This is a genomic window from Chthonomonas sp., assembly GCA_016788425.1.
Lineage (GTDB): Bacteria > Armatimonadota > Fimbriimonadia > Fimbriimonadales > Fimbriimonadaceae > JAEURQ01.
In genome coordinates, this window is record JAEURQ010000003.1 from 115,344 (window position 1) to 173,014 (window position 57,671).

General features: G+C 61.0%; 55 protein-coding genes (2 of these 55 cut by a window edge). 25 read left to right on the plus strand and 30 right to left on the minus strand.

The annotated features are described in order from the left end of the window. Both JNJ45_07810 and aroF read right to left on the minus strand, forming a co-directional pair. Positions 1–393 carry the 5' portion of a class I SAM-dependent methyltransferase gene (locus JNJ45_07810; protein MBL8048570.1) on the minus strand. 333 nt of this gene lie to the left of the window's left edge, so 393 of the gene's 726 nt are visible here — the first part of the coding sequence; it begins with the start codon at positions 391–393; its stop codon lies off the left edge, out of view. Positions 394–401: 8 nt separating this feature from the next. Then, entirely contained in the window at positions 402–1,430 is a 1,029-nt protein-coding gene (gene aroF / locus JNJ45_07815) for a 3-deoxy-7-phosphoheptulonate synthase (GenBank protein MBL8048571.1), read from the minus strand. 51 nt (positions 1,431–1,481) lie between these two features. On the opposite strand from aroF, the gene JNJ45_07820 reads away from it, so the two are divergent. The 3 genes from JNJ45_07820 (at position 1,482) to JNJ45_07830 (ending at position 5,744) form a co-directional block, all read left to right on the plus strand. Beyond that, entirely contained in the window at positions 1,482–2,123 is a 642-nt protein-coding gene (locus tag JNJ45_07820) for a class I SAM-dependent methyltransferase (GenBank protein ID MBL8048572.1), read from the plus strand. A 724-nt stretch (positions 2,124–2,847) separates the two neighbouring features. Beyond that, a complete protein-coding gene (locus JNJ45_07825; GenBank protein ID MBL8048573.1) occupies positions 2,848–3,483 on the plus strand; it encodes a fibronectin type III domain-containing protein in 636 nt (211 codons plus the stop codon). A gap of 743 nt (positions 3,484–4,226) precedes the next feature. Then, complete coding sequence (locus tag JNJ45_07830) at positions 4,227–5,744, plus strand: hypothetical protein (GenBank protein ID MBL8048574.1); 1,518 nt, start codon at positions 4,227–4,229, stop codon at positions 5,742–5,744. On the opposite strand, the gene JNJ45_07835 is transcribed toward JNJ45_07830, so the two are convergent. After that, complete coding sequence (locus JNJ45_07835) at positions 5,741–6,463, minus strand: PIG-L family deacetylase (protein ID MBL8048575.1); 723 nt, start codon at positions 6,461–6,463, stop codon at positions 5,741–5,743. The two genes, JNJ45_07830 and JNJ45_07835, sit on opposite strands and share 4 nt — an antisense overlap. A gap of 8 nt (positions 6,464–6,471) precedes the next feature. Between JNJ45_07835 and JNJ45_07840 the strand changes: the two genes are divergently transcribed. After that, complete coding sequence (locus JNJ45_07840; GenBank protein MBL8048576.1) at positions 6,472–7,461, plus strand: glycosyltransferase family 9 protein; 990 nt, start codon at positions 6,472–6,474, stop codon at positions 7,459–7,461. Positions 7,462–7,505: 44 nt separating this feature from the next. On the opposite strand, the gene JNJ45_07845 is transcribed toward JNJ45_07840, so the two are convergent. Continuing rightward, positions 7,506–7,643 (minus strand): hypothetical protein, encoded by a 138-nt coding sequence (locus JNJ45_07845; GenBank protein MBL8048577.1) that lies wholly within the window; start codon positions 7,641–7,643, stop codon positions 7,506–7,508. Positions 7,644–7,764: 121 nt separating this feature from the next. Beyond that, on the minus strand, positions 7,765–8,949 hold the full coding sequence (coaBC, locus tag JNJ45_07850; GenBank protein ID MBL8048578.1) for a bifunctional phosphopantothenoylcysteine decarboxylase/phosphopantothenate--cysteine ligase CoaBC: 1,185 nt from the start codon (positions 8,947–8,949) through the stop codon (positions 7,765–7,767). A gap of 34 nt (positions 8,950–8,983) precedes the next feature. On the opposite strand from coaBC, the gene JNJ45_07855 reads away from it, so the two are divergent. Together JNJ45_07855 and JNJ45_07860 are read left to right on the plus strand one after the other, a co-directional pair. After that, entirely contained in the window at positions 8,984–10,183 is a 1,200-nt protein-coding gene (locus JNJ45_07855; protein MBL8048579.1) for a glycine C-acetyltransferase, read from the plus strand. Between the two features lie 91 nt (positions 10,184–10,274). Then, on the plus strand, positions 10,275–10,580 hold the full coding sequence (locus tag JNJ45_07860) for a hypothetical protein (protein MBL8048580.1): 306 nt from the start codon (positions 10,275–10,277) through the stop codon (positions 10,578–10,580). Here the strand turns inward: JNJ45_07860 and JNJ45_07865 are convergent. The 3 genes from JNJ45_07865 to JNJ45_07875 are packed head-to-tail and all read right to left on the minus strand — an operon-like array spanning position 10,577 to position 13,276. Beyond that, positions 10,577–11,746: a peptidoglycan DD-metalloendopeptidase family protein gene (locus JNJ45_07865; GenBank protein ID MBL8048581.1), complete on the minus strand. Its 1,170-nt coding sequence runs from the start codon at positions 11,744–11,746 to the stop codon at positions 10,577–10,579. The two genes, JNJ45_07860 and JNJ45_07865, sit on opposite strands and share 4 nt — an antisense overlap. After that, positions 11,713–12,585 (minus strand): ABC transporter permease, encoded by an 873-nt coding sequence (locus JNJ45_07870; protein MBL8048582.1) that lies wholly within the window; start codon positions 12,583–12,585, stop codon positions 11,713–11,715. The genes JNJ45_07865 and JNJ45_07870 overlap by 34 nt, the downstream gene beginning before the upstream one ends. Then, positions 12,578–13,276, minus strand: coding sequence for an ATP-binding cassette domain-containing protein (locus tag JNJ45_07875; GenBank protein MBL8048583.1), 699 nt, complete (start codon positions 13,274–13,276; stop codon positions 12,578–12,580). Before JNJ45_07875 ends, JNJ45_07870 begins: the two co-directional genes overlap by 8 nt. A gap of 323 nt (positions 13,277–13,599) precedes the next feature. Here JNJ45_07875 and JNJ45_07880 point away from each other — a divergent pair, with 323 nt between their 5' ends. Continuing rightward, on the plus strand, positions 13,600–14,586 hold the full coding sequence (locus JNJ45_07880) for an ABC transporter substrate-binding protein (protein ID MBL8048584.1): 987 nt from the start codon (positions 13,600–13,602) through the stop codon (positions 14,584–14,586). 70 nt (positions 14,587–14,656) lie between these two features. Here JNJ45_07880 and JNJ45_07885 read toward each other — a convergent pair whose 3' ends face one another. After that, complete coding sequence (locus JNJ45_07885) at positions 14,657–15,085, minus strand: hypothetical protein (GenBank protein ID MBL8048585.1); 429 nt, start codon at positions 15,083–15,085, stop codon at positions 14,657–14,659. Between the two features lie 61 nt (positions 15,086–15,146). On the opposite strand from JNJ45_07885, the gene JNJ45_07890 reads away from it, so the two are divergent. Beyond that, entirely contained in the window at positions 15,147–16,529 is a 1,383-nt protein-coding gene (locus tag JNJ45_07890) for a hypothetical protein (protein ID MBL8048586.1), read from the plus strand. Here the strand turns inward: JNJ45_07890 and JNJ45_07895 are convergent. The 9 genes from JNJ45_07895 to JNJ45_07935 form a co-directional block, all read right to left on the minus strand. After that, positions 16,526–17,956 (minus strand): vanadium-dependent haloperoxidase, encoded by a 1,431-nt coding sequence (locus tag JNJ45_07895; protein ID MBL8048587.1) that lies wholly within the window; start codon positions 17,954–17,956, stop codon positions 16,526–16,528. The two genes, JNJ45_07890 and JNJ45_07895, sit on opposite strands and share 4 nt — an antisense overlap. Before the next feature lie 36 nt (positions 17,957–17,992). Next, positions 17,993–19,057 (minus strand): peptide chain release factor 1, encoded by a 1,065-nt coding sequence (prfA, locus tag JNJ45_07900; GenBank protein MBL8048588.1) that lies wholly within the window; start codon positions 19,055–19,057, stop codon positions 17,993–17,995. 25 nt (positions 19,058–19,082) lie between these two features. Continuing rightward, positions 19,083–19,802 (minus strand): hypothetical protein, encoded by a 720-nt coding sequence (locus JNJ45_07905; GenBank protein MBL8048589.1) that lies wholly within the window; start codon positions 19,800–19,802, stop codon positions 19,083–19,085. Further along, on the minus strand, positions 19,789–21,117 hold the full coding sequence (locus JNJ45_07910) for a dihydroorotase (GenBank protein MBL8048590.1): 1,329 nt from the start codon (positions 21,115–21,117) through the stop codon (positions 19,789–19,791). The genes JNJ45_07905 and JNJ45_07910 overlap by 14 nt, the downstream gene beginning before the upstream one ends. Continuing rightward, positions 21,114–22,025 (minus strand): aspartate carbamoyltransferase catalytic subunit, encoded by a 912-nt coding sequence (locus JNJ45_07915; GenBank protein ID MBL8048591.1) that lies wholly within the window; start codon positions 22,023–22,025, stop codon positions 21,114–21,116. Before JNJ45_07915 ends, JNJ45_07910 begins: the two co-directional genes overlap by 4 nt. Continuing rightward, entirely contained in the window at positions 22,022–22,546 is a 525-nt protein-coding gene (gene pyrR, locus JNJ45_07920) for a bifunctional pyr operon transcriptional regulator/uracil phosphoribosyltransferase PyrR (protein MBL8048592.1), read from the minus strand. The genes JNJ45_07915 and pyrR overlap by 4 nt, the downstream gene beginning before the upstream one ends. 45 nt (positions 22,547–22,591) lie before the next feature. Continuing rightward, positions 22,592–22,828, minus strand: a complete 237-nt coding sequence (locus JNJ45_07925) for a hypothetical protein (protein MBL8048593.1) — start codon at positions 22,826–22,828, stop codon at positions 22,592–22,594. Positions 22,829–23,481: 653 nt separating this feature from the next. Further along, positions 23,482–24,177, minus strand: a complete 696-nt coding sequence (locus JNJ45_07930; protein ID MBL8048594.1) for a hypothetical protein — start codon at positions 24,175–24,177, stop codon at positions 23,482–23,484. A 185-nt stretch (positions 24,178–24,362) separates the two neighbouring features. Beyond that, entirely contained in the window at positions 24,363–25,274 is a 912-nt protein-coding gene (locus JNJ45_07935) for a hypothetical protein (protein MBL8048595.1), read from the minus strand. Between the two features lie 135 nt (positions 25,275–25,409). On the opposite strand from JNJ45_07935, the gene JNJ45_07940 reads away from it, so the two are divergent. Next, the gene (locus JNJ45_07940; protein ID MBL8048596.1) at positions 25,410–26,699 is read left to right on the plus strand and encodes an adenylosuccinate synthase; all 1,290 of its coding nucleotides are present in this window, start codon (positions 25,410–25,412) and stop codon (positions 26,697–26,699) included. Here JNJ45_07940 and JNJ45_07945 read toward each other — a convergent pair. Then, positions 26,696–28,612, minus strand: a complete 1,917-nt coding sequence (locus JNJ45_07945) for a sensor domain-containing diguanylate cyclase (protein ID MBL8048597.1) — start codon at positions 28,610–28,612, stop codon at positions 26,696–26,698. The genes JNJ45_07940 and JNJ45_07945 overlap by 4 nt on opposite strands. Before the next feature lie 67 nt (positions 28,613–28,679). Between JNJ45_07945 and JNJ45_07950 the strand changes: the two genes are divergently transcribed. The 5 genes from JNJ45_07950 (at position 28,680) to JNJ45_07970 (ending at position 33,599) form a co-directional block, all read left to right on the plus strand. Next, complete coding sequence (locus JNJ45_07950; protein ID MBL8048598.1) at positions 28,680–30,437, plus strand: hypothetical protein; 1,758 nt, start codon at positions 28,680–28,682, stop codon at positions 30,435–30,437. A gap of 27 nt (positions 30,438–30,464) precedes the next feature. After that, a complete protein-coding gene (locus tag JNJ45_07955) occupies positions 30,465–31,211 on the plus strand; it encodes a TerC family protein (protein MBL8048599.1) in 747 nt (248 codons plus the stop codon). A 40-nt stretch (positions 31,212–31,251) separates the two neighbouring features. Then, complete coding sequence (locus JNJ45_07960; GenBank protein ID MBL8048600.1) at positions 31,252–31,602, plus strand: ASCH domain-containing protein; 351 nt, start codon at positions 31,252–31,254, stop codon at positions 31,600–31,602. 66 nt (positions 31,603–31,668) lie between these two features. Then, positions 31,669–33,300, plus strand: coding sequence for a DUF3352 domain-containing protein (locus JNJ45_07965; protein ID MBL8048601.1), 1,632 nt, complete (start codon positions 31,669–31,671; stop codon positions 33,298–33,300). 113 nt (positions 33,301–33,413) lie between these two features. Further along, the gene (locus JNJ45_07970) at positions 33,414–33,599 is read left to right on the plus strand and encodes a hypothetical protein (GenBank protein ID MBL8048602.1); all 186 of its coding nucleotides are present in this window, start codon (positions 33,414–33,416) and stop codon (positions 33,597–33,599) included. A gap of 67 nt (positions 33,600–33,666) precedes the next feature. Here the strand turns inward: JNJ45_07970 and ndk are convergent, their stop codons facing one another. Beyond that, the gene (gene ndk, locus JNJ45_07975) at positions 33,667–34,080 is read right to left on the minus strand and encodes a nucleoside-diphosphate kinase (protein ID MBL8048603.1); all 414 of its coding nucleotides are present in this window, start codon (positions 34,078–34,080) and stop codon (positions 33,667–33,669) included. A gap of 41 nt (positions 34,081–34,121) precedes the next feature. On the opposite strand from ndk, the gene JNJ45_07980 reads away from it, so the two are divergent. The 3 genes from JNJ45_07980 (at position 34,122) to JNJ45_07990 (ending at position 37,792) form a co-directional block, all read left to right on the plus strand. Beyond that, positions 34,122–34,586, plus strand: coding sequence for a DinB family protein (locus tag JNJ45_07980; protein MBL8048604.1), 465 nt, complete (start codon positions 34,122–34,124; stop codon positions 34,584–34,586). Positions 34,587–34,598: 12 nt separating this feature from the next. Next, a complete protein-coding gene (locus JNJ45_07985) occupies positions 34,599–35,066 on the plus strand; it encodes a DinB family protein (protein MBL8048605.1) in 468 nt (155 codons plus the stop codon). 215 nt (positions 35,067–35,281) lie between these two features. Further along, a complete protein-coding gene (locus tag JNJ45_07990) occupies positions 35,282–37,792 on the plus strand; it encodes an NTP transferase domain-containing protein (GenBank protein MBL8048606.1) in 2,511 nt (836 codons plus the stop codon). Here JNJ45_07990 and JNJ45_07995 read toward each other — a convergent pair. Further along, a complete protein-coding gene (locus tag JNJ45_07995; GenBank protein MBL8048607.1) occupies positions 37,785–38,240 on the minus strand; it encodes a VOC family protein in 456 nt (151 codons plus the stop codon). The genes JNJ45_07990 and JNJ45_07995 overlap by 8 nt on opposite strands. 69 nt (positions 38,241–38,309) lie before the next feature. After that, positions 38,310–38,999, minus strand: coding sequence for a phosphodiester glycosidase family protein (locus tag JNJ45_08000; GenBank protein ID MBL8048608.1), 690 nt, complete (start codon positions 38,997–38,999; stop codon positions 38,310–38,312). Between the two features lie 156 nt (positions 39,000–39,155). Between JNJ45_08000 and JNJ45_08005 the strand changes: the two genes are divergently transcribed. Beyond that, positions 39,156–39,929: a hypothetical protein gene (locus JNJ45_08005; GenBank protein ID MBL8048609.1), complete on the plus strand. Its 774-nt coding sequence runs from the start codon at positions 39,156–39,158 to the stop codon at positions 39,927–39,929. A 143-nt stretch (positions 39,930–40,072) separates the two neighbouring features. Here the strand turns inward: JNJ45_08005 and JNJ45_08010 are convergent, their stop codons facing one another. Then, entirely contained in the window at positions 40,073–41,722 is a 1,650-nt protein-coding gene (locus JNJ45_08010) for an amidase (GenBank protein MBL8048610.1), read from the minus strand. A 6-nt stretch (positions 41,723–41,728) separates the two neighbouring features. After that, positions 41,729–41,872, minus strand: a complete 144-nt coding sequence (locus JNJ45_08015; GenBank protein MBL8048611.1) for a hypothetical protein — start codon at positions 41,870–41,872, stop codon at positions 41,729–41,731. A 76-nt stretch (positions 41,873–41,948) separates the two neighbouring features. Between JNJ45_08015 and JNJ45_08020 the strand changes: the two genes are divergently transcribed. The 4 genes from JNJ45_08020 to JNJ45_08035 all read left to right on the plus strand — a co-directional run bounded on the left by JNJ45_08020 (position 41,949) and on the right by JNJ45_08035 (position 47,719). After that, on the plus strand, positions 41,949–42,947 hold the full coding sequence (locus JNJ45_08020) for a hypothetical protein (protein MBL8048612.1): 999 nt from the start codon (positions 41,949–41,951) through the stop codon (positions 42,945–42,947). A 110-nt stretch (positions 42,948–43,057) separates the two neighbouring features. Further along, positions 43,058–44,371, plus strand: coding sequence for an RNA polymerase factor sigma-54 (gene rpoN, locus JNJ45_08025; GenBank protein ID MBL8048613.1), 1,314 nt, complete (start codon positions 43,058–43,060; stop codon positions 44,369–44,371). Positions 44,372–44,586: 215 nt separating this feature from the next. Beyond that, the gene (mutL, locus tag JNJ45_08030; protein ID MBL8048614.1) at positions 44,587–46,536 is read left to right on the plus strand and encodes a DNA mismatch repair endonuclease MutL; all 1,950 of its coding nucleotides are present in this window, start codon (positions 44,587–44,589) and stop codon (positions 46,534–46,536) included. Between the two features lie 67 nt (positions 46,537–46,603). After that, on the plus strand, positions 46,604–47,719 hold the full coding sequence (locus JNJ45_08035; protein MBL8048615.1) for a PD40 domain-containing protein: 1,116 nt from the start codon (positions 46,604–46,606) through the stop codon (positions 47,717–47,719). Here the strand turns inward: JNJ45_08035 and JNJ45_08040 are convergent. Both JNJ45_08040 and JNJ45_08045 read right to left on the minus strand, forming a co-directional pair. After that, a complete protein-coding gene (locus JNJ45_08040; GenBank protein ID MBL8048616.1) occupies positions 47,716–48,441 on the minus strand; it encodes a hypothetical protein in 726 nt (241 codons plus the stop codon). The genes JNJ45_08035 and JNJ45_08040 overlap by 4 nt on opposite strands. Beyond that, positions 48,393–49,112: a hypothetical protein gene (locus JNJ45_08045; GenBank protein ID MBL8048617.1), complete on the minus strand. Its 720-nt coding sequence runs from the start codon at positions 49,110–49,112 to the stop codon at positions 48,393–48,395. The genes JNJ45_08040 and JNJ45_08045 overlap by 49 nt, the downstream gene beginning before the upstream one ends. Before the next feature lie 55 nt (positions 49,113–49,167). On the opposite strand from JNJ45_08045, the gene JNJ45_08050 reads away from it, so the two are divergent. Next, entirely contained in the window at positions 49,168–50,157 is a 990-nt protein-coding gene (locus JNJ45_08050; GenBank protein MBL8048618.1) for an ATP-binding cassette domain-containing protein, read from the plus strand. 89 nt (positions 50,158–50,246) lie between these two features. Continuing rightward, positions 50,247–52,850, plus strand: a complete 2,604-nt coding sequence (locus JNJ45_08055) for a valine--tRNA ligase (GenBank protein ID MBL8048619.1) — start codon at positions 50,247–50,249, stop codon at positions 52,848–52,850. Here the strand turns inward: JNJ45_08055 and JNJ45_08060 are convergent. The 4 genes from JNJ45_08060 to JNJ45_08075 form a co-directional block, all read right to left on the minus strand. Further along, positions 52,847–54,250, minus strand: coding sequence for a ComEC/Rec2 family competence protein (locus JNJ45_08060; GenBank protein MBL8048620.1), 1,404 nt, complete (start codon positions 54,248–54,250; stop codon positions 52,847–52,849). The two genes, JNJ45_08055 and JNJ45_08060, sit on opposite strands and share 4 nt — an antisense overlap. Further along, entirely contained in the window at positions 54,223–54,525 is a 303-nt protein-coding gene (locus tag JNJ45_08065) for a DUF721 domain-containing protein (GenBank protein ID MBL8048621.1), read from the minus strand. Before JNJ45_08065 ends, JNJ45_08060 begins: the two co-directional genes overlap by 28 nt. A 14-nt stretch (positions 54,526–54,539) precedes the next feature. Continuing rightward, a complete protein-coding gene (gene recF / locus JNJ45_08070; GenBank protein MBL8048622.1) occupies positions 54,540–55,619 on the minus strand; it encodes a DNA replication/repair protein RecF in 1,080 nt (359 codons plus the stop codon). A 268-nt stretch (positions 55,620–55,887) separates the two neighbouring features. After that, a complete protein-coding gene (locus tag JNJ45_08075) occupies positions 55,888–56,634 on the minus strand; it encodes an RDD family protein (protein ID MBL8048623.1) in 747 nt (248 codons plus the stop codon). Between JNJ45_08075 and JNJ45_08080 the strand changes: the two genes are divergently transcribed. Next, a protein-coding gene (locus JNJ45_08080; protein MBL8048624.1) for a DUF58 domain-containing protein crosses the window boundary here: on the plus strand, positions 56,621–57,671 show its 5' portion. The gene runs 263 nt beyond the window's last position; only the first 1,051 of its 1,314 coding nucleotides appear in the window; the start codon lies at positions 56,621–56,623; its stop codon lies off the right edge, out of view. The genes JNJ45_08075 and JNJ45_08080 overlap by 14 nt on opposite strands.

Here is a 57,671-nt window from a genome sequence, read left to right on the forward strand (position 1 = left end):
CTTGAGGTGCCGCGCGATGTTGGCAAACACCTTGCGCAAATGCCCCAAATCCGTGATGTAGTTGAACGAGTCGAAAAACGAAAACGCCGCATCGAAACGCCGCTCGCTGGCGAAAGTCGCGGCGTCGGCGGCGATGAATTCCAGTTGCTCGGGGTGATTCGCGACGCGCTTTTGGGCTTCGTCAATCATCGGCGCGCTCAGGTCCACGCCCAACACGCGGTATCCCATGTCCGCCAGTAGCTCGCTCACCGTCCCCGTCCCGCAGCACACGTCGAGCACGTCGGCGGGATGCGACTCCCGCATTTCCAGGAGCAGCAACAGGTAGTCCGCCCACATTTCGTAGTCCACCGCCCCCATGAGCTCGTTGTAATAGGGTGCGATGGCTGTGAACATGGCGAGCCTTACGCGCTTACGCCGACGAATTCCGTCAGCCGACGCAAGTCCGCGCAGAGCGATTCAAACTGCGGAATCGTCAGCGCCTGCGAGCCGTCGCTCAGCGCCTCGTGTGGGCTCGGGTGCATTTCCACCATCACGCCATCCGCGCCGGCGACCACCGCCGCCTTCGCCATCGGCGCGACATAGCGCGCTTTTCCGGTGCCGTGACTCGGATCAACGATCACCGGCAGGTGCGAATATTCCTTCAGCACCGGCACGGCCGCGAGGTCCAGCGTGTTGCGCGTGTACCCCTTATCAATGCTCACAATCCCGCGCTCGCAGAGCATCACCTGCGGATTGCCTTGCGCCAAAACGTACTCGGCGGCGAGCAGAAAATCGTCAATGCTGGCGCTGGGGCCGCGCTTCAAAAACACCGGCTTCATGGATCGCCCGGCCTCAATCAGCAGCGGGAAGTTCTGCATGGATCGCGCCCCGATCTGGATGATATCCGCGTATTGCGCGACCATCGGAACCTGTTCCGGCGACATCGCTTCGGTGATCGTGACCAGATCGAACTCCGCGCCGACCCGATTCATGATGCGCAGCGCCTCTTCGCCGTGACCCTGAAACGCGTACGGCGACGTCCGCGGTTTGAACGCCCCGCCGCGCAAGAGTTTCGCGCCGCACCGCACCATTACTTCCGCGCAACGCGCCAGTTGGTCATAGGATTCGATGCTGCATGGCCCGCCGAACATGTGGAACGTGCCTTGCCCGATGCGCACGCCGCGCACCTCGACGATCGTCGGTTCGCGGTGGAATTCGCGGCTCGCCAGCTTGTAGGGTCGGCTCGTCTGCGTGACCTGGTTGACGCCTTCCAGGCCGTTGACCAACGTTTCAATGTGGTCGCGTTGGTCGCCACTCAGCGCGGCGGGGATGCCGATGGCCACGCGGCCCTCGCCGGGCAGAACGAGCGGCTCGACGCCCTGCGTGCGAATCGCGGCCGCCACCGCCTCAATCTGCTCCGGCGTGGCGTCCACGTGCATCACGATGATCATGCCTCTAGGGTACCGGACCGCCCCCCAAACGAACCGCGCCATAATGCCGCCATGCCCGCCGAATTTAACCAGTTGTACTATGAGGCCGAGCGGCCCGAGGTGCTGCCTTTTGTGCCCACACGGGTGACGCGCCACCTGGACGTGGGCTGCGCGGCGGGCGGCTTTGCCGCGACGGTGAAGGGTTCGCGCCGCTGCGAAAGTTGGGGCATTGAGTTGAACCCGGAGATGGCCGAGCGCGCGCGGGCTCGTTTGGATCAGGTGTTCAGCGGCGACGCGATGGCGCACATGGCGAACCTGCCTTCGACGCATTTCGATTTGATCACGTTTAACGACGTGTTGGAGCACTTGGCGCAGCCCGACCAGGCGTTGGCCGAGGCGCGGCGGCTCCTCGCTCCGGGCGGCGTGGTGGTGGCCTCGGTGCCGAACATTCGCTACTGGCCGGCGCTGATGACGATTGTGAAGGGCGGCGACTTTCCTTGGGCGGACGAGGGGATTTTTGACCGGACGCACCTTCGATTTTTCACGCGGACGAGCGCGGTTCGGCTGTTCACGTCGTCGGGATTCGAGGTTTCGCGGTGCGAGGGGATTAACTTTTTGGAAGGCAAGAAGTTGCGGCTGGTGAATCTGTTGACGCGCGGGAAGTTTGAGGATTCGCGCTGGATGCAGTTTGTGATTGTGGCGAGCGCGAAGTAATCGCCGCGCCCGGCCGGGGCCACGGCGAGGAGGATGCGATGCCGAGTCGGCGAAGGTGAGGGATTCTGCGTAACAGATATCCAACTTCTGGCGTTGTACTCGTGGGGGCAATCCACCTTCAATAGATATGAACAACTACATTCAAATCAAATCCAGCAATAAAGCTCAGCCGACCATCCACTTCGTTGCGATGGAGCACATTTATCGAATTGATATCGTGCGAGAAAATAGGGTCCGCATATTCTTTGGGAGCTGCTCAGTCACCTTGTCCGTTCCTTTCGAAACACCATCGATTGGCGAAATTCTAACTGCTCTTCAGAACAATAGTCCAACTTTCTTTGTGCTGGAAGGACATGACCCATTCCAGTTAGGTGGCTGATCTCAACTTTAGGCGACCGCAGGCACTGAGATGAACGGCAAATCAATGTAGTCTGCAAGGCTTGCAAGGATAGTCTGCCCGGCACCCGAGCTTCATTTAGCGAGGGTGCCTTCTGTTAGTGGAGCCTCAGTAAATGGGCGCTGATAATCACGCCGCTCCCGAAAAATCTCCGGCATATCCCGCAAAACAATCCGCATTTCCCGGGAAAAATCGCGCCAATCCCACAAAACACTCCACCGATCCACGCAAAAAACACACCCAGAACAACAAACCCCTGACGAATCCCGGGAATCCGCCGAAAATTACAACAACTGGCCATCAAACTTGGCCACGGAGAATATCAAAATGCCCGAATGGATCTATTCAAATCGATTGGAACTGCAAGTGCAGGCCACCAAGTTCAGTAACGGGATCACGAGTCTTGGCACCGGGCTCGGACTTACCGCCGGCGAAGTCACCGCGTTTGGCAACGCGTTAACCCTTTACAACAGCGACATGACCACCTGGGAAGATGCGCAGGTCGCCGAGAAAAGCGCCGGTCAAACGTTCTACAAAGACAAGGGCGACCTGACCAGCCTGATGCGCAAGTACAACAAGCGCATGCAAGCATCGGCTGGCATCACCAACGCCAAGCGCGCGGAGATCGGGCTGCCGATTCCGGGCACAAGCACGACGGTGACCCCGAAGAAGGTGCTGGAACTGCTGGCCACGCCCGTGAGCGACGGCACGGTGAAGCTAAAGTGGAACCGCAGCGGCAACGCTTCGAGCGTGATTTTCATTGTCGAGCGCAGTTCGGACGGTGTGGAATGGGAGTTCGCGGCGAACTCGACCTCGGTGAAGATTACGCTGAGCGACTACGCGCCGGGCGTGCAAACGTTCTTCCGAGTGGTCGCCTCGCGCGGCGCGCTTCTGGCCACACCGAGCGATCCGGTTGTGATCTATGGCGGCGGCGAAGGCGTGCAACTGCGCGTCGCGGCGTAACGCCAAGAGCGGAGACTGCACGAGACCCCTCTCGCCCGTACGGCGGGAGGGGTCTCGCGCTTCGTCCGACAGCCATGGGAAATTCTTTGAAAAGCAGTGAACCTTGGCTACGGCTAAGGCGTATGAGGGTAGATGGACCTTCTTACGCTAGTAGAACAACAAAAATCAATTTATCTTCGATCTTCAAACTTCGAAAAAGAGTACATTCGCAACTCACGAGATTTGGAGGCATTTCATCTTTCTGATGGAAAAGTCGTAATGAAATTTGCGGGCGAGGAAAGATCTTTCACAACGATATTCCAATGTAAAGTTAAATTGATAGAATCGATTCTCGCAAACGAACCAATCGTTCTTGCCGAGTTTGTGAAAAGGGAGAGGAGAAAGCGATCATATGTTGGTGGCTATATAGTGCCGTAGTTTGACCTGCGGCGAAGGCGTGCAACTGCGCGTCGCAGCGTAACGCAACACGTCATCCTTTCTCTGCACCCTCGTTGAATCGGCGAGGGTGATTCTGTTTTCGGTGCGCCGCGCCCGCCCGGGGCCACGCCCTCCTCTTGCTCGCGGGGCTCGCGGCGAGGCTGCGCCCGGGCCCGGCGAGCAAGCCACTCCGCCCTCGCTTCCGCGGAAGCCTAGCCCCGCCGGGGCAAAGCGACGAGCGAAGCGTGGTCGCGCGGGAGTGGCACGTGGGCCGGCGGGGCGATAAAAATGTCAACTTTCGGCAACACTTGGCGTACACTGCCCGCATGAAGGTTTCTTTGTCGCTTGTCACCCTCGCCATGGCCATCGTGGCCCAGGCCGCGCCGTCGTACATGATCTTCGATGTCGGCGTCGCCGTTCCCACCGATGCCAATTCCCAGGGATTTCGCATCAGCGGCAACGGACAGGCGACCGGTCGCTCTCTCGCCAGCACCAGCGCCCGCGCGTTCAGTTGGACATCCAGCGGAGGAACCGTCGGCCTCCCGCTCAGCACCTCCCCGGCCCGAAGCTATTGCGTCGGAAACGGCATCAACAACGCGGGGGTTGTCGCCGGAACTGGCGCGACCACGTCCTTTGGCAGCAGCCGCATCCCGTTGCTTTGGACGGGCGGTGTGCTTAGCGCGATCACCTTGCCTGCGGGGCAAACGCTCGGCGATGCGACCGATATTAACGATAGCGGATTGGTTGTCGGCAGCGTCAATAGTGGCAGCCTTCAGCGCGCGGCGTTTTATGTCGGCGGCGTCGGAAACGTGCTCTCCGCAAACACGCCCGAGGGTTGGGGTTGGACGACCGGGTTCGCCGTAAACAACGCGGGGATCATGGTCGGTTCCGGGCGCGATGGAAACAATGCCGCCGTGACCCTGGGTTTGATGTACGACACGAACACCGATGTGACGACGAACGTGGGCGCGCTTACCGGCATCGGCCACAACAGCGCAATTTGCTTTGATATCAGCGAAAACGGCGTGGTTGTCGGCAGCAGCTCGCTGAACAGCGGCTCGGGCGGGCGGCCTTTTAAGTGGGATGCGGTGAACGGCATGACCGAAATCCCGATGCCGACCGGCGCGAGCTCGGCCATTGCGCGCGGCGTGAATTCCGCGGGCTGGATCGTGGGCATCGGCTCGAGCGCGTTTGCGCTGCCGTTTGTTTACGATGGCACGAACACGTATCGACTGGGCGACTTGCTCGTGAATCCGGCCGGCTGGGATCTGCTGACCAACACAAGCTCGTCGGCCATGAGCATCAGCGAGTCGGGCTGGATCTGCGGTACCGGGATTCGCGGCACGGCCGTGCGGGCGTACGTCGCCATTCCGGCGACGCCGATTAGCGGCGTCGTGGAATTGCAAGACCACGCGAACGATGTCGGCAAAACTGTTGCGTGGGAACTGAAAAACGGAGCGACCGTCGTGGATTCGGGCACGACCACGCTTGGCACCGGCGGATCGTATAACATCGGGACGATTAAGACCGGCAACCTCGACCTGCGAATGAAGGCGCGCACGTGGATTGGAGCGACCTTGATCGGGCTAAACGTGGACGGCACCGCGATCTCGTCGGCAAACCTAAGCCTCAAGAACGGCGACGTGAACGGCGACAACATCGTGGATATCGCCGACTACAGCTACTTGGCGGGCGCCTTCGACCTCGACGCAAGCGCGCCCAACTGGCTCACTGCGGATGGCAACGGCATCCGCCCAGTGGACAGCGATCTCAATGGCGACACGAACGTAGACATCGCCGACTACACGATCCTCGCGATGAACTTCGACGCCGTCGGCGATTAACCCACGCGATCGAGCGCGGCGAGCCAACGCCGCCACCTATCCGACTCCGCCACCCGCCGCGCCAACCTCGGCGGGTGGTTTGGCGCGCGGAAGTCGGGGCGCGCGTCCACCAAAAACCGCTCCGTGTGCGCGAGGCTGATCGGCGAGAGCATGAGCAGGCGCGCGACTTGGTAGGCGACGATATTGCGGCGGAGAGTTTGGCTCGGATAACAGTGCGTCAGCGCGGTTTTGAAGCGCTGTTCCTCCGCGTCCAGGCTCAAAATGTGCTGGCCCTCGGGACGAGAGAACCGACCCAGTTTTTGGAACGCCGTGAGATACGTGTGGTACATCGGGAACTCCCAGTGCCGCACCCCGGTCACTTGCCAAGCCGCCCAGCTGCAGGCGTCGTGGTCCAAATGCCCCTGCTCAAAGTGCATCGAGACCACATCGGTCGGCTGGAACTCGGCGGCGTGGCCGCGCACCAAGTCGGCGAGCGCACCCAAATGGTCCACCACGTCGCCATCGGGCAACGTGTGAAAGTGCAAATCTGTCGGGCCAATCAGCTCAAATCCGCGGCGAGATTCGGCTTCACGAACGGGCGTGCTGTGCGCCCACACCGCACGCATGGCGCAACCTGCGAGGGCAGCTCGTCGCAACAGCGCGGCGCACCCCACTTCGTCGTCGGGATGAGCAAAAACCGCGAGAAACCGGCGATCGGAGGTGACATTGAATATACTCACGCAAGCCCTTGCGGCAAGTATCTACCATGTCGGCGGGTCCGCGCATTCTCATTGTCAAGCTCAGCGCCATCGGCGACGTCCTCATGACGACGCCCACGTTGGCCGCCTTACGGGCGGGTTTACCGAACGCCGAGATTGATTGGGTGGTCCATCCGCTCGGCGTGCCGATCGTGCGCGGCCAGGCGGAGATTCGACAGATGCACATTCTCCCGCGCAAAAAGCTGTGGCGGCACATCTGGAGCGTGGCGCGGCACCTTCGCCGCGAGCGCTACGACATCGTCATCGACCAACAAGGGCTACTCAAGAGCGCGGTGCTGGCGCGGCTGACCGGCTGTCGCCGCCGCTACGGGCCAGCGGAAGCCCGCGAGGGCGCGCATCGGCTTTACACCAACCTTCTGCCGGCCGCGCCGGGCGAACACGTGATTCCGCACTATCTGCAGCGGGCCGCTGCGATCGGAGCCACCTGGGACCCCGCGCACGAGCCGCCGATGGTGTTTCCGGTTTCCGACCACGATCGCGATTTCGTGGATGGTTGGTTGCACGCGCATGACGCGGGCGGACGGCGGCTGGTGGCGATCAATCCTAGCGCGGGCCAAGTCGTGAAGCAGTGGGACCCGGCCAACTTCGGGCGAGTCGCCGCCGCCTTGCGAGACGACGGATTTCTGCCGGTGGTGACGGGCGCTCCCGCCGACCGAGCACTGGGCGATGGCGTTCTAGCCGCCGCGGGCTCGGGCATCATCGACGCCGTGGGCGCAACGAGCCTAACCCAGTTGGCCGCGCTCCTGGCGCGATGTGAGCTGTTTGTGGGCGGGGATACGGGACCGATGCATATGGCGCAGGCCGTGGGGTCGCGCGTGCTCGCGCTTTTTGGGCCGACCGATCCGCAGCGCCTTGGTCCGCGCTTGCCGCAGCATCAAACCATCTATCGCCCCGGGCCCATGGAGGCCATTCGCGTGGAGGAAGTGATCACCGCCGCGCAGGGCATGTTGGCAAAATAAAAGCCCCGGGCCGAAACCCGAGGCTGAGTCGTTTGAAACGAAAGTTACTTCGCTTCTTCTGCGCCGGCGCCAGCGGTGGCTGCCGGAGCGGCTGCTTCTTCGGTCTTTTCACCGCCGCCGCAACCAACGAGGGCGCTACCGAGAACGCCGAGAACCAAGAAAATGCTGATGAGCTTCTTCATAATTGTTTGCACCTCCTAAGTGCAATGGGTTTATACCCCGACCTCTCGCATTTCTGCGAGTCATCAAGAACCTAGACGGAAATTCGGTTCTGTTCGTTGCGAAAAGTAGTCCTGACGGGGGCTATCTTGCCGATAATTGCTGGTAAAGCCACAAGGAACACCCCATCTTCGAGAGCAGTTCGCTCTCTGTGTCGGTGCCATCGGCCATCAACAGGCGCAGTCGGTTGGTGTCTGTGCCGAACCCTTGCCCCGGCGCGGAGACGTCATTCAGGGCAATCGCGGCGAGTCCCTTGCGCTGCAATTTGGCAACCGCGGCGGCCGGATCGGGGCTCGGCTCAGCGGCAAATCCGACCACCATGGCTTGTGGCGCGGCTTTCGCGAGCTCGGCAATGATGTCGGGATTCGGGACGAGTCGCAGGCTCAGATCGCCCTCTTGACGGCGAATCTTGCCGGTGCTTGGCTCGGCGGGACGATAGTCGGCCACCGCCGCCGCGCCGATGATGATGTCGGCTTGGGCCGCCAATGGCAAGGCCGCGGCGAGCATTTCCTCGGCGGTGCGCACACCGAGCACGTTGGCCGGCGGGGCGTAGATCACGCTCACCGGTCCGCTGACCACGGTCACGCTCGCCGCGCCCAGGTGAGTGGCGGCTCGCGCCAGGGCGGCGCCCATTTTTCCGCTCGACCGGTTGGTCACATAGCGGGCAATGTCAATCGGCTCTTGAGTCGGGCCGCTCGTAATGAGCACCCGCTTGCCCTTGAGCAAAGTCCCGCGGGCCAGATCGTCCACGATCGCGTCGGCGATCCGGACGACATCGGCAAACTTCCCTTGGCCATTTTCGCCGCACGCGACGTCACCCACGACGGGCTCGACAAACTGGGCGCCCTGCTGCTGGAGCGTCCGGATGGCCGCCTGAGTCGGCTCGTGCGCGTACATGCTGGGGTTCATGGCGGGCGCAATGATGAGCGGGCCGTTGAACGCGGTGGCGATCGTGCTCAGCATGTCGTCGGCGATGCCGTGCGCGACCTTGGCGAGCGTGTTGGCGGTGGCGGGGGCGAGCACCACGGCTTCCGCTTCGCGCGCCCAGTCGATATGGGCCATTCGCCCCGTGACGGGCTCCTCGAACGCGTCCACCAAACATGGCTGCCCGGTGAGCGCCTCAAAGAGGGCGCGGGTAACAAACTTCTCGGCGGAATCGGTGAGGCAAACCCGCACGACGAATCCGCGCCGCATGAGTTCACGGGCGAGGTCGGCCGCGCGGTAGGCGGCGACGCTGCCGCTGACGCCGAGGACGATCCGTCGTTCCATGGTCCAATCAGTGTATTCCATGTAAACTTGCCGCATGAACGCCGCTTTCGACGCCTGGCTGGGTGGGCAGCTCCAGACCCTCCGCGACCAAAACCTCTACAAGGTCCCGCGCATCCTTAACTCGCCGGCCGGCGGACGCGTGACGATGGACGGGCGCGACGTGATCAACCTGAGCAGCAACAACTACCTTGGGCTGGCGAATCACCCCAAGGTCCGCGAGGCCGCGCTGGCCGCCATCGAGCGCTGGGGGGTGGGCGCCGGGGCCGTGCGCTGGATCGGCGGCACCATGGAAGTACACCAAGAACTTGAGGAGCGCATCGCCCGCTTTAAACACACCGAGGCCGCGCTCGTCTTCACCGGCGGATTCACCGCCAACAGCGGCTGCATTCCCGCGGTGCTCACCAACGAAGACGTCGTAATCAGCGACGAACTGAACCACGCCTCGATCATCGATGGCGTGCGCTTGTCGCCAGCAAAGTATAAGAAATCCGAAGGATATGTGTACGAACACAAGAACATGGATCAGCTGGAGCAGATTCTGCGCGACACGCAGAGCTTCCAAAAACGCATGATCATTACCGATGGCGTGTTCAGCATGGACGGCGACATTGCGCCAATGCCGGCCATTGTCGAACTGGCTGAAAAGTACAACGCGCTGGTGATGATTGACGACGCCCACGGCAGCGGCGTGCTCGGCAAAAATGGCGCCGGCACGGTGTCGCACTTTGAGCTTTACGGGCGCGTGGATATTCAGCTGGGCACGCTCAGCAAGGCGCTCGGCGTGATGGGCGGCTACATCGCGGGCTCGGCGAACCTTAAAAACTGGCTAATCAATCGCGGACGTCCGTACTTGTTCAGCACCGGCCATCCGCCGGTGGTCGCGGCGGCGCTCATCGCCGCGCTCGATATCATGGAGAACGACCCCGCGCCCTACGCCAAGCTGTGGGACAACACCCGTTGGTGGAAGAAAGCGCTCGCCGACGCCGGGTTCGATACCATGGGCAGTGAAACCCCGATCACGCCGGTTTTTGTGGGCGACGAAGGCGAAGCGCAGCGCATGGAAAAAATGCTGTTCGAAGAGGGCGTGTATGCGCTATCGATCGTGTTCCCGACGGTTGCTCGCGGCAAAGCGCGCATCCGCACCATGCCCAGCGCGGCGCACAGCCAAGAGGATTTGGCGGAAGCGCTCGCCGCGTTTGTGCGGGTTCGCGATCGGATGACGGCGAGCGTTTAGCACCGCTTATCCCCGAAAAATTGCGAGTCGCTCCCGAGGTTTGCCGCGTCCTAACCAATGTTCGCAGGAGGCGAACTTCAGTATGGCGATCATGGATGGTCCGCTCTGGACATACAATCTTGCAAAAGTCGTAGTCTTGGATGTCAGCGACGATTACGCGTTGATGCAACCCCCACTCCCCAACGAGTGCTACCCCATTGTTTCGGAAAGCTGGATTCCCAGCCACCACCTACCCAAGCTGTTTAAGGAAGGAACGCTCGTCGAGGGCTTTCTTTACGACTGGCACCAGGCACCGCTTTACAAAGGCGATTGCTGGTACGTCGGCGTGGTGAGCAGCGACTTGGTGGACACCTTGATGGCGCAGTCGCACCTCACGCTGCCCGTCATTACGGCCTAAAGGTACTTGCGCGGATTGACGGGCTTCCCGTTGATCCGCACCTCAAAATGGAGGTGCGGCCCGGTGCTGATGCCGGTGCTGCCGATGTTGCCGATCTGCTGACCCTTGCTCACCTTCTGGCCCTCGCGCACGCCCAGTCGGCTCATGTGGCCGTACAGCGTGGAGATGCCGCCTCCGTGGTCAATCACGACGCGGTTTCCGTAGCCGCCGCCATAGTTGGCGACAATCACGGTTCCCGTGGCCGCGGCCTTCACTGGCGAGCCGTGCCGCGCGCCAATATCAATTCCGGCGTGGAGACGGCGATACTTGAGCACCGGGTGGAAGCGATAGCCAAACGGGCTCGTCTGCGGACCGTTCGCGGGCCACAGCATCACTCCGCCGCCATAGCGAACCGCGCCTCCACTGCGCGCCTGAATCGCCATAATCTGCCCGGCCAGCGCGTCACTTTCCCGGTCGAGCACGGCGTACTGTTGACGTAAGGCGTTCTGTTCGGCTTGCAGTTCGCCGAGGAAACCCTTCTTGAGGCTCTTGTGATATTGCAGATCGTTTTGGTCTTGCTTTTGATCGGCCATCAGGTTGCCGATCTTGCGCACCACCGCATCTTGCTCGTGTTTGCGGGCGGCCGCGGCGGCGTGGAGTTGCTTCACCGAATCAAAGAGGTCCTTGTCGCGCTTGGCAATACGCTCCATGACCGACTTGCGGATGGCGAGATCGCCGAGATCGGTCGCCAAGAAGAGGTCGAGCGGGTTCGCCTCGTCGGAATTCATGAACATTTCGCGCATGCGCCGCGCGGCGACCTTGCGCTTGACGGTGAGTTGCTCGCCGATCTTGAGCACCTCGCGCCGCAGGGCTTCTTGCCGAATGATCGACGACTTAAGGTCCACCGCCGTCTTGTCGAGGCGGTCTTCGAGCACGCCCAGTTGACGATCCGCCTTCTCGATATCGGCCATCACCATAAAGGTTTGCCGCTTGGACTTGCGAATCTTGGCCTCCAGGGCATTCTTCTTCGCGTTCACGCTGTTGAGGCTGGTCTTGAGCTGCTTGACCGACTTCTTGGGCTTTTTGGCTTGGGCGCCCACGTTGAGCGGAGCGACCAGCAGCAGCGCGGCCATCGCGATCGCGACGACCTTGTTCATCGCGCCCTCCGCAGGTCGCGCAGCGCCCACATCGAGCAAAGCAGGCCGAAAACCGATCCGATCAGGGACAGATTTAACATCCAAGTATTGAGCGAAAACTTGTCTAATCCAGCCGCGAGGTCGGGGCCGATAAAGCTGGCGTAGCCCTGCCGCACGGCCAGGATCAGCAGGGCAGCAAAGATGCCGCCGAGCGCCCCTTGCAACACTCCCTCGATGAGCATCGGCATGATGACCGTGGCGCGGCTCGCGCCGACCATGCGCTGAATCCGAATCTCGCGGTGCCTCGCGACGATGGTCAGGCGGATGGTGTTGTAGATGAGGATGCCCGAAGTGAGGAGCATGACCAACCCCACAAGCGCGCCGATGACGCGGATGCGGGCAAGCGTCGCGGCCACGAACTCCTGAGCATCGGAGCGGTATTTCACGCCGTCCGGCTCGACTCCGGGCGTGGTTTGAAGAACCTTCGCGATGGATTTCACCGCGTCGGCCTGGGCCGGCTTGATCAAGATCATGTTCGGCAAGGGATTGTCCACGCCCTCGACGAGGCTCTGTTTGAACTTGCTCTTGTACTCACGCCAGCTGACATCCTTGGGGATGAATTGCGCGGTTTTGACGCCCGCCAGGCGTCCGGCTTTGGTCTCGATCGCCTGAATCTCTTTGCTACTCAACCCCTCTTTGAGGAAGACACGAATCTCCACGCGCTCGCTCAGTTCCTTCGTGTAGCTGTTGAGCTTGAAGTACACATAGCTGAGCCCGCCGAGCAGAAACAGCGCCATGGCAGCGGTGGTGATGGTCGCGAACGTCATCCAGCGGTTGCGCCGGAGCGCCTGCAAGGATTCGCCCAACACAAATAGGATGCGGTCAAACATGGGCGACCTCGGGCATGCCGCTATCGGCGGCAATTCGACCGTGATCCATGGAGATCACGCGGGTTTGGGCGCGCTCGACGATGGACATGTCGTGGCTGGCGACGATGACGGTGGTGCCTTGGCTGTGAAGTTTGAGCAGCAGGTCCACGATTTCGAGGCTGTACGCAGGGTCGAGGTTGGCCGTCGGCTCGTCGGCCAACAGCAGTTTGGGACGATTGATGAGCGCCCGGCCAATCGCGACGCGTTGCTGTTCGCCGCCCGAAAGCTCATGCGGAAAGGCGTCGGCGCGGTGAGCGATGTTCACCTGCTCCAGAATTCCCGGGACCGCCGCGCGAACTTGGCGACCCGTTGCGCCGACCGCGCGCATGGCGTAGGCCACGTTCTCCCAGACCTTTTTGTTTGGCAGCAGGCCGTAGTCTTGAGGGACGATGCCCATGCGGCGGCGCAGACTCGGGATGCGGGCAAAGCTCACCTCGCGCAGGTCCTGCCCCCACAGGCGCACAAGGCCCGAGCTAGGCTCGACCTCTTTGTACAAAAGTTTAAGAATTGTCGATTTTCCTGAACCCGAAGGGCCGCACAAAAAGACAAATTCTCCGTCGTTGATGTGAAGGTCTATCCCGCGCAACCCGAACACGAGTTCGGAAAATTGAACCTGGACCTGGCTGAATTCAATCAGCGGAAGCGACGACATGGCAATCATGGTACCGAGAAGCACCAGGAAAAGTGTCGGAGATTAGCTTGACTTGACCCCGGTCGCCCAATTTTCAGCACGTGCTGAAACTGCCGTTTTGAATGAAAATGGGGACCGGCTGGAGTGGACCGGCCCCCGGCTGGAGGGTTCAGGGTTGGGTGACCCTGTTGGGGTTTTTGAGGTTCATTGGTCAGCTGGGGGGCTGACATTGGTTATCTGCCATCTCCCGCCCACCTAGCTTTCCGCGCAATTACGGGGCTCCGTTCAAACCAACACAAATACTGCCAGCAACTTTCGCAAGCCGTCTGGTGTAAAGTAGCTTCATGCTCAATAAGCTTGCTCTTTTGGCGATTTCCGGCGCGGCACTGCTGCTCGCGGGTTGCGGATCCACGGAAAAGGACGCCGACACAACTGGCGCCTCCACCTCCTCGGGCGATAAGCCCAAGTTCAAAATCACGGTTTCGCTACCAGCGGCCGACCACGGCTGGGTCGCGGGCGCCATTTGGTGGGCCGAAGAAGGCAAGACCAAGCACGCCGCCGATGCCGAAATCACGATTCAAACCGCAGACAGCCCCGGCAAGCAAGTGAACGACTTGGAGACAATGATGGCCACCAAGCCCGACGCCATGGTCGTGCTCGCCACCGAAAGTAAGCCGCTCACCCCGGTCGCCAAGAAGATTCACGACGCGGGCATTCTGCTCGTCAACGTAGACCGTGGCTTTGATGAGCCGGTCGCCGACCTCTTTATCCAAGGCGACAACAAGGGCTTTGGCCGTGTCGCCGCCGAATTCATCGCCGAAAAGCTGGGCGGCAAGGGCAACATTCTGGTTCTGGAAGGCGTGCCGTGTACGGTCAACACCGATCGCAACACAGCGTTCCAAGAGGTCATGAAGGGCTTCCCTGACATCAAGATTCTCGACAGCCAACCCGGCGATTGGCGCAAGGATAAGGCGCTCAACGTCACCCAAACCATGCTCGTCAAGCATCCCGAAGTCAACGCCATTTGGGCCGCCGACGACGACATGGCACTCGGCGCCGAGCAAGCCTGCAAAGAGGCCGGCAAGAAGGACATCTGGATTGTTGGCGGCGGCGGCATGAAGGACATCGTCAAGCGCATCATGGATGGCGATCCCCGCTTCCCCGCCACGGTGACCTACTCGCCGAAGATGGTTGGCGACGCCATTGATCGCGCTGTGGAGATGCTGAAGAAGAAGGAAAAGCCGACTTCGCAAAAGGACGAAACCATCAACGTCACGTTGGTCAAGCCGGACAACGCCAAGGATCACTACTATCCCAAGTCGGTCTACTAAGACCCGCTGAGCGAAGCAAAAACGGGTGGAGGCGCTGGCCTCCACCCGTTTCTCATGTTTGAACCCAGAATCAGGCGACGGCCGAGTTCTTCAGCACCTTGCCGTAGCGAGACATCACGTCGGCGATCGCGCCGTGGATGTCGGGCTCGCCGTGCTCGTCGATGTCTTCGTAGCTAATCAGGTCGCGGGAGAGCTCGGTCAGGCGAGCCGGAGCCTCGGATTCGCGGCCCTTGAGCGTGTAGCCATTAATCGCCAAAAATGTGAGCGCGCCGACCAGCGCCGTGCCTTCGTTGCCCGCCGTAAACGGAGCCTTCTCCAGAAATCCGCGGTAGAAGCGCGAAGCCTGCGTCAGGATGTCGGTGCTTTGCCCGTAGCCGTATTGAAAGAAACTGGCATCTTCCAACGCGGCAAAGTCAAAGGTATTCACCTTTTTGTCAACTTGCAGGTTCACGAACAGCAGGTCCTGAACCGTCAAATAGTGAAGCTTCTTCTTGCTCACGCAGGCGAGTGTACCGCGGCACAGCGACTTTGCCGGGTTCCGGGTTTAATGATATGGTTCTATGACGCCGCGATTTCTGGTCCGAGCGCTTCTGATTAGCTTCGGAGTTGCTGTTACCGCCTATCTGGGCGCGTCTTTGTTGCCCAAGAAGTACGCCAGCAACATGTCGCTGTATTTTCCTGCCGGCCAGAACAAGGCCTCCAATGCGCTTGCCAGCCTCGCCGGCGGAGGCGCGGTTGCCGAAGGCGACGCCGGAGCCATTGTCTCCCTCGGCGGAGCCGTCAGTTCGCCGCTGGTTGCCAGCGGACCTGCTTCGGCCACGGGCATCCTGCTCAGCCGCACTTGTCTCACAGAAACCGTGGACAAGCTCGACCTCGCAAGAGCGTGGGGAGCGAGCAACGAACTCGCCGCCGTCGAGCGACTGCGATCCGCGGTGAGCGTCAGCACCGACAAAAACGGGTTTCTGCTCATCACCTGCACCGAGGATAACGCCGAGCTCTGCCAGTCGATTGTCAACCACCTGAAACAGCACCTCGATCGCCGAGCCAGCGAACTCACCATGAGCCTCGCCAGTTCAAACCGCGCGCTAGTAGAAGACCAATACAAGAAGGCGGACACAGAAGTAGAGACCGTACGCCAAAAGCTCTTGGAAGCGTTGGCCGCGGGCGGCCCCAACTCCATCGAGGAGTCGGCGCGCAGCTACCTGCAAGTGCGCACCAAGGTTGTCGAGATCAAAAGCGAAGCGGAGGCGGCCGCCGCGAGCATTCGGCAGCAGGAGCAAGCACTTTCCAAGTACCTGGCCGGAGCAGGAAAGGATGTTTCTGCGCTCGAGAACGCTGCGTCCACCGGGCCGAGCGCATCGATGTCCAAGCTCGCCGAAGAACTGCAGGCTCGACGCCTCGAAATGGCCGAGATTGGGCGGAAGTTCACCAACCTCTCACCCGAGTTTCAGGATGCCAACAAGCGATTGCGAGCCGTGGAAGAGCAGGCCAACTCCGAACTTGCGCGACAACGATCGCGCATCAAAGACGGCACCAACCTCAAGCTCATCGAGGCCAAGGCTCAGCTCAGCGCGCTCAACCAATCACTGGAGGTCTACAAGCGATTCCAAGACGAATTCGACCGCCAAATGCGGGGCCTTCCCCGCCGCAACGCTCTCATCCAAGAGAGCCAGTCGCTGTTCGATCTCGCGCTCCAGACTCGGGCTCGCCTCAAGTCCGAACTGGATCGCGCCAAGCTGGCCGAACTCCGCGACCCCAGCCGCTACAAAGTGGTGGACACCCCCATCGTCGATCCTTCGCCCGTGTCGCCGCGCAAGGGCATCATCGCCGCGATCTTCTTCTTGCTCGCCTCGGCCACGCAGTTCCTGCTGCTCAGCATGAAGAGCCCCCGCCTCCCGAAGGAAAGCGAGGGACTCGTCGCCAACGATGAAAGTCGTTCTTAGGGTTGCTGAATCGGGGCTTCCCGAGTTCCATTGATGTAGCTCATGCAGAAGTCGTACTCGTACGCGCCGAGCTTTCGACCGCAATCGCGACCATCAAGGTCGCCCGCACGGAAGTGAATCCCGCCGTAGAGTCGGCTCATGCCCGCCTCATCCGCGGCCGCCGTAAACGTATCCCAGTACAGCGTTACCGCCGAAGCTGGGAACGTGGCGTCCACCTTACTCGCCCGAGCCGCAAACGTGTCGGAATAGCCAAACGAATCGCTACCGGTGAAGCGCTTAAGCACTTCCGCCGAGGACGCACTGAACGTGCTGTGACCCGAGGTGTATTCGGGGAACGGAGGCGTGATGAACGAGCCCGGCTGCCACGGATACCATTGGCTTCCGTCGCGTGAGGCATAACCCACGCCCGGTACGTAAGTGGTGATCACGGTCCCGGCCAACATTTGACGCAGCTGCGTCCACGGTCGGCTAGAGTTGTAAACTCGCTTCATGTCCCAGCACGCAACGCTTGCATCAAACAGCGTGTTGCCGAGGATAAAGAACATCTTGACGTCCTTGTCGAGGTCGTGCCGATCGCGCGAGCTGACGTATTGGGCGAACAGATTCCAGTGGCCCGGAGGCGTCACCGAGCGGGGGCCGTCGGCCCAATACTCGGCAATCACTCGCTGCTTGTCGGTCAGATTCGAGGTGATGTTCAACAGCTCTTGAGCTTGTGCAATCTGCGCCCCGCTACCATAAGCCGGAGGGCCGTCGGTGCGGAACTGGCTGGCCCGAGTCAGGCCAAACGGAGCGACGCGGTTCCAGTGCGGGGAAAGGAACCCGGGGGTAGCACCCGAGACAAACTGGATCGGTTGCCATTGCGCAGGGTCGTTGACCGTGCCCGCCGTGTTGACCGGGACGTAGCCCGAGGTGTCGGCGTAGTTTCCGGATTGGTTCGAGCCGTCGGTGGCGCGGAACTCCAGCACCGCGCGAGCGGCGCGATTTCCGATGCCTTGCGCGGTCGAGAGGTCTTCCGTGGCGTCGTCAGGATCGTAGCCCATCGCCGTCATCTTGGCGCGAAGCGTGGCGGTTTCCGCCGGATACAAATTCAATAGAGCGCGATATGCGGCGTACGAAATCGCCCTTCGCTTATTCTCAAACGTGTGTTCGGCTTGCGGACGTCGGAGCGTACCGCCCAGCATGGTGCCGTTCGCCTTGATATCGTAAGCGGCCCAGGCATCATAGATGCACGTGTGAACGATGCTGATGGCGCGCGCGGTGGCCGGAGGGCCAATCGTCGAGCGCGTAACACTATCCAGAAGTTGGCGATTCCACTGAATCACGGCATTCGCTTCGAGGTCGGTTCCCGCGACCGGCGATCCGCCTCCGCAGCCCGACAGAATGGCCGCAGTTACCAGCGATGTGAGGAGGAGCTTTGCCTTACCCATGCTCCCATTATCGGACATATTGCCCTGAAAATAATACTATGCCGCTGATTCTTCGGCAAGTTTTTTCGCGATGTCGTCCTGAATCAGGGCGTCGATCATGTCCTGAATGTCGCCATCCATAAAACCGATCATGTTGTGCGCGTTAAATCCGATGCGGTGGTCGGTGATGCGGCTCTGCGGGAAGTTGTACGTGCGAATCTTCTCGCTTCGATCGCCACTGCCCACCTGGCCCTTGCGCAAACCGGCGCGCTCGGCGTCGAGCTTTTCCTGCTCCATTTGGTGGACCTTCGCCCGGAGCACGGCCATCGCCTTGAGCTTGTTTTGCGCCTGACTTCGCTCATCCTGACAGGTCACGACAATGCCGCTCGGCTTATGAATAATCCGGATTGCGGTCTCATTCTTTTGCATGTGCTGGCCACCCGCCGAGCTGCTACAGAACGTTGAGACTTCCAGATCATCGGCGCGGATATCCACGTCCACTTCCTCGGCTTCGGGCAGTACCGCCACGGTCACCGTCGAGGTGTGGATGCGCCCGCCCGACTCGGTCGCCGGGACGCGCTGCACGCGGTGGACGCCGGATTCGAATTTCAGTTGGCTATAGGCGCCGGCAGCCGTGATGTTAAACACGACTCGGCTGGTCGAGCCGAGACCGGTTTCCTCGTGATCCATCACTTCCAGCTTCCAGCGACGCCGCTCGCAGTAGCGCTGATACATCCGGAACAGGTCGCTGGCGAACAGCCCCGCCTCGTCGCCGCCCGCCGCGGGACGGATTTCGATGATAACCGGCTTGGCGTCGTTGGGGTCCTTCGGCACCAGCATCATCTTGAGATCCTCTTCTAGCCGAACCACGTCTTCCTTCAGGCGCGGCAGTTCTTCCTGCGCGAGTTCCTTCATCTCCGGATCGTCCAGCAGGGCATGGGCTTCGCTCAGCTCGTTGAGAGTTCGCTTGTACTGGCGAATGAGCGTGACGATCGGATCGAGCTCTGCCCGACCCTTGCCGAGGCGTTGAAGCTCCCTCGGGTTCGAGCCGATGCTGGGATCGAGGAGTTGTTCCTCAATCGCCTCAAACCGTTTCTCGATGTCGTTTAGCTTCTCCAGCACGAAAGTAGTTTACCGCCCGAGGTTTCTACGCCTGAACGCCGACGTCCTTGCCAAATGTGCCCGCCGCCAGTTCGTTGGCCAACCGCAGCGCGTTGCGGATGTGCGAGGGCCGCGCCATCAGGAACATGCGCCCCGGCTCGGTGGTGGGGTCCACCATGGTTTGCTTATGCTGCTCTACGGCGTCCCGGATCAGCTTCGCGAGTTCCAGGTCGTGACCCTTGCCGCGACCCGCGGGAACAATCTCCAAGTAAACGGCCAGCAGAATCGGCGCCTTGTTGATGTGGTCGGTGTTGAACACCTTACGCGCCACCCGAACCGCCTCGGTCACCTTTTTGTTGTGAGCCAGCGCCTCGGCGTAGCGCAGAGTGTCGTTCACGCGGCGATCCTCGGTTTCGGCGTCGCGACTCGCGATTTCGAGCGTCAGCTCAGCCAAGTCCCAGCGCTTTGCGGTTCGGTAGATGTCGCCGTAACGCCACATATCCTCTTCCACCAGCTTGGTGGTATCCAGGTTCTGAACAACCAGGTCAACGTAAGCCTGAAAGCGGCGATCACCCTCTTCGGCGGAAATCTTCTTGGTTTCGACCCAATCGCGGGTGCGCTCGTAGGCGTTGCGGATGCCGATTTGCAGCTGCTCCGCCGAAACCTTCGATGCATTGCGCGGATCGTTCGGATCGAGCAACGTGCGGTCGCAACCCAGCAGCGCCATGCCCGCCAGCACCAAGAACGCGGCCCTAGTCTTGATCAAACGTCTCGTACCGCTCTCCCGCAAATCGTCCATCGCAATACACTTCCGACCCGCAGAACGTCAGCATGGACTTGCCGCGGAACTCCATTCCATCAAACGGCGAAATCTTCGCCTTGGTTGAAGTACGCCGCGCGTCAAATCGCCATTCGCAGTTCGGATCGATCACGGTGACCTGCGCGACCGGCGTTTCAGTCGGCTTGAGCGTGCCCGCGTCGAGCCCGACAATGCGCGCCGGTTCGGTGCTGAGCTTGCGAATCGTGTCCAGCGGACTGAGCAGACCCTTGTGCGTGATGTTGGTGAGCGTCGCGGCGAGCACGGTTTCCAGCCCGGGCATGCCGAAGGGCGCCTCCTCAAACGGCACCAGCACCTCGTAGGCCGCGTGCGGACTGTGGTCGCTCGCGATCGAATCAATCGTGCCGTCGCTCAACGCTTGCTGAAGAATGTCAATGTCAATCTGCGTGCGGAACGGCGGCGTCGTTTTGTATCGCGGATCGAACTCGCCGACCATTTCGTCGGTGATCATCAGATACTGCGGACACACTTCGCAGGTGACCGGCGCGCCGAGATACTTCGCCTGCCGAATCATTTCGATGCCGCCCCACGTGCTGACCCGCAAAATGTGGACCGCGCAACCCGTGTGAAGCGCCAGCAGGCAGTTGCGCATGATCATGATCTCTTCGGCGCTGCGCGGAATGCCCTTGAGCCCCAGCATGGCGCTGGTCGGGCCCTCGTTCATCACGCCGCCCTCGCTCAGGGTCGTGTCCTCGCAGTGAGCCATGATCGGCAAGTTCAGTTGGCGGCAATATTCCATCGCCCGCGTCATGATCTTGCTGTTCTGAATCGGGGCACCCTCGTCGCTGGCGGCGACAATGCCCGCCTTTTTCAGCGCGGCGAGGTCCGTAATCTGGTCCACCGACCCTTGCCGAGTCAGCGCGCCGACCGGCGCGACGAAAATGCCACCCGCTTCCGGCGAGGCCGCGCGATCGAGGATGAAGTCAATCAGCTGCGGGCGATCGAGGCGCGGAGTGGTGTTGGGCATGCAGCAGATGGTGGTGAACCCGCCCGCCGCGGCCGCCTTGGTGCCGCTGATAATGCTCTCCTTGTGATCCTCGCCGGGCTCGCGCAGGTGCGCGTGCAGGTCCACCAGACCCGGCGTAATCCACATGTCGGTGCAGTCGTACACCTCCTCCACACCGCGGGTATCCACCTCGACGCCCATTTCGATGATCCGATCGTCTTCGATGAGCACCGAGCCGACCAGGTCCAGCTCTTGCGAGGGGTCCAAAATGCGTCCGTTCTTCAGCAAGGTTCTCATGCGCTTTCTCCGCTAAACACGTAGTCGAGCGCGGCCATGCGCGCGAAAATGCAGTTCTCCACCTGGTTCAAAATGTGCGAGGCGCTCCCATCGGCGGTCAGGTCGTCAATCTCCACGCCGCGATTCATGGGGCCCGGGTGCATGACAATCGCGTCCTTGTTGGCGTAGCGCAAGGTGTTGCCGTTGATCTGATACATCCGCCGAAACTCGTTGACGCTGGTGAGCAAGCCGTCGTCCATGCGCTCGCGTTGCAACCGCAAGCACATCACCACGTCCGCCCCGCGAATGCCGGGGTTCAGGTCGTAATAAATATGGCCCGGCAACCGCGCGGGATGCCCCGGCATAAGCGTGCGCGGCCCGACGAATCGCACCTCGTTGCCCAGCATGCTCAGCAAAAACGCGTTGGAGCGAGCGACCCGCGAGTGCGCGACGTCGCCGACGATCGCGATGGTGAGCCCTTGCAGCGTGCCAAAGTGGTCGGCAATGGTCAGCGCGTCACCCAGCGCCTGAGTCGGGTGCTCGTGCTTGCCGTCACCCGCGTTGATGACGGGCCCTTCGAAAAACTGCTGCGCGAGCGCCGCCGACCCGCTGGCCGGATGCCGAATCACCATCGCGTCCAGCCGCTCGTGCTTGAGCGTAAGAATCGTGTCGCGGAACGTTTCGCCCTTGGCCATGCTGCTGCCCTGGCTGGCAAAGTTCACGCAGGTGTGACCCAAGTAGTGCGCGGCCTGCTCAAAGCTGACCCGCGTACGAGTGGAGCCCTCGAAGAACAGAAGCCCGATGCGCTTGCCGCCTTCGGGTTTGCTCGCACCAGAGTTGAGATGCTCGCGATGCTGGCGAGCGCGCTCAATCAGCGCCTCAATTGTCGGCACGTCGAGCGTGCGAATGGCGGTCAGGGCGCGGCTCACACCGTCACCTCTTCGTGCAGAACGGCGTCCTCGCCATCGAGCTCGTGAACCTTAACAATAATGCGGTCGGCGGGCTCGGTCACCACCACGCGCCCCACAAAATCGGGCTGAATCGGGAGCTCCCGATGGCCGCGATCAATGAGGCTGGCGAGTAGCACTTTGCTGGGTCGCCCGAACTTCAGAATCGCGTCGATGGCGGCACGGATGGTGCGCCCCGTGAATACGACTTCGTCCACCAACAGCACGGTTTTGCCGTTGACTTCAAACGGCACCTCGCTTTGGTCTTCGCCATCAAAGGGGGCGTCGTCGCGATAGGGTCGCACGTCGAGCTTGCCGCAGGGCACGGTTTGACCCTCAATCTCGGTCATGTGCCAGGCCAAACGTTTGGCGATGGGATATCCCCGCCGCAACACGCCAAGCACCACCAGGTTTTCCGCGCCGTGGTTCGCCTCAAGCACCTCGTGCCCAATCCGCCCCAAGGTCCGCTTCATCGCACTCGCATCCAGGAGCACCGAACTCATGGGGTTATTATGGCTGGTTGGTCGCGCGGGGGCTGTTGGGGTGGATTAAGGGAGCGGACGAGACTTGTTCGCGGACCTTCGCCGCGCAAGCAGGGTGCTGGCGGCGAGGGCAAGCAAGCCATTCGGCTCGGGAGCGACCGCGACCAGGGTGTACTTTGCTCCGGTGTGCGTGGCGCCGGGGACTATGGTTGTTGTGTTTGCCAAGCCCGAATCGAACCCTGCGGTAATCGTCAAACCAGTTTCTCCCGGCCGGGTGCCATAGGTGCCTCCGAGAGAGAGCATCGAAACCCAGTTCACATCGAAGAGGCGGAAAGATGTGCCGTTAGGCACCCTAAATCCATATCGAGCAGTGGGGAAACCGGTGGGATCGATAACGCGCCCCTTCATGTACGAAGCCAACCCTACCGGTCTAAGACTTTCGCCGGAACCCTGCGTACCCTGACGCCAAGCGCTCGGGAGTGTTTGCGAGTAGTCAATTCTGGCCGTGTCCGGCATGCCATCGTGGTTGAGATCAACGAACGCGGTTTCGGTCCTCCATGCGGGAACCAGTGCACCATTCGTGATTGACTCGATGTAATTGTTTTGGTTGGCACCTGCCGGTCGCACTTTCCTAAAGCTTTGCGAGTTTAGAGGAGGATTCTGATTTGCGTCTCCACAAAATGTACGATCAAATGCCAAGTTGACGGTCATTGAAACTGCGTAGATAGCACCAGGGGTGGGATGGGAAGCTAGGCAAAACAACGAAACCTTAAACGCTCCCCCACTAAGCGGCACTGCAAGCCGGTTCGTGATCTCACGGCCGACAGCAGCTTGCGCGTCAACTCCCGACGCCCTTGCCCGTTGAGCGGTTGCTTCATCCCCGTAGCCGAACCAGAATCGCACGGTCTGACCAACGGCCAGCACGGGGAGGAAGGCAGCCGCCAGAAAATATCTCCTCATGTCCGCCTCCGCCGCGCAAGCACCATGCTGGCGGCGAGGGCGAGCAAGCCATTTGGTTCGGGAGCGACCGCGACCAGGGTGTACTTCGCGCCGGTGTGGGCTGAGTTGCTCAAGATTGATGTGGCGTTGGCAAGGCCAGTTTGAGTGCTTGTTGTGATTGTCAGGCCCGTCTCGCCATGCGCGTTCCCATAAGTAGAACCCACCGATAGCATTGAAACCCAGTTCACGTCGAAAAGCCGGAACGGAGTTCCGTTTGGAATCTTAAAACTTGAAAAGGCACCTGCAAACTGCGTGGGAGTTACGAGTCGTGGCGTCATGTAAGTCGCTAATCCTACGGGCCGCAGGCTCTCGCCCGAGCCCTGGGTTCCTTGGCGCCAGGCGCTTGGAAATGCTTGCGTATAAGAAAGTTGCGCCGTATCCTGAATCCCATCGTTATCCTCGTCACTGCGTTTATTGCCACTGACCCAGGCCGGCAAGATACCGCCATCCGTTATGGCTTGGAGGTAGTCGTTTGGATTTGTCCCAGAAGGACGAACTTTGCGAAAGCTTTGTGCGTTGAGCGGCGGATTCTGATTGGCATCTCCGCAATAGGTACGGTCGAATGCCAGGTTTACGGATGCCGTGTTGAGCAACCGATCAATTCCCGATGAGCTATTTACAACGCACCACATCTGGACTTTGAAGCTTCCCATTGCGGGAACGGCAAGACGCGCAGGAATCTCGCGTCCAACCGCTGCCTGAGAATCTATTCCGCTAACGCGAGCGAGTTGCGAGGTACTAGAGTCGCCATACGCAAACCAGTAGCGAATTGACGTGTGCTGCGCTTGACCAACGGCCAACACCGGAAGGAGAGCGGCTACGAGCAGGTATCCCTTCATTATCGCCTCCGCCGGGCAAGCAGGATGCTGGCAGCGAGGGCGAGCAAGCCGTTCGGCTCGGGAGCGACCGCGACCAGGCTGTACTTCGCCCCGGTGTGGGCTGAGCTTCCAATAATTGAGGTCGAATTGGCTAACCCAATCTGAGGACTCGCCGTGATCGTCAGTCCAGTCTCTCCGGTTTTCGTACCGTAAGTGTCGGCCAGCGACATCATGGACACCCAGTTCAAGTCAAACAAGCGCATCGGGGTGGCGTTTGGGATCTTAAAGGCATAGAGTCCATTTGGAAAACCGGGCGGGTCAATGATGCGCGCACCCAAGTAGGTCGCTAATCCTACCGGTCTCAAGCTTTCGCCCAGGCCCTGCGTGCCTTGTCGCCATGCACTCGGCAGCCTCTGAAGGTAGTCAATTTGCGCTGTATCTTGCACGCCATTGTTATCCAAATCGCTAATCGTGTTAGCATTCCTCCACGCGGGGACGATCGCGCCATTTGAAAACGCTTCGAGATAATTGTTCTGATTTGCTCCAGCTGGCCGAACCTTTCGGAAGCTCTGTGAGTTTAGGGGCGGATTTTGATTTGCATCGCCGCAGAAAGTGCGATCGAACGCAACGTTAATACTCGGCAAGGCTAACTCTGCGACACCCGCTGGATTACTCATTTCGCACCAGAACTGAACCTTGAATGCTCTTCCGCTGGTGGGCACGGCGAGACGTCCGGCAATCTCCCTGCCGACCGCCGCCGAGGGATCGACACCGCTTGCTCTTGCTCGCTGCGCGCTCGCTTCGTCCCCGTAGGCGAACCACATGCGAATAGGAATCGCCGGAGCTTGAGCGCTCACCAACCATGGCGTTGCGACGACCAGCAGAATGAGGCCGGACAGACGCACCCATCCCGGGCAAGAAGAAAGAGACACACCTCATTCTAACTGAAGTCCCCCAAAATCCGAGCACTTTTCGCCAGCAAAATTATCTGACCTTCGCCGAATCGGGCCACCCCGGTATAATTTTCCAACGGTGCCCGGAATGGGCTCCACTGGAGACCCAGCCGGATGTCAACTCTCGTTATCGTCGGTGCCCAATGGGGCGATGAAGCCAAGGGCAAGATGGTGGACGTGCTCGCCCAAGACGCGAAGCACGTGATTCGCTATAGCGGCGGCAACAACGCCGGACACACCGTCATCGTCGGCGACAAAACCTTCAAATTCCAACTCCTGCCGGCGGGCATTTTGCACCGCGACAGCACCGCCATCCTCGGCGGCGGCATGGTGATTGACCCCAAGGGGCTGCTGGATGAGCTCGACCGCACGATCGCGATTCAGCCTGAGATCGGCAAGCTCATGATCTCGCGCGCGGCGCACGTCGTGTTCCCCTATCACCGCCTGCTGGACGAGCTCGAAGAAGAAGCCCGAGGTAACAACAAAATCGGCACCACCAGCCGCGGCATCGGCCCGGCTTATCAAGACAAGGTCTCGCGGATCGGCATCCGTATGTGCGAGTTTGTGTGCGAGCGACGGTTCCGCGAACGGCTGAGCGAAGTCATCGCCGTCAAGAATCGCTATCTGGCGCTCTTTGGCAAGGCCGAACTCGATTTCGACGCCGTGTTCACCGAATACGAAGCCTACGCCAACCGCCTGCGACCCTACGTCTGCGACACAGACTGGCTTGTGCAGGAAGCCGTTTACCGCGGCGACAAGGTGCTCTTTGAGGGCGCGCAAGGCACGTTCCTGGACCTGGATCACGGCACGTACCCCTACGTCACGAGCAGCCATCCGGTGGCCGCCGGTGCTTGTTTGGGCACGGGCATCGGTCCGCGCGCCATCGAAAACGTGCTGGGCGTGTGCAAGGCCTACACCACCCGCGTGGGTTCGGGACCGTTCCCGACCGAGCTCCTGGATGACATCGGCGAGCAGATTCGTCAGCAAGGCCAGGAATTTGGCACCGTCACCGGACGTTCGCGCCGCACGGGTTGGCTCGACTTGGTCGCGCTGCGCCAGTCGGCCCGGCTCAACTCGTTGAGCGGTTGGGTGGTCACGCGGCTGGACGTGCTGCGCGACATTCCCGAGCTGAAACTCGCGATCGGCTACGAACTCGACGGTCAACCGATTGAATATCTGCCCGCCGACATCGAGGATTTCGCCCGCGTGACGCCGGTGTTCCGCACGATTCCGGGGTGGACCGAAGACCTCTGCCCAATGCGCAGTTACGACGAGCTTCCGGCGACGGTGAAGGAATACATGCGCGTGATTGAGGAGTTCACGGGCACGCCGGTGGCCATCGCGAGCATCGGCCCGGATCGCGCCGAGACGATCATTATCAAGCCCGAACTGATTTGGGGCTAGGCCGCTCGCTGCGACCGCAACACCAGGTTGACGAGGTGCGGGTCGAACCGGCCCGGCTCGCTGACGAACCCTTGTCCGGCATGCGCGTGCGCCTCGAACAAGATGGTGGCGAGTCGCGAGAGCAGCGGCACTTGGTCGCCCGATTTTCCGGTCGCGGCGCTGCCATCGTAGCTTTCGCGCGTACCTTCCAAGGTCGGCCACACCGTGCGGAGTTCGCCGGCTTCTTTTAGCAAACGCAAAGTGCGCTCGTTGCCGCTCGCCATCGCGTCGCTGTAGAGCGGTAATAGCTTCAGCACTGCTTTGAGAATCTGTTGCTGGCCCGCGCTTAGCGCCAGATCGATGCTCAGCGATTGCAGCAGCCCGCCCTGCGCTTCGGCGAAGGCTTCGCCCGACTTGCGCCACTTGCCCTTGAGCACGGCGGTCAGATCAATCTCGGTTGCCGGGTCTTTGCCCGCGCCAAGCTCGGGCACGTAAAGCACGCAGCGGTTGCGGCCCGCGCCCTTGGCCTGATACAGCGCGACGTCGGCGGCTTTGAGCAACGCCTGCGGCTCGCGAGAAATGTGCGGATACATCGCCACGCCCAGCGAGGCGGTCACCACGCGGCGCAATCCGCTGGCGGTGATGTATTCAATCTGCTCGATCTTCTTGCGAATGCGTTCGGCCACGCGCATGGCCTCTTCGGCGCTGCTGTTGGGCAGAATCACGGTGAACTCTTCGCCGCCGTAGCGCGCGGCGAGATCGTAGGGCCGAATCGCCTGGCGCATGGCGTCCACCACCTTGCGCAACACTTGGTCGCCCGCGTCGTGCCCCTCCTCCTCGTTGAACGAGCGGAAGTGGTCCACGTCGAGCATGATGACGCCCATTTCCTGGCCACTGCGCTCTTGTTCAAAGATGCGGCGGAGCAGAAACTCCTGCATGGCGCGGTGGTTGGCCACCCCGGTCAGCGGATCAATCGTCGCGAGCCGCTCAAACGACTCGAACATCAGCGCCGAGTTGAGCGCCAGCGCGAGGTGCTCGGCGACGGTCTCGAAGAACCCGCGCCGCTCGAAGAACTCAAAATCTTGGTCGCGAGCAATGAGCTCGAGCACGCCTAACAAGCGGTCGCCGATCATCAGCGGCAACACGAGCAGGCCGCCCGGCTTGAGGTAGCAGAACTTCGCTTCGAGATCGGCGGTGAGGATATGCCCCGACACTTGTCGCACCAGGAACGGTTCGCGCTTGCCGATGACCAACTCTGCGGCGCAAGTGTAGGTGCCGCTGTCGTGCAGTTGGGCGAGCAGAGTCGTGCCGTTGCGGTTGGCGCCAACGCTCGACCGCAGGTCGTACGCGCCGTTTTCGCCTTCCACCCACAGGAGGGCTACGCTCAGCTCGGCCACCGAGGCGATCTCGTGGACCGCGGAGTAGCAAATCGTCTCCAGGGTCTGATTCATCGTCAGCACCTTGCCGATTTTGCGCAGGCCGCGCGCTTCAAATTCGAATCGTTGGGCTTGGCGCAGGTGCACTTCTTCGTCGGAGGCATCAACCGCAAGCAGCAACACTTCGTTGCCGTTGGGGTTTTTCAGCGGCCCGACAAAGTAGCGGCGTCCGTTGAGATACAGCGCGCCCTGCACGCCGCGAAACGCGTTCATCACCGTCGAGGCGAGCTCGGAATCCAGAATCGAGGTCTCGGCCAAATCGCGGACCATGCCCCAGGTTTTGCGCACGGTTCCGGCCGAATCAATGACCGCCATGCCGACGGCGTCGGGGTCGAGATTGTTGAGCAGAATCGCTTCGGGCAGGTCCAAGTAAAGCGGCGAACCATCGCCAAGGCGCAAGATGACCGGGAATCCAGACGTGGCTTCGCCCTCCAAGCAGGTACTCGCCGAGATACCGAGCTTGGCCAATGCCTCGCAAAACTGGTCCAGATTCGTCATAACTGTCGCGCTGAGTCGCGGCCAAAAAGGTCAAACTCTCCCCCCGATTCAGGCGTCTAACTTCCCAGTGACTCACTTCATTCGTTCCACAGCGCTGGCCCTGGCGACCCTGGCAATTCTCAGTGGTTGCGGCGGCGGGGGAGGCGGCTCGGCGGCGGGCGCGCTGAACTACCGCACCTATTGGACATCGCGTGTGGACCCCGGTTCGGGCACCGGCCAATCGCAGATTGTGGTGATTCGAAATGCCGCCGGCACTTCCCTGCGCAACATGGTGCTCGATCGCACCAGCGGCGATACGCTCAGCTTTACGGGTCTGCCGACCGGCACCGTCACCGTCGAGTCGTTCCTTTACAGCCAAACCTCCGGCGACGGCACCCTGCTGGGTTCGGTGCGCACCGAAGTCGAGGTCACGGGCAGCGGCGCGGCCTCCGTGCAGACCGAAGTGGGTGGCACCGTGGATAGCGTGGAGATCAAGCCGGGTTCGGCGACGTGGCTCCAAACCCAGTCGAAGCAGTTTTACGCCCAGGCCAAGACCTCGGGCAACGCCTACGTGTTTAGCAATGCCGATAGTTATGTGTGGTCCACTCTCGGCGGCGTGGCCAGCATCAACAGCCAAGGCATCGCGCTGGGCAACACGGTGGGTTCGGGCGCGGTGCGCTGCACCCACACGCCATCGAGCGTCACCGGATCGGCACCGATTACCATCGCCGAATTCAACGCCACGCGCACCAAGTGGACGATCTTGGTGTATCTCAACGCGGCCAACGATTTGTATAGCTATTCCGATCTGAACGTGAACCAAATGGAGCAGGTCACCACCGGCGACGTGCGGTTTGTCGTGCAGTGGAAGCAGTCGCAAGACCAGTTTTCGCAGTCCACGTTCGATGGCACGCGGCGGTACTTGGTCAAGCGCGACAGCAACACCTCGACGCTGGGGAGCCAGCTTGTCGAGGACATGGGCACCGAGGTGGACATGGGTGCCAACCAGACTCTGCGCGACTTTATCGAGTGGGGCAAGACCAACTATCCGAGCGACCGGGTCGGCCTGATCGTGTGGAATCACGGCAGCGGGTGGAGTCGCAACAACGACCTCGCCTGGACTCGCGGCGTTTCGTTTGACGATCAAACCGGATCGAGCATCGACACTTGGGAACTGGATCAGTGCCTCACCGGCTACCACTTTGACTTCCTGGCGTGGGATGCCAGCCTCATGCAGATGGCCGAGATTATGTACGAGGTGAAGGACTACACCGACTACGTGATTGGCAGCGAGGAGAGCCCGCCCGGCGAAGGCTATCCCTACCAAAGCGTGTTTGCGCCATTTGCCGCTAACCCTGACGCGACCACCGCAAGCCTGACCAAGGGCTTTGTGGATGGCATGGTGAACAACCCGCCTTACGCAAGCCGCAAGATCACCCAGAGCGTGATTGACACGAGCAAGTTGCCGGCGCTAGCCAGCGCCGTGCGCGACTACAAGACCGCGCTGATTGCCAATGCCAACGCGCTCACCGCGCCGATTCCAGCGGCCCGCGCGATTACGCAAAACTATTCGGGGCGCACGTTCTACGATCTGCGGCACTTCATTCAGCGCCTCAGCGAACAGGAGGGCACGCCCAATGCGGTGAAAACCGCCGGGGCGGCGGTCGAGGCCGCGGCGGTCAACGCGATTCTGTGGGAAGGCCACAACTCGGTATCGCCGAACAGCAAGGGCATTTCCATTGAGCTTGGCGCGAGTTCGCAGTTCACGTCGCGGGCGACGGACTACGCGCGCCTGAAGTGGGCGACCGACTCGCAGTGGGGTCAGTTCTTGTTGCAAGCACCCTAAAGCGCACGAGACACGTATAATCCAGCGATGGATCTATTTAGTTGGGTGAGCGATCCTTCGGCTTGGGTCGCTCTTCTCACGTTGACGATTCTCGAGATTGTTCTCGGGATCGACAACATCATCTTCATTTCGATTTTGAGCGGCAAGTTGCCGCCCGAAGAGCGCGCGAAGGCCCGAAACCTGGGCCTGGCCGTCGCTCTCATCAGCCGCATCTTGTTGCTGCTCAGCATCAAATGGGTGATGGGCCTCACCGATCCGGTGTTCACGGTGCCCTGGCTCGGTGCCTCCGCCGAAGCGCAACAGGTCAACTGGCGCGACATCATCCTCGGCGTGGGCGGGATGTTCCTCATCTGGAAGTCGGTCAAGGAGATCCACCACAAGCTCGAAGGCGACGAATCGCATGGCGAATCCGGCGTCAAGGCGACGCTTCCGGCGATCATCGCGCAGATTTTCGTGCTGGACATCGTGTTCTCGCTCGATAGCGTGATCACCGCCGTCGGCATGGCCGACAAGATCGGCGTGATGATCGTCGCGGTCGTCATCGCGGTCGGGTTCATGCTGTTCTTTGCGCGGAGCATCAGCGAGTTCGTCGAGAAGCATCCGACCATCAAGGTGCTGGCGCTTTCGTTCCTCATTCTCATCGGCGTGAACTTGGTCGCAGAGTCCACTGGCATGCACATTCCCAAGGCGTACACGTACTTCGCGATGGCGTTTGCGGTGATCGTGGAGATGATTAATTTGCGCGTACGGCACAAATCTGGCCCGGCTAGCTAGTGACAGCGTGGGTTGCCGACCGATATAATGGAGAGCCTGCATGTTTGCCCTGAATTTTTACACCGACCTTTATGAAGACGTGCTCCGCACGGGCCGCAAAACGGCGACGATTCGCCTGGGCGACAAGTCGGACAAGTACAGTTCGGGAAGCATTGTGTGGGTGACGGTCGGCAACCGCTACGCACGTCGCCAGAAGCTGTATTCGGCGATTATTGACAAGGTGGAAGTTAAGCCGATCAGCGAGCTTTCGCCGCGCGATATTGAGCGCGAGAACCCCGAGCTTCGCACGCAAGACGAAATGATTACGCTGCTCACCCGGGTGTACGGCGAGTTCGTGACGCCCGCGCATATCGTCACCGTTGTGCACTTTTCGCGCGTTGATGAGCATTAAGCACTAGAAAACGCAACTGTTTTCATGCCCGACTTGTTAGAATATGGCAAGTAGGTTATTGTTGTCATGAGAACTCGTCAAGGTAAATCGCTCGTTATTGGTCTGGCCGCTACGGCTGGTCTCGCCGTCGCCGGAGGAATCGCTTACAAGATGCTGAGCGACCGCAAGGGCGAAAGCGCGCTGCAATACGTCCCCGCCGACTCCGTTTTCGTAATGTCGTTTGACACCGCGCCGAGCGCACGTCAGGCGCTGACCATGCAAACCATCGCCAAGGCGCTGGAGCGCGAGGGCCTCGACAAGAAGTTCGACGAGACCGTCGCCGGCATGCTGCAGGGCCACCCGCTTGCGAACGAACTCCGCAAGAACTTAGCGACCAGCTACGCCATGGCCGTGTGGCTCGGCCCGAACAAGACTCCGCAAATGGCCGGTTTCTTCGCCGTGAAAGATCGCGGCCGCGTGGAAGACTTGGTGCGCAAGGGCGCTGGCGAAAAGGCGCCAATTACCCTGAACATGATGGGTGACTACTTGGTGGTCACCGACACCCAGAACACGTTCCAAAAGATTCTCGACGTGAAGGAGCAAAAGACGCCCAACATCTTGAGCGTCCCGGGGTACAAGTCATGCCGCGAGGTATTGCCGAGCGACGCGAACCTGCTGGTGTACAGCGACTACGGGAAAGCCGCGGAATTGGCGGGTGCGGCCGCAAACAACAACGCCATGAGCGAGCTGACCGCCTACTCCCTGGGCATGAGCATCACGATTCAGGGCGACGGCCTGGCCTTGGACGTTTCGACGATCCCATTCAAGAAGGATTCGATGGTCGCCAAGATGGCGACGGAGATGAAACCCATTAACCAAACCGAGCTGAACCGCATTCCCGCCGGGAGCCTGGGATTCCTGGCGTATCAAGGAATGGGTGCATTCCTGACCCAGTACTCCGAAGCGGTCAGTGCCGTGGTTCCGGACGCCAAGAAGATGATCTCGGAGTTCGAAACGAAGTCGGGTCTAAGCCTCGAGAACGATGTCAAGCCGCTACTCGCCGGGACGTTCTCGGCGGGCGTGTATTCCTCGGCCTCGGGCAAACCGACCGATGTTGATTTCTTCATTCGCGCCGAAGGCGATGCCGGAGCCGCAACCCGCGTCGGCGCCGCGATTCGCAAGTCGGCCTCCAACCGCGAGATGGCCGGCTCGCAAGCCATGACGTTCGCGCCGATTGAAGTCGCCGGCAAACCAGCCTGGGAAGGCAAGGGCACCTCGCAACCGATGATCATGTCGGAGTACGAAAACGGTCTCACGCTGGCTTCGAGCAAGACGATGATGGAATCGCTTGTCACGGGCACCAAGCCGTTAAGCGGCGACGCCTCGACGACGTCGTTCTTGAGCAAGCAGGGCAACGACGACTCGTTCGTGGTCGTGTTTAATCACGGCCGGATGTTGACTCGCTTTGAAAAGCAGATCACCGAATCGCAGGGTGGAAGAGGCCCGGCGTTCGCCGACATTCTCGCTGCGGTTGGTGGCGAATCAGCGGCCATCACCATGACCTCGGGCAAGAATGGCGAGCGCATGATAGGTCGGCTGTTTATTCCGCTGAACTACGACAAGCTGATCGGCCTCATCGGCACGGCCATGCGCGAGCAGGAATCGGGCCGCCCGTCAATGTCGGGCGAAGGGATGCCGACATCGCCGGAATTGAAGTAAGAAAGATGGCACCGCATTCTATCCGGAGCGAACAGGAGTGGGCAGAGCTCAAGTCCTCTGCCTCGTTTTGGGTCAGGGTAAAGGTGTTTCTCGGGCTCTCCTCCCCGCCTTCTGTGCTACGGCTCGAAGAGCTCTCGGCAGAGGAAAGGGCGGCCACGGTCAAGGCGATGGCAGATGCTTTGCCCGCGGACCGCAAGGCCCGCGCGGCGGCAATTCGCGATGGGAAAATCTTGTACCCATCGGTGGTAGACGAAATCGATCCTAACGACCCAGACATTCTCGCCGCCCTCAACACCTAAGTTGCAGAAAAAGAACGCCCCCGACGCCGACTGGCGCGGGGGCGTTTTTTCGTCTGCCTAAACCAGCTTAGCGAGCCAAGCCTTCGGGGAACCAAAGGCCGAGTTCGCGCTCCGAAGCCTCGGGGTCGCTCGAACTGTGAACCAGGTTGTCGTCAATCGTCAACGCGAAGTCGCCGCGAACCGTACCCGGCGTCGCGTCGAGGGGGTTTGTCGCGCCCATCATCGCGCGAATCGCCTTCACCGCGTTGGTACCGCTGACCGCCATCGCGACAATCGCGCCGCTGGTCAGGTAGTCGCAAACATCCTTAAAGAACGGGCGCTCGGCGTGCTCGGCGTAGTGGGCTTCCACCGTGGCGCGCTCCGGCTGCACCAACTTCATGGCGGCGATCGTCAGGCCACGAGCCTCGATGCGGCGTGTGATCTCGCCGATAAGATTGCGGCTCACTCCGCCGGGCTTAATTAGAACAAGTGTTGTTTCCATGCTTGACCTATTATGAAACATCCCGGCGGTAACCTGAGCGCATGACCGCTCAGGAACTGCTCGCTCGCCAACTTCTTAACCAACAAGGCGCCTTCATCGCCATGGTCAACCGCGTGCCCGCCGATAAGCTCGCCTGGGTTCCGCAAGAAGGCATGCGCAGCGCCCTGGACCAATATCAAGAAGTCGCGACCGCGCTCAGCGCCAACTGGGAGGTCTACAGCGAGCGCAAGGCATCCTTCGCCGCCGAGAACATGGCGCGGTGGGCCCGCAATCGCGCGCTCATCACCGATCCCACCGAGCTGGAGCGGCTCCTGCGGGCCGACACCCAGCGCCTCATTGACCACGTGGCCACGCTCACCGAAGCCGACCTCGAAGCCAACGTCGAAATGCCGTGGGGCGAGCACCGCGTCGCCGACACCGTGACCTATCACACCTGGAACATGGCCTACCACGAAGGGCAGATCGCCTACCTGTTGCAGTTGCTCGGCATCAACCCCATGGGCTAAGCTAAACATCCTATGCGAGTTCAAGATTTTATTGCGGATCAAACCGCGTTCTGCTGCGAAGGGCTGATTCGACAAGCCGAGGCGCTCCCCGCCGACAAGGTCACCTGGCAACCCGAAGGCGCGCGCAGCGCTCTCGACCAAGTCGCCGAGTGCGCCATTATCTGCGGCCACATGCCGGCCACGCTCACGGCCAAAACCATGCCCGATTTCACGCCCGAGATGATCGCCGAATTCGAGGCCACCAAGGCTCAGCTCGACACGTTGGAGAAAGCCGCCGCCGCCCTGCGTACGGCCAACGCCGCCCTGGTGGACTACATCCGCGGCATGGCCGATGCCGACCTGGAAGGGCAAATGAAGTTCTGGGGTCCCGAGCCGTGGCGCGTGGCCGACGTGGCCGACTACCACCGCTGGAACATGGTCTATCACACCGGGCAAATCTGCTACATGCAGACGCTCCTCGGCGACAAGGACATGCACTAAGCGCGAACGGCAGGCGAAAGAAAAGGGATTCGCCCAGTTGGGCGAACCCCTGCAGTGGCCATTGCTGACCAATCAACTTGGACTCAATGAGTCCGCCATGATTGTACGCTGTTTGTGACAACCAAACAAGGGGTTTTTGGCAAACCTAGAATTTGTACCGGGAAAAAGGGCGGAACCAGCTTCGTTGGCGGCCTAAACCACGTACAATTGACTATATGAAAGCGGTGGTGATGGCGGGCGGCGAAGGGTCACGGCTAAGGCCAATCACCTCCAACAAACCCAAGCCGCTGGTGCCGGTGGCCAACACGCCCATCATGGAGCACATTTTGCGCCTGCTGCGACGGCACGGCGTGACCGAAACGGTGGTGACGCTCCACTACCTGGCCGACGAGATTCAGAGCTACTTTGACGATGGCAGCGAGTTCGACATGCCCGTGCGCTACTCGATTGAGGACACGCCCCTGGGCACCGCCGGATCGGTCAAGCAAGCCGAACCGCACCTGCGCGACGGCACCTTTTTTATTGTCAGCGGCGACGCCCTGACCGATTGCGACCTGAGCGCGGCCCTGGCCTTTCACCGCGAAAAGGGCAGCCTCGCGACGCTGATTTTGGCGCGTGTGCCCAACCCGCTCGACTTTGGCATTGTGATTACCGAGGACGATGGCCGCATCTCGCGGTTTCTGGAAAAGCCGGGCTGGAGCGAGGTGTTTAGCGACACCGTGAACACCGGGATGTACATTCTGGAGCCCGAGATTTTTGAGCTCATGCAGATGGGTAAAAACTACGACTGGAGCCAGGATATTTTCCCCGAGCTCCTGCGCAACGGCAGCCCGATGTACGGCTACGTGATGGACGGCTACTGGTGCGACATCGGCAACCTGACTCAGTACCGCGACAGCCAGCAGCACATGCTCACGCGGGCCACCACGCTGAAGATTGACGGCATCGAGCGCTCGACCGGCGAGTGGGTGGCCGAGACCGCGACGATCCACGAGACCGCGCAGATTGTGCCGCCCGTCGCGATTGGCAAGAACACCAAGATCAAGGCGCACGCGGTCGTCGGCCCTCACACCGTCATCGGCGACAACTGCCTGATTGAAGAAGGCGCGCAGATTATCCGCAGCGTGCTGTGGGACGGCAACTACATCGGCCCCAGCGTGAGCGTGGAGAGCGCGATTGTCGCCTCGCGATGCACCATCAAGCGCGACTCGGTCGTGCTGGAAGACGCCGTCATCGGCGATCGCTGCCTCATTGACAACGCCTGCACCATTCGCGCCCGCGTGAAGCTGTGGCCGGACAAAGTGATTGAGCGCGGCTCGACCGTGACCATGTCGCTGGTGTGGGGCAATAAGTGGCGCGGAAACCTCTTCCGCGAGCTCGGCGTGGCCGGCCTCAGCAACGTGGAAATCACGCCGGAATTCGCGACTCGGCTCGGCTCGGCGTTTGGCTCGGTGATGCCCGATCGCTGCACGGTGGTCACCGCGCGCGATTCCACCCGCAGCAGCCGCATGATTAAGCGCGCGATGATGGCGAGTTTGCTCTCGGTGGGCTGCGAAGTGATTGACCTGCGCGGATCGCCGGTGCCAGTGACGCGGCACTTTATCGCCTCGATGGGCGCGGCCGGCGCCATGAACGTGCGTAAGCTGCCGGGCAACAGCCGGGTTTCGCTCATCGAAATGTTCGATGCGCGCGGCGCGTATCTCAGCCGCAACAACGAGCGCAAGGTCGAAAGCGCGTTCTTCCGCGAAGACTTCCACCGCGTGGATGCCGAGGACCTCGGCACGATCAGCTACTCCAGTCGGGCGCAGGAAGCCTACGAGGACGACTTTTTCAAGCGCCTAAACTTCAACGGCAGCGAGCGCGCCATCAAAATTGTTTGCGATTACGGCTACAGCGCCATCAGCAGCGTGGTGCCGCAGATGCTGGGCAAGCTCGGCATCGAGACCATTGGCATTAACGCCTACAACGACAGCAAACTTTCGCCGCGCGGCCGCGAGGAAGTCGGCCGCCACGTCAAGAATCTCAGCCACATCGTCGGCACGCTCAACTACGATCTCGGCGTGCTGTTTAACCACGAAGGCGAACGCCTGGTGATTGTGGACGACCAGGGCGAGGTGATTTCGCACAACACTCTGCTCGGCATGATGACGTTGCTGATGGCGCGATGCCACCCCGGCGCGAACATGGCGCTGAACGTGCTCGCCCCCGACCGATTGCGCGATGTGCTGACCGGCGCGGGCGCCAACATCGAGGTCTCGCGCGCCGACACGCGTTCGCTGCTGGACGTGACCGACCGCGAAGGCGTGATTTTTGGCGGTGACGCCAAGGGCGGGTTTATCTTCCCCGATCTTCACCCTGGGTTCGACGCCATGTACACGTTGGCGCGGCTCATCAAGATGCTCGATCAGCTCGGCACGACGCCCCGCGAAGTGGTGGCCGAACTGCCCGATTTCGCGATGTCACGCAGCAAGGTCAAGTGTCCGTGGGAAGCCAAGGGCGGCGTGATGCGCATGCTCATGGATCGCTACGGCGACGAAGAGCGCGAGCTGTTCGACGGCATCAAGGTGCTGCGGCCCACCGGCTGGGTGCTCGTGCTGCCCGATTCGTTCGAGCAGGAGTTCACGGTCGTCGCCGAAGGCGATTCGCAGGAAGACAGCCAGCGCCTTGTGGACGATATGGTGCGCGAGATTCAGGACCTGCAGCGCGAGCCCGCCGCCATTAGCTAGCGGCGTCGGAGGCCGCTTCCAGGTCGGCGATGATGATCTTTTGCATGCCCATCATCGCCTGAAACACCGCTTGCGCCTGGGCGGGCGTGCCGGTCGTGGTCAGCTCGTCCATGCGGCTGGGCGTCACCTGCCACCACACGCCAAACTTGTCGCGCAGCCATCCGCAGTACGATTCCTCGCCGCCTTCGCTCAGCCGATTCCAGAAGTAGTCGGTCTCCGCCTGGTCTTGCGTGCGGATCATGTAGGAGGCGGCCACCGAGTGCTCGCACTCCGGTCCGCCGCTGATGAGCACAAACTCGGTCCCGCGCAGCCGGATGGCGGCGGCGATGACCTGGCCGTCCATTTCGTACTTGCGCACGAGCTCGGCATCGGTGAAGACGGACTGGTAAAACTCGAGCGGCGCTTGGCATCCGGCGTTAAAGAGCAAGGCGACAGAGATGGGTTGCATGGCTTCACCTTACCTCTCGCCGCGGCAGAGCCGAATCAAGGCCCGCACAGTTGCAGCTGCTCGAGCGACCTACTGCGAAACCCACGCCGCCAAGATGCTGGTGAGCTCGCGGCTCGGTTTGACCAATATCTTGCCGTTCGCGTACAGCCCGCTACTTGCGCCGGCGTCCAGATTCATCGCCTCGTGGCAGCCGAGCTTGCGCATGATCTCCGCCTCCTCGCCAAAGCTCACCGCCCGGCCGATGCGCACCAGCAGCAGTTTGCCGCCCTGCGTGTAGCCGATGGCCATGCGCGCGGTCTTACCGGTGACGTGCGGGTCGCGGAAACCCTCGCCGCGCCAATCCACATCCACCTTGCCATCGAGCACCAGCGCGGGACCGCAACCGAGCACAAACTTGTGCCCGCGCCAATCCATGGTGCGATGCCGCACCACGCGCTCGATGTCCATTTTTCCGTCCTCGGTCATTTTCAGCACGGTGCCCATGCGCCCACCATGCAACAGCTGACCATCCACAAAAAGATCGCCAATGGGCAGCAGGGTGGTGGTGCTAAAGTACGCTCCGTTGATGGCGACGGCGGCGTTGCTGCGGCCCACCATGCTGGCGAACGACTCGTCGGTGCCGGGAAAATCCTTCGCCGTCACCACACCAAAACTCGCGCGCTGGTCGTTCAGGTTCACCACCACCGTATCCACCTTGTTCTTGCGGTCTTGAATGATGTTGATGGGGCTGGGTTGCCAAAGGGCGGGAGCAAAGATCATGGGCGCGTGCGGAGTGGGGTCGCGGTTGATGATACTGCGTCCCGTTGGGAATTGGGAGATTTCTTGAAGAATTCTGCGCAGGATGTTACAATTCGCGCGGAGGTCGGGTTAAAGTAGTGTGAGGTTGCATCTCGGCGACTCAAGGAACTTTAAGATATGGGTTTAGCCGCAATTCTTGCATTGGTTGCCACCTCGGGTGTCAACGGAAGTAGCCTGGATCTGGCGTCTATCTCATCAAGGGACCTTCGGCTACCGAAGGGAGACCGGCGCGAGTTTAAGCGGTGGCATGAGCTAGAGTTCGACGCGGACGCGAGCTTCGAAGTGCGGCAGAGGTTGCTGCCGAAGTTTGCAAAAGGTTTAAGCGACGAAGATCTCACCAAGCTGCTTATTGCCTACAACAATATCGACCCTTTTGCTTGGAGCGTGGAAGATAGGAATTGGGTTCGCAAGTGGATGCTGACTACAAAAACTCTCAATCGAGACCAAGCTCTCATCGCTTACAGCACCGCGCGTGATTACAACCTCGTGCCATTGGACAAAGTCGTAGCGCAACGTTTTGATCAATGGTATCCTCAAGCCGTCAGATTTCAGGCCTGCTACGTTCGCGGCCTCCTAAGGCACTACAAACGTGAAGAGGCAACTCTTCTGTGGAAGCGATTTCGGCAGAGACATGCTCAACAGGGGCTGCCTGATTGGAAGACGGCCTACCTTGATATTAATTACCACGAGTGGAGTCAGCACGGCATACACGGTGCCAGGGAGAGCCTGCCCATCGTTGAGGCAGCGGCTGAAAGTGCCAAGCGAATGATGGCGCGCCCAAACCCGCCGAGAAATTGGCTGAAGTCGGCCCGTTCTCGATACAAGCTGTTCACCGACATCGCGAACGCAATCCGTAGAAGACTGGCTAAGGAGGGTGGCGAAGGTCGTTAGCGACCATCGTCGTGACGGCAATCCTCAGGTCCGAAGATGATTGACATGTCGCTCAAATTACTAATCTTTTCATTGCTCTGAGAGATTGGACTTGAAAGGTCGCCCGCAAGACCGTCATCGAGTTCGGTGACCTGTAGCCGCGTTCACAGCTTGCTCAAATCCGGGCGCAGGCGATAGTACTGCGTCTGAGCCTGAATCCAGTTGCCCAGCGCGATGAGCTTCGCCTCGTCGTACAGCCGACCGATTAGCGAGATCCCGCGCCCGCCGATGAGCGGAATATACAGCTGCGGATGGCCGGTGAGGTTGGTGTTGAACAACAGGTAGCTCCCGCGATCGCTCGTGATCACCACGTCGAAATCGCCAAAATCCTCCTCAAAATTCTTCATCGTCAGGCTGCGCGCGCGCATCGCCTGCACGTAACCCACCCCGCCGCTAAACAGGTGGCCGCGGAAAATGCCCGGCCACAGACTGTTCTCCAGCTTCTTGATGTCCTCGCCCAGGGTAAGCCCCTCAAAGGCGGCGGCGGCCTCAATGCTCAGGCACATGTCCACGCCATTGCCCACTCGGCGGAAGGTTTTGCCCTCCAGCGTAGCCCCGGCGGCGCGGAGCATGGCGACAATTTCGCCCGGCCCCTTGCTCGCATCGTCCTCATCGAGCGCGGCATCGTCCGTCAAAAACGCGATCTTCAGCCGCAGCGGGTCAATCTTGGTGTCCAACCTTAGCGGCTTATCCACCGAGGCGGCGTCGCGCGGATCGTGGCCGACCAGCGCGCTGAGAACGAGCCCGCAATCGGCGGCGGTGCGACCAATCGGGCCGACCTTGTCCATCGTCCAGCTTAGGGCCATCGCGCCGTGGCGAGAGACTCGGCCAAACGTCGGGCGTAGCCCCGTCACGCGGCACCGATGCGAAGGCGACATGATGCTGCCCAGAGTCTCGGTGCCAATGGCAAAGGCAAATAATCCTGCCGCCAAGCCACTGGCCGAACCCGCCGAGGAGCCGCTGCTGCCTTGCGCCGTGTTCCAGGGATTCTTGGTTTTGCCGCCAAACCAGTGGTCATCCATGGCGAGCGCGCCCACGCTGGTCTTGGCCAGCAAGATCGCGCCAGCGGCTTCGAGTCGCTCCACCACCGCGCTGTCAAAGTCGAACCGCTGATCCTTGTAGGGTGCGGCGCCCCAGGTGGTGCGCCCCTCCCGGCTTGCGAAAAGGTCTTTCAGGCCGTAGGGCAGGCCGTGCAGAGGCCCACGAAACTTGCCCTTGCTCGCCTCGGCGTCCAACACGTCGGCCTGGGCCAAGGCGCTCGGCGCGAGCAGAGAAATCACGTTCAGCAGCTTGGGGCTCAGACGCTCAATGCGGCGAATGTAGATCTCGGTGAGTCGCCGCGCGGTGAGCTGGCGCGATCGAATCAACGCGGCCAGTTCGGTCGCGGTCAGGAAAGCGATGTCCTCCTCGCTGGCCGGCAGCTTCCCGGCTTTCGGCAAGGCGGCGGGTTTCACGCCCGCGGCCGAGGCTGGAATACGGCCTTCCGGACGGAACACAAAGCTCGGCGCGACCGAGTTGGCCATTTGCAGATTCCGAAACGCGGCGTAACCGCCGCGCAGCTCGACGACCGTCGCGAGGGCGGCCTTGAGGTCGTCTTCGGCAAGGGTAAAGCCCATGGCGCGGGCCATGCTCGCGAGGTCGGCGGTGGTCAGCGGGTCGGGCGTGGCGGTTTGGGCGCGCACCGCGCTCGCCAAAAACAGGCTCATGCTTCCGGCGAGGAAGTCTTTTCGCGTGAGGCGGGTATCAATTCCCATGCGGCTCTAGCGCCCCTGCCTCGGCGAGGGTCGGGTCACGCGGGCGCGGGTTTCCACCAGCCATTCGCGGTGATCGTTCAGCGGGCACAGGGCGCGCACGCCGAACGTGTTGACGAAATCCACCACCTGACTGCGACGCGGCGGATTCACCTTGCCATCTCGACAAGTTTGTTGATCAAAATCATAACGTGGACAATCTCGACAGTCCATACTTACACCAATTGCAATGGTAGCCCTCGCCCTCTGTTCCACGATACTCCAAGGCGTCGCATCGGCACCCGTCAAGCTGACGTTTGCGGGCGGGCAGTTCCAAATCACAGACTCGGCGGGCACGGCAAAAGTGGCGATCAACCGCGCCCAGCCCAAGCCGTCCCCCATTTTTGCGCTCAAAGCGGGCGCCAGTTGGGTGGTGTGGGACAAACGGGGCCTCACCATTCGCACCGGAAAGCAAGTTCGCACCACGCATTTTGAGGCCATCGCCCGCTCGCCGAAGGTGCTGACCGGCCAACAAATGCGCGACAACGCGCAGCTGTTTGCGAGCAAAGAACGCACCGACCGCGCGGTGGCGCTTTCCGGCGACGAGTTCGTGGGCGACACGCTGTATCTGGTCCCGCGCTGGGAAGATCGGCAAGGCAAACCGTGGCTGGAGGCGCTGGTCGCCATTGACCTGAAGGCGAAGGTGCCAGCGCCGCGTTTGGTGGGCAAGATTCCCGGTCTCAGCCGGGCGAGCGGCCCGCTCAGCGACGAGCTTCATCGAGCGGGCAAACGCCTCCTCATGGTCGCCGAAAATGCGCCGAGTTGGGGGCTCGCCGAGTTCAACCTCAACGACGGCTTTGGCATGTATGCCGAGCTGGGCGCCGACCTCAGCCGCTACTCGCTCCGCCCCGAAGAAGGGGCCCTGGCCGCAGTGGAACGCACCACCTACAACGCCGAGCGGGCGATCATCGTCGCGCTCGATGGCACGCGCCGCATGGACATCGCCGAAAGCCGCGGCACGATTCGCTTCATCTCGCTGCGTGAGCAACTCTTGCAGATTGATTCAGCCAGCCACACGTTGCTGCGCAACGGCTTTACGGGGCAGGAACTCCGCTTTGCTCCCGGCACCGCGCTGATGGAGACGCCGCGCGGCTTGCTGGCGTGGTCGCCCGCCGATCAGCCGCAACAAGCGGTTCTCTATCGTCCGGAAACCTTCACCCCGCTGGCCGCCTGGCGCGCAGCCCCGTAAACCTAGCGGCACAACGGCGCGCGCGGTTGTGGAACACAGCGCGTATGGGTTTGGGGCATCGTTCCGGTTTAAGCACGTCTCTCTCGACACGGGTTGATCCGCGCGTCATCATGAGCAGCAAGGTTTTGGAGCTGAATCAGAGTCAGTTGGAGACCCTGATTCAGACCGAGCTCAACGAGAATCCGGCGCTCGAACGGCTGGATTTTGATGACACCGCGCCGACCGACGAAGAGATTCTGCGCAAGGTCGCCCCGCAAGAACTGAAGCCCGGCGGCAACGATCGCGAATTGATGCGCAGCCTGCCGACCTGCACCAGCGACGAACTGGATTGGCTGGACCTGGCTAGCACGAGCGATAGCCTGGACGCGCACCTTCGCGGCCAATTAGTGACCGTGTTGCCCGCTTCGCACGAGGCAACGATTGACTTTGTGGTCGCCAGCGTCAACGCTCGCGGCTACCTGGAAACCACGCCCGAAGAGGCCGCGCTGGCCACCGGCGTGTCGTTTGAAGTGGCGGAGGAAGTGATCGCCGCGCTGCGACTTTGCGAACCCGCCGGAGTCGGCGCGTTTGACCTGCGCGACTGCCTGATGCTGCAACTGCGCGAAGCCGAGACCTTGGAAGAGCGGCTCGCGTTTCAGATTCTCGAATCGCGATTCGACGATCTCGTGCAGCGCAATGTCCGCGCGCTGGCCCGTGCGTTTCGCGCCGTGCCCGACGTGATTCAGCAGGCGATTCAAGTGATCACCGAGCTGCAACCGTTCCCCGGCGAGCAGTTCCGACCGCACATCGGCACGCACCATTCCTCTTCGGCGGTGAGCGTGATTCCCGACATGGTGTTTGGCCGCAACGAATTTGGCTGGGATGTCGAGATTCGCGGCGCCGACCCGATTCACTTTACGATTAGCCGGGCCTACCAATCGCGACGCAACGAGCTGGCGGGCAAGAAGAACGTGGACGCCGGCGAGGCGCGGCACCTCCAGCAGTTTATGGATCGCGCCGAGTGGTTCATCGCCAGCCTCGGGCAGCGCAAGGCGACCCTCGCCAAGATCGGCCACGTGTTGGCCGAGGAGCAGGCCGGCTTTTTGAACACCGGCGAGGTGAAGTTCCTCCGGCCGATGACGCGCGCCAAGCTCGCCGAAACGATCGGGATTCACGAAAGCGCAATGAGCCGCGCGGTGGCCGACAAGTTCATTCAGCTTGCGACCGGCGAGATTGTGCCGTTCGAAATGTTCTTCAACTCGGCGCTGCGCGTGCAAAAGGCGATCCAGGAAATTCTGGAAACCGAGAATCCGCACCGCCCGCTTTCGGACGAGCGGATCGCGCAAATGCTGGCCGAGCAGGGCATCGTCATCGCCCGCCGCACGGTCAACAAATATCGCGATAAGTCGCGCCTTTTGAGTTCGCGGCGAAGAAAATCGGCGTAAACCCTGCAGAACCAGGGCGCATGCGCCGAAACAAACCATATCGGCCATCGCAACGATGGCGGAACAGAGAGATTCCAAGAGAATCACAGCAAGAGAAGCACACTCGCCCAGTAGGTTTTGTCCTCTCCTTCCTACTGGGTATTTTTTTGCCCAAATTGTCCGCAAACTGAGCGTCTAAACTAGTACAATCAGTGAACAGATGGGGTGATGCGTAAGTGACAAGTGGTGAAGGCGGCAGCGTACCGATTGCGGTAGGCCCTTCGCGACGCGTCCAGCTACTCGACAAGACCACCATCAACCAAATCGCCGCCGGCGAAGTGGTCGAGTCACCCGCCGCCGTCGTGAAAGAATTGGTCGAGAACGCGGTGGACGCGGGCGCGACGCGGGTGGACATTCTGTTGCGCGACGCCGGTCGCACCCTCATTCAGATCAGTGACAACGGTTGCGGCATGTCGCCCGAAGATGCCGTGGCTGCCCTTGAGCGCCACGCGACTTCCAAGATTCGTTCCTTGCGCGACCTCAGCGCGGCCACCACGCTTGGTTTTCGCGGCGAAGCGGTGCCGAGCATTGCCAGCGTGTCGCGCATGCGCATCTCGACCGCCGAGAGCGACGGTCTGCGCACGGTGGTCGTCATTGAGGGCGGCGCGGTCGCCCCGCTCGATCACGAAGCCGGTCCGCAGGGCAGCACGGTGAGCGTGGCCGACCTCTTCTTCAACACCCCGGCGCGCCTGCGCTTTATGAAGACCGACACCACCGAGTTGCGCAACGCGGTAGAAATTTCGCAAAAGCTCGCCTTGGCTAACCCTCACGTGGCCATGACGCTGCGGCATCAGAGCGTGACCTTGTTCCAGACGCCGGGAGATGGCGTGGCCCTGCACGCCTTGGCCGCGCTTTGGGGCAACGAGATCGCCCGCGCCCTGGTTCCGGTTGACACATTTGAGGCAGGCGTACGCGTGCGCGGCTTTGTTTCGCCACCCGAGTTCACGCGCGCGACGCGCGCCTACCAGTGGTTCTTTGTCAATGGCCGGGTGATTCGCTCGCGTTCCCTGGCGAGCTCAGTCGAGGTCGCCTATCGGCAGCTCACGCCCGAGCGCCGCTTCCCTCTCGTGGCGTTGCACCTCGACGTAGACCCACTGACCCTCGACGTCAACGTCTCGCCCACCAAGGCCGAGGTGAAGTTCCAGCACGACGGCACGATCTTTGACGCCGTGCGCCACGGCATCAAGCAAACTCTGCTGGAGCGGGGCATGATCCCGAGCGCCGAGGGCATCGCCGCCGCCAACGAGGCGTTGCGTGGGGCCGGCGCGGTCCGCGAGGGCAGTCCGCATTTCGGTGCTTCGGGTTTTGGCGTTTCCGGTTTTGGTGCGGGCAACCTCGATTCTTTGGCGTCAACGCCCCAGCCGGGTTTGGCGCTGGTGCACGGCGGCGGTGGCGACCTGGAGGGGCGCCCCTTCGGCAGTGTGGTGGAGGGCGCGCCCAACTCCGACGGCTTCTCCGGACTCGCGCACAGCGTGTTTGACGAGGCCCGGGGTGGTTCTACGGCGGTAGACGGCGAAGATTTTGCCCGCGACATGCACGCCCTGCTCGACGGGTTCCGCATCATTGGGCAGACCTCCGACTGCACATTTATCATCGCCGAGAATCGCTCCGGTTTGCTCATCATCGACCAGCACGTCGCCCACGAGCGCATCTTGTTCGAGATGCTCTGTCGCGAGCGCGGACGCGCCTCCTTAGAGCGGCAGCCCCTGCTTACCCCCGAGACCGTGCAACTGGAGCCGCGCCTCGCCGCGATGCTCAGCGAACGTCTGGCCGACGTGCGCGAGGTGGGCTTCGAACTCGAGCCGTTTGGCGCGGGCGCGTTTATTATTCGCTCGGTGCCCGCAGCGTTGCGCGGACGCAACCCGGCGACTTTCGTGCGCGAGATGGCCGAAGAGATGATGGAATCCACCCATCGCAACCGCATCACCCCGCTGCGCGAGATCCTCTGGATCACCTGCTCGTGCAAGATGGCGATTAAGGCGGGCGATCCGCTCAGCCGTCCCGAGATGGAGAAGCTGATGCTGGACCTCGCCGACACCGAGAACCCGTACCTTTGCCCGCACGGACGGCCCATCACGATCGTGCTCTCGTGGGGCGATCTGCTCCGTAAGTTCAAGCGTGGCTAGTCGCGACGGGCTCACAATCGTCATCTGAGGCAAGCGGCGGGACCCCAATTCCGGCTTCAATAAAGCCATGATTATTGCTGCCGCGTTCCTTTCCCTGGCCCATGCCGGCGCCGGATGCCTCTGCCACATGCACATGCCGGTGCTGGCGCAAGACGCTCCGCAGGAAGTCCGTTGGCAGGATTGGCCCAAAGCGCAAGCACTGCCGGATCACGTCGGCGAGACTCGGCTGGCTAACGTGCGTCAACTCACGTTCGGCGGTCAAAACGCCGAAGCCTATTGGAGTCCGAACGGTCGCCAAATCGTTTACCAAAGCCGTCAGCCCGGATTTCCGGATGAGCAAATCTTTGTGATGGACGCGGACGGTGGCAATCGCCGCCTTGTGAGCACCGGCCTGGGCCGCTGCACCTGCAGCTACTTCTCGCCCGACGGCAAGTGGGTCTACTTCAGCAGCACGCACGCCAAGGACGCCGGCGCGCAGAAGCCGGTGGACATGAGCAAGGGCTACGTGTGGATGGTCAACCCCAACTTCGCGATGTACCGTTTGAACCTGACTCAACCGGGCGCGAAGCCCGAACCGGTGCTCGCGAAGGACGGCTACGTCGCCGAAACCACGATCGCCCCAAACGGAAAATACATGACCTGGACGGGCAACTTTGAAGGCGACCCCGACATCTATCGCAGCGACATGAATGGCCGCAACATCGTGAAACTCACCGACGAGGTGGGTTATGACGGCGGACCGTTTGTAAGCTGGGATAGCCGCAGCATCGTCTATCGCCGCGACGCGATTGAGAACGACACCGAGCTTTCCGACTACCGTGCGCTGCTCGCGGAGAACCTCGTTCGCCCCGGCAAGCTGGAGATTTTCATGATGGATGCGAGCGGCAAGAACAAGCGCCAGATTACGAATCTCGGCGCGGCCAGCTTCGCCCCGTTCCTCCACCCGAACAATCGCGAGATCATTTTCAGCTCAAACTATGGCGACCCCAAGGGGCGCGAGTTTGACCTCTTCGTGGTCAATGTGGATGGCAGCGGCCTGCGGCGCATCACCAAGTCGGGCGACTTTGACGGCTTCCCGATGTTTACGCGCGACGGAAAGCACTTGGTGTTCGCGAGCAACCGCAACGGCAATGTGCGCGGCGAGACTAACGTGTTCGTCGCCGATTGGGTCTCGGTGGACTAGTTCACCGAGACTTCGATTTGCCAATCCACAAGGTCGAGCGCGGGTTCGGCCTGGTCGCCGCGCGGCTCTAACAGACCCGAATTCGAATTGTTGACCAATCGGTCGCTTTGAATCGGCACCGTAATCCAGGTGTTCACTTCGCTCGGCAAGCGACCGTCGCCCAGGGCATCCCAATTCTTGCTCGTCCCCGACTGGGGAATGCGGTCCATGGTCAGGAAGTTCACCTGCACGCTGCGAATTTGAACCCGCAGTAGCGGATCAGGCTCCAATTGCGCCAGGTCCACCTCAAATCGCAACCGCGCATCGCCCGGCGAGGCGACATCCACGTTCACGGGAATTCCGACCGAAGTCCATTGCTGGAGCGTGTCGTCCACAAACCGGTAGAGCGTGTACTGCGCCGAGGATTGCGTGGGGTCCCACCACACAAAGTGCGTGGCGCCCCCGGCGACAAAGCCGTTTCCCCACGGCGGCGCAATAATCGGCACCGGGCCCTGCGTGATCGGATTAACCTCGTTTGAGGTGCGAATCGCGACCATGTAGATGTAGGGCACACCGGCCGCGCCCGACTCGGTGCCAAAGCGCACCGGGCCGTCGGTGTTCATGGTGAAGGTCAGCCGCGTGGTGGCCGCGCCCCCGCCCCCATTGGGATAGCGAGCGCACCCCGCCGCCAGCACTAGGCCGACGGCAGCAAGTTGAACAAGATTCGATGGCACGATTCGCATGTGACGAGCTTCCCTTCTTTCACGGCCTCCACGGTTTTGGCCGGGATCATCGTGTTGCACGCGCCGCAAACCTTGCCATCGCGAATCACGCCCATGCCGATGCCGCCATATTTATGACGAATCGCATCGTACTGCGTGAGCAATCCGGGCGGAACTTTTGCCTGCAATGGGCCGTGCTTGGCCACCAAGTCTTTGTATTCGGCCTGCATTTCCTCGCGTTCCCGCACGGCCTTTTGGTAGGCCACGGTGTACACGCGCTTTTTGGCTTGGAACTTCTCGTCCAGCTCGTTAAACTTCTCTTCGGCGGGGGCAATTTGCGCTTGCACCGCGACACGTTGCTGCTCGGCGGCATCGGCCCGCTCGCGCAGGTCTTCGATGTCGCGTTCGAGGGCCTCAATTTCGCGGGGATTCGTGATCTTGCCGCCCATCATCGCTTCCATTTGCTTGTTCAACCGGTCGAACACGGTCTTGAACCGCAGCTCCAGGTCCTTGTGGTCGCCGCGCAAGCCGTCGAGGGTCGCTTTTGCCTTGGTCGTTTGGGCCTTCAGCGCTTCTGCCTGTTGGCGCAGCTCTTTTGTGGGGTCAAAGCTCGCCGCCGCGGCCTTAATCTCCACGATCCGCGCGTCCACCAAATGCAACTGGTACAGGGCATAAAGGTCCTCCTCGGTCATAATGCTTACAGGGTACCCGACACTACCCATCTGAACCTAAACCGCGGCTCCGCATATGGCTATTATTCGCGCATCTAACCTTGCCAAATCCTTTTTCACGGTGAAGAAGGCGCCGGGTTTGGCGGGCGCCGTCAAGAGCCTGTTTTGGCGCGAGCGCAATGAGATTCAGGCGGTGAAGGGCGTGTCGCTAGAGATCAAAGAAGGCGAGCTCGTCGGCTTTCTCGGCCCCAACGGCGCGGGCAAAACCACGACCATCAAGATGCTGGCGGGAATCCTCTTTCCCAGTGGCGGCGAGGCCGAGGTGCTGGGCTACAAACCGTTCGATCGGCGGCCAGAAATGCTCCGCGAGATCAGCCTGGTGATGGGCAACAAGCAGCAGCTCTGGTGGGACCTCCCCGCCTGGGATAGCTTCGTGATGTACCGCGAGCTCTACGACATCGACCGGAAAGTGTTCGACCAACGGGCCGAGCGCCTCATCGCCGCGCTCGATCTCGGCGAAAAGGTGAACACGCAGGTCCGCAAAATGAGTCTTGGCGAGCGCATGAAGTGCGAGCTCGTCGCCGCCCTACTCCATCAACCGCGCGTCATCTTCCTGGATGAGCCCACCATCGGGCTCGACCTCGTCAGCCAGCAGCGCATTCGCGAGTTCTTGCTCGAACTCAACCGCAATGACCGCTGCACGATCATGCTGACCTCGCACTACATGCAAGATGTCAAGGAACTCGCCGAGCGCGTCATTATCATTGATCATGGCGTGAAGCTGTTCGACGACACGCTCGACAAGCTCACCGCCGCGCACTCCTCCGAGCGACATCTGCGACTGACCTTTAGTCACGAGGTGGACCCACAAACCCTTGCCCCTTACGGCACTCTTCGCGAGGAAACCTCGACCAGCGCCGTGCTGGCGATTGAGCCGCAACAGGTTCCGACCGCCACGGCGGCGATTCTCGCCAACTTCCCGGTGGCGGACATCGCCATCGAAGAGGTCTCGCTCGACGAGATCATCCGGCAAGTCTTTTCCACCAAGCCCGAAGGTTCAAAATAGTGTTTCACGTGGAACTTTCCACCGGTTTTTCCACCGTGGTGTAAAATTGTTGTTGACCCTTTCACGACGCGAAAGGAGGACAACGAAATATGCAAGAAGTGAACATGCCGACGCAGAATGCGTCGCGCCAAACCGAATCGAAGTGGTACGCGTGCTGGGAAGAAGCGGGGCTTTTCCGCCCTGACACCGACACGAGCAAACCGACCTACTCGATCACCATTCCCCCGCCCAACATCACCGGCTCGCTCCACATGGGGCACTCGCTGTGCTACCCCACGCAAGATGTTTTGGGGCGTTACAAGCGCCTGACCGGTCACCGCGTGATGATTTTGCCTGGCCAGGACCACGCCGGCATCGCCACGCAGAGCGTGGTGAGCAAGCAGCTGAAGGCGCAAGGCGTCAACCCGACCGAGCTCGGCCGTGAGAAGTTTATCGAGAAGGTGTGGGAGTGGCGCGAGGAATCGGGCAGCACGATTTTGGAGCAGTTCCGACAACTCGGCTGCGCGTTCGATTGGGAGCGGAGCCGCTTTACGTTGGATGATGAGTACGCCAAGGCGGTTCTGCAGGTGTTCATCGAATGGTTCGACGCGGGCATGATCTACAAAGGCAAGCGCGTGGTGAACTGGGATCCCGTGCTTCTGACGAGCGTCAGCGACATCGAAACCGAGCGCAAAAACGTGCGCGGCAAGCTGTATCACATCCGTTATCCGTTCGCGGATGGCTCCGGCCAGGTGGTGATTGCCACCACGCGCCCCGAGACAATGCTCGCCGACGTCGCGGTGGCCGTGCACCCCAGCGACAAGCGCTACGAAGGGCTCGTCGGCAAGAGTCTTCGCCTGCCGATTACGGGTCGCGAGATTCCGCTGATCGCCGACCAGTACCCGGATCCTGAATTTGGAACCGGTGCGGTTAAAATTACGCCCGCGCACGATCCGAACGACTTTGAAGTCGGCGCGCGGCACAATTTGGAGATGCCAGTGGTGCTCGACGAGCGCGCCAAGGTGGTGGAAGGTTTCGGCGATTACAGCGGAATGGATCGCTATGCGGCCCGCAAGAAGATCGTTCAGCAGCTCGAAGACGAAGGGTTCCTGGTGAAGATTGAGGATCACGATATCGCGCTTATCGTGAGCGAGCGCTCGGGCGAAGTGGTGGAACCGCTGCTCAGCGAGCAGTGGTTTGTGCGCCAGACCGAACTCGCTGGCCCCGCGATTGAGGCGGTGAAGTCGGGCAAGATCAAGATCACCCCGAACCGCTACGAAACCGTGTATCTCGATTGGCTTGAGAACGTCCGCGATTGGTGCATCAGCCGCCAACTGTGGTGGGGTCACCGCATCCCGGTGTTCTACACCGCCGACGGCACGGCCGTGGCGGCGCAAAGCTGGGCCGAAGCCGAGGCGAAGGCCGGGCAACCGATTGAGCGGCAAGATAACGACGTACTCGACACGTGGTTTTCGAGCGGGCTGTGGCCGTTCGCGACCATGGGTTGGCCGCAAGAAACCGCGGACCTGGCCGAGTTCTATCCGACCTCGATCCTGGTCACGGACCGTAACATTTTGTACCTATGGGTGGCCCGCATGGTGATGATGGGGTGCTATTTCTGCAAGGAGATTCCGTTCCATGAGGTGCTGATTCACGCGACGGTGATGACCGAGGATGGTCGCCGCATGAGCAAGTCGCTCGGCACCGGCGTCGATCCGCGTGAGATCATTGACAAAATGGGCGCCGACCCGCTGCGCTGGACCCTTTTGAGTCAGGCCGGTTCCAATCAGGAAATCCGTTACAGCGAGCGTCGCACCGAAGACGCGCGAAACTTCTGCAACAAAGTGTGGAACGCCAGCCGGTTTGTGCTGATGAATTCGGAGGGCTACGAGGGTTTGGAGCCAAGTAGTTTCGAATTGGTTGACCAGTGGCTGCTGTCGCGTCTCGCCGAGACCGAAGCCGCTGTTCGCAAAGCGTACGACGACTACGATTTTCAAGCCGCGTGTCAGGCGTTGTTCAGCTTTTTCTGGACGGATTACTGCGACTGGTATCTCGAGGTGAGCAAGCATCGGCTGCAAGATCCGGCGCAACGCGCAACGCCGCAGTGGGTGCTGCACCAAGCATTGCGCGCGTTCCTCACGATGATGCACCCGATCACGCCATTCCTCACCGAGGAAATCATGTCGTATCTGCGATCTCCCGAAGAAAAGATGCTCATGGCAAGCGCGTGGCCGACAATTCCCGCCGCGTGGCACCAGCCGCAAATCGGAGCCCAAGTCGAACGCTGGTTCGAGATCACGCGTGCGCTGCGCGCCCTGCGCAACGATGTCGGTGTGAAGCCGAGCGAGCAGCTCGCCGAGGTATTCGTGGAAGGCGATCTGCAGGGCGGCGAATCGGTGATTCTCAGCCAAGCCAAGGTGCAACGCCTCACCCCGGGCAAGCCCAGCGGCAAAAGCGTGGCCACCACCATCAGCGGCGTGGACCTGCATATCCCGATCGAAGGGTTGATCGACCCCGAAAAAGAACGCGCCCGATTGCAGAAGGAACTCGAAAAGGTGGAACCCGAGCTCCTCAAAATCACGACACTTCTGTCGCAACCGAACTTCGCTGAGCGGGCAAAACCCGAAGTCGTCGAGCGTAATCAACGGCAACAAGCCGAGCTCGAACAGAAGATCGTGAAGATCAAAGAACGAATGGAGCTATTCGGTTCCTAATTCGTTTGCGTCGGTAGTTTACGGCGCGGCTCCCACATCAGGATCGCCGCGCCGTAAATGAGAACGAGCCACCACGCGCTAAACGGCCCGACCTGCACCAGGGTCGCGCCCCGGCCCATGGCCGAAACCACCACCCCAATGTATTGACAAAGGGCGGCCAGCATCAAAGGCACGCCAAGCCACGCGAAAAACGGCAACATCCACAGGAGCAGTCCGCCCGCGACAATCGGCAATACAACAAACCCGACCATCAAGTTCACGATCGGGCCAAGCCACGAAAACTCGCCGAAGTGGTACGCGAGCAAGGGCGCGGTGGCAACGGTGGCGACCAGCGAGGCCCGCAGCAACACCCCTAAACGGCGCAGAATCACGCGCGGCGTGGATTCCTCCATGGCCACCCATTGCAGTTGCCCAAACATCACGAGCGCAATTACCGAAACATAACTCAACTGAAATCCGGCGTTCAAAATTTCGTAAGGTTGCCAAATGATCGTGCCTAAAAATGCCACCGCAAGAGCCGACAAAGCATCAGCTTCGCGATCAAATGCGTAGGGCAGCCAAACCAGCAACGCCAGGATCATTGCGCGCATGGCGGGCGGACGCCAACCGGCGGCCATCACGTAGAGCACGAGCAGCACGCCCAAGAGCACCAGCTGCCCCCACCGGTGCATCCGCAGGCGTTGCAGAACCTGCATGAGCAACAGGCTCAGCAACATCACGTGCATGCCGCTGGTGCTGATGATATGGATCACGCCGGTCGCGCGCAGGCCATCTTTCACTTCGTCCGAGACCTGGGCGTCGTCGTTAAACGTGAGCGCCCGAACCATGGCCGCGTCGTCCGCCGAAAGGTCGCGCGACATCGCGAGGCCAAAGCTCACCCTCAATCCGGAGCCGACTCGCGCGAGGTTCGTGCCAGAAGCCTCAAGAAACGCCCTCTGAGTAACAAGCCGCCCCGCAAGACCCATTCGGGCCAGACCGCCCCCTCCGGCGTCGCCAAAGGGCCGCAACTCGCCTTTCACGCGGAAGCGGTCCCCCCAGTTTGCGATCTCCCCGGGGCGGAGTTGCCAGATCAACCGGCGACCGTCGGCCATCACGACCACTTGCTCGCCAAAACGACCCGGTCGCGCAACGGAAATCACATCGGCCCGACCTTCGAACGGTTGCGCCGAGTTCAGCGAACGCATGGGCGAGAGAGGGCTGATAAGGAATCCAACGAGACCGAACCCGCCGACCATCAGCGCCCGCCACGACCAACCGGCAAGCCACAGCAAGACAATCAAGCCGAGAGCAACAAGCGGTGAGGATCGCGCGCCGATGCCGACGGCAAGCGCCAGGGCGCTCAGCACCAGCGGGCGACCGCGTAGCTCAGAGACTAGGCAAGTTCCGCGCCCGGTTCCCATGTGCGTCGCGGGGTGCGCGTGCCAATCCGCAGCGCCAAAAAGAGCGATGTCCCGGCGTAGGCGTTGAGCTTGGCCAGAATGTCTGCCTGTTGCAATCGCAGCTCTTGGGCCCACGCCGAGCCGCTCGCGGCGATCCACAACGTGCCACGCTCAAAGCGATCCGGAACGCACTTCGAAGCGAGAAATTCCCCGACCACCTCGGGCCAATGCCGCAAGATCTGTTGCGCCCGAGCCGCGCGCAACACTTCGGCTTGCGCCACCGAATCACCCAACATATCGCCGATTTTTTTCACTGAATCACTCCCGATCGAATCTCAATTATCTTGGCCGATTTCGCCATCAAATCTCCCGCTTGCTCAGCCTCGGTGCACGTCAAAATTACTTGGCCCGAGTGCTGACTTGCGGTCGAAAGCAACCGGCTCCGACGCGACGCATCGAGTTCGCTGAACACGTCGTCGAGCAGCAAAATGGGCGAAACACCGAGCAGTTGCTCCATCACCTCGATGGTCGCCAGCTTAAGGCTCAGGGCCGCGGTGCGCTGCTGCCCTTGCGAGCCAAACAGCCGCACCTCGTTGTCGTTGACGCTCAGCAACAGCTCGTCGCGATGCGGCCCCACCAGGCTGCTTCCGCGCCGAATCTCCATCGGGCGCGCCGCGCGATACATCTCGGCCAGTGAATCGCGGACCGGCACCTCATCGCGCAACACATGAGTGATCGTCAACTGCTCGTCTGGCCCCATGTCGCGATGCACTTGCGCCGCCACGGGTTCAAGCTGCGCCAAGAACTCGCGACGGGTACTTCGCAGAGCCGCGCCATGACGATCGAGTTCCGCTTCCCAACTTTCGAACTGCTCATCCGCCACAAACCGCTCCGAGGCAAGTTTGAGCAAGGCGTTGCGCTGTTCGAGTGATCGTTTGTAGCTGGCCAAATGCCCCAGGTAGGCCGGGTACAGCTGGCACAAGGTCATGTCCATAAACTCACGCCGATCCGAGGGGTCGCCGCGAACAATGCTCAGATCTTCGTTGCTGAACACCACGCACGGAAGGCGGCCAATCAGGTCACTGGCTCGCTTGAGGTCGAGGCTGTTAATAAACGCTCGCTTGCGCTTGCCGCGGGTTAGGTCCATCCGCAGCTCGGTTCGCGAGTCTTGGAGCCCGCCGCGCACGCTGGCTTGCTCTTCGCCGTGCCGAATCGCCTCGACTTCGCGACTGCCGCGCAACACCTTGCTGGTTGCCAAAAGGTGAACCGCCTCCAGGAGCGAGGTTTTGCCGTGCGCGTTCGGCCCCACCACCAAATGGATGCCGGGTTCGAGCTGAAGCTCCGCATGCTCAATGTTGCGGAACTGGTGAACGGAGAGTCGCGCCAGCAAGACCCTCCTAGTTTGGCAGGCGAACTCGATTTTCCCCGCCCCTAGATAATTAATCTCTTCTTAGAGATCAATCTTATTGTTGTTATTAAGGAAAACTTTCTCGGGGAAAAGCCCCCTTGGTTGAACCTGTCGCCGGTTCAGCGGCACCCTGGGAAAAGTGCGGGGAAAGGCCGGTGGATTTCCCCTAGACACCCCTTGTTTTCCCATGGTCCACAAATCCCCAAACCTGTCCCCACTCATTCCCCCAAATCTTTTCCCAAGTTGGGGATTACATCATATTGCGTTCGCGGCCGTATCGCATGACGGTCGCTTCGATCATGTAAATCGGGTGAATCCCCTCGGGCATGGAGATCTGGTGGCGCTCGATAAACTTCGGCCACACCATCTCAATCTTCTCGCTCAGAACGTGGGGAGGCAACTCAACGGCGCGGTCAGCGATCTGCTTGAGCATGCGATATTCGGCGATGTTCATCCGGCGCAGCGGCGGCAACTTCACTTCCAGCGGGTGAACGCCGTGTTTGTGCGGCGAGATCACCGGTCGCGTGACGTCGCGCAGGGAAATCACGACCGTGTTCGCAAGAATGTCGCCAAGGCGTTGTCCGCGCTCGGTCAGCACCATGGCCGTGATCCCCAGGAAGAAGTACGCCGGCAGAAAGTCGGCCGCGCGCATGAGGTTGCGGTAGAGCGCCGCAGGGAATGTCACGGGCGTGCCGTCGGCCATCACAACGCGCAGGCGATTGACGAACTTGCCGATGGTTTGGCCGTTCCAATAGAACTCCAGAAACGCGGGAAAAACAAAGTAGCCCAACGACCAATAGATGAGGACGAGTGCAATTCCCGCTTTGCCCATGCTCGCCCCGATCAAGGTGACGGCAAACCCGATGACGCCAAAAATGATGAGGTCGATGAGGTGAGCCCCAATGCGGCGGCTTGGCGGAGCCAGGCGAAAAGAAAGCGCGACCTTTTCGGGGGTAATAATGGTGAGTTCGGTCACGACGCTTATGATCGTACCCACGCGACGACTCTGGATTCTACTTGCGGCAGGAGCCCTTATTCCCCTGCTGTCGGTTGTGGTGCCCGCCGCGTATGGGCTGCTGCTTCCTTACAACGTCGCGCTCCTCTTCATCGTGCTGGTGTCGGCCTGGGTGGCCAATCGGCAATCCCAGAACTTGGAGTTCGAACGCAAGAGCGATCCCGTGTTGTCGAATCGCCAGCAAAACCGGATTTCGGTGGCCCTGGCCAATGCGAGTCAGCATCCGTTGCGAGTGCGGCTGCGCGACGGTGTCCCGGCTGCATTCGAGCAGGAATCAAATGACTTTGACTTTGAGCTCGGCGGATACGACCGCGTGGAAGCCAGCTATCACGTGCGCCCGGTTCAGCGCGGAACGGTGAATTACGAAGATGCCTACGTGCGGGTTCTGGCGCCGCTAGGGTTGTGCGAGGTGGAGAGGCGCCTCCCCGCCGAGCAGGAAGTTCACGTGTATCCGAACGTGCTGGCGTTGCGCGATTTCGATCTCCTTAAGCAGCGTGGTCGCTTGGCGCAAGCCGGTCAGCGTCGCAGTCGCTACCGCGCTCAAGGCACCGAGTTCGACTCGCTGCGCGACTACGCCAACGACAGTTTTCGGCTGATCGATTGGAAGGCGAGTGCGCGCCGCAACAAGCTCATGGTGCGCCAGTACACCACGGAGCGAAATCAGCCCGTCATGGTCTGCCTCGATTGTGGTCGAGCCATGCTCGGCGAGATTGACGGCGTGACTAAGTTGGACTACGCGCTCGACGCTGCGATCTTGTTGGTGCACGCCGCCATTGACGCGGGCGACCTTGTCGGCGTGATGCCCTTTGACGACCAGGTGAAGGATGTTCTGCTACCCAAGAAGGGACGCACGCAAATGGGCCTCATCCTCAACGCGCTGCACGGACTGCAGGGCCAGCCGCTGGAAAGCAACTATCAGGGCGCGTTTTTGCACCTGGCCAGCCAGCAGCGTCGCCGCTCGCTCATCGTGATCTTCACGGATGCCGAAGATCGCGCCCAAGCCGATCGCTTGGTCCGCG

Coding starts and splice junctions, on each gene's coding strand:
- aroF (MBL8048571.1), bottom strand. CDS start 1,430: ATGATCATCGTGATGCACGTGGACGCCACGCCGGAGCAGATTGAGGCG.
- JNJ45_07820 (MBL8048572.1), top strand. CDS start 1,482: ATGCCCGCCGAATTTAACCAGTTGTACTATGAGGCCGAGCGGCCCGAG.
- JNJ45_07825 (MBL8048573.1), top strand. CDS start 2,848: ATGCCCGAATGGATCTATTCAAATCGATTGGAACTGCAAGTGCAGGCC.
- JNJ45_07830 (MBL8048574.1), top strand. CDS start 4,227: ATGAAGGTTTCTTTGTCGCTTGTCACCCTCGCCATGGCCATCGTGGCC.
- JNJ45_07845 (MBL8048577.1), bottom strand. CDS start 7,643: ATGAAGAAGCTCATCAGCATTTTCTTGGTTCTCGGCGTTCTCGGTAGC.
- coaBC (MBL8048578.1), bottom strand. CDS start 8,949: ATGGAACGACGGATCGTCCTCGGCGTCAGCGGCAGCGTCGCCGCCTAC.
- JNJ45_07855 (MBL8048579.1), top strand. CDS start 8,984: ATGAACGCCGCTTTCGACGCCTGGCTGGGTGGGCAGCTCCAGACCCTC.
- JNJ45_07860 (MBL8048580.1), top strand. CDS start 10,275: ATGGATGGTCCGCTCTGGACATACAATCTTGCAAAAGTCGTAGTCTTG.
- JNJ45_07870 (MBL8048582.1), bottom strand. CDS start 12,585: ATGTTTGACCGCATCCTATTTGTGTTGGGCGAATCCTTGCAGGCGCTC.
- JNJ45_07875 (MBL8048583.1), bottom strand. CDS start 13,276: ATGTCGTCGCTTCCGCTGATTGAATTCAGCCAGGTCCAGGTTCAATTT.
- JNJ45_07880 (MBL8048584.1), top strand. CDS start 13,600: ATGCTCAATAAGCTTGCTCTTTTGGCGATTTCCGGCGCGGCACTGCTG.
- JNJ45_07890 (MBL8048586.1), top strand. CDS start 15,147: ATGACGCCGCGATTTCTGGTCCGAGCGCTTCTGATTAGCTTCGGAGTT.
- JNJ45_07895 (MBL8048587.1), bottom strand. CDS start 17,956: ATGGGTAAGGCAAAGCTCCTCCTCACATCGCTGGTAACTGCGGCCATT.
- JNJ45_07910 (MBL8048590.1), bottom strand. CDS start 21,117: ATGAGAACCTTGCTGAAGAACGGACGCATTTTGGACCCCTCGCAAGAG.
- pyrR (MBL8048592.1), bottom strand. CDS start 22,546: ATGAGTTCGGTGCTCCTGGATGCGAGTGCGATGAAGCGGACCTTGGGG.
- JNJ45_07925 (MBL8048593.1), bottom strand. CDS start 22,828: ATGCTCTCTCTCGGAGGCACCTATGGCACCCGGCCGGGAGAAACTGGT.
- JNJ45_07930 (MBL8048594.1), bottom strand. CDS start 24,177: ATGGGAAGCTTCAAAGTCCAGATGTGGTGCGTTGTAAATAGCTCATCG.
- JNJ45_07940 (MBL8048596.1), top strand. CDS start 25,410: ATGTCAACTCTCGTTATCGTCGGTGCCCAATGGGGCGATGAAGCCAAG.
- JNJ45_07945 (MBL8048597.1), bottom strand. CDS start 28,612: ATGACGAATCTGGACCAGTTTTGCGAGGCATTGGCCAAGCTCGGTATC.
- JNJ45_07955 (MBL8048599.1), top strand. CDS start 30,465: ATGGATCTATTTAGTTGGGTGAGCGATCCTTCGGCTTGGGTCGCTCTT.
- JNJ45_07960 (MBL8048600.1), top strand. CDS start 31,252: ATGTTTGCCCTGAATTTTTACACCGACCTTTATGAAGACGTGCTCCGC.
- JNJ45_07965 (MBL8048601.1), top strand. CDS start 31,669: ATGAGAACTCGTCAAGGTAAATCGCTCGTTATTGGTCTGGCCGCTACG.
- ndk (MBL8048603.1), bottom strand. CDS start 34,080: ATGGAAACAACACTTGTTCTAATTAAGCCCGGCGGAGTGAGCCGCAAT.
- JNJ45_07980 (MBL8048604.1), top strand. CDS start 34,122: ATGACCGCTCAGGAACTGCTCGCTCGCCAACTTCTTAACCAACAAGGC.
- JNJ45_07985 (MBL8048605.1), top strand. CDS start 34,599: ATGCGAGTTCAAGATTTTATTGCGGATCAAACCGCGTTCTGCTGCGAA.
- JNJ45_07990 (MBL8048606.1), top strand. CDS start 35,282: ATGAAAGCGGTGGTGATGGCGGGCGGCGAAGGGTCACGGCTAAGGCCA.
- JNJ45_07995 (MBL8048607.1), bottom strand. CDS start 38,240: ATGCAACCCATCTCTGTCGCCTTGCTCTTTAACGCCGGATGCCAAGCG.
- JNJ45_08000 (MBL8048608.1), bottom strand. CDS start 38,999: ATGATCTTTGCTCCCGCCCTTTGGCAACCCAGCCCCATCAACATCATT.
- JNJ45_08005 (MBL8048609.1), top strand. CDS start 39,156: ATGGGTTTAGCCGCAATTCTTGCATTGGTTGCCACCTCGGGTGTCAAC.
- JNJ45_08010 (MBL8048610.1), bottom strand. CDS start 41,722: ATGGGAATTGATACCCGCCTCACGCGAAAAGACTTCCTCGCCGGAAGC.
- JNJ45_08020 (MBL8048612.1), top strand. CDS start 41,949: ATGGTAGCCCTCGCCCTCTGTTCCACGATACTCCAAGGCGTCGCATCG.
- rpoN (MBL8048613.1), top strand. CDS start 43,058: ATGAGCAGCAAGGTTTTGGAGCTGAATCAGAGTCAGTTGGAGACCCTG.
- JNJ45_08035 (MBL8048615.1), top strand. CDS start 46,604: ATGATTATTGCTGCCGCGTTCCTTTCCCTGGCCCATGCCGGCGCCGGA.
- JNJ45_08040 (MBL8048616.1), bottom strand. CDS start 48,441: ATGCGAATCGTGCCATCGAATCTTGTTCAACTTGCTGCCGTCGGCCTA.
- JNJ45_08045 (MBL8048617.1), bottom strand. CDS start 49,112: ATGACCGAGGAGGACCTTTATGCCCTGTACCAGTTGCATTTGGTGGAC.
- JNJ45_08050 (MBL8048618.1), top strand. CDS start 49,168: ATGGCTATTATTCGCGCATCTAACCTTGCCAAATCCTTTTTCACGGTG.
- JNJ45_08055 (MBL8048619.1), top strand. CDS start 50,247: ATGCAAGAAGTGAACATGCCGACGCAGAATGCGTCGCGCCAAACCGAA.
- JNJ45_08060 (MBL8048620.1), bottom strand. CDS start 54,250: ATGGGAACCGGGCGCGGAACTTGCCTAGTCTCTGAGCTACGCGGTCGC.
- JNJ45_08065 (MBL8048621.1), bottom strand. CDS start 54,525: ATGTTGGGTGATTCGGTGGCGCAAGCCGAAGTGTTGCGCGCGGCTCGG.